Source organism: Nostoc sp. (assembly GCF_036916985.1).
In the GTDB taxonomy this organism is placed as follows: domain Bacteria; phylum Cyanobacteriota; class Cyanobacteriia; order Cyanobacteriales; family Nostocaceae; genus Nostoc.
The window spans coordinates 1-41,191 of the sequence record NZ_JBALFD010000010.1; the positions used below are offsets into that span (position 1 = coordinate 1).

General features: G+C 43.3%; 36 protein-coding genes. 18 read left to right on the forward strand and 18 right to left on the reverse strand.

Features of this window, described 5'->3' with window-relative positions; translation table 11 throughout:
• Positions 1 to 482: 482 nt before the first annotated feature.
• The 3 genes from V7L07_RS01955 to V7L07_RS01965 all read right to left on the reverse strand — a co-directional run bounded on the left by V7L07_RS01955 (position 483) and on the right by V7L07_RS01965 (position 3,468).
• Positions 483 to 908, reverse strand: coding sequence for an ATP-binding protein (locus tag V7L07_RS01955; RefSeq protein WP_335054562.1), 426 nt, complete (start codon positions 906 to 908; stop codon positions 483 to 485).
• A 3-nt stretch (positions 909 to 911) separates the two neighbouring features.
• The gene (locus tag V7L07_RS01960; RefSeq protein WP_335054564.1) at positions 912 to 2,585 is read right to left on the reverse strand and encodes a SpoIIE family protein phosphatase; all 1,674 of its coding nucleotides are present in this window, start codon (positions 2,583 to 2,585) and stop codon (positions 912 to 914) included.
• A 163-nt stretch (positions 2,586 to 2,748) separates the two neighbouring features.
• Positions 2,749 to 3,468: a response regulator transcription factor gene (locus tag V7L07_RS01965; protein WP_334734067.1), complete on the reverse strand. Its 720-nt coding sequence runs from the start codon at positions 3,466 to 3,468 to the stop codon at positions 2,749 to 2,751.
• 528 nt (positions 3,469 to 3,996) lie between these two features.
• Between V7L07_RS01965 and V7L07_RS01970 the strand changes: the two genes are divergently transcribed.
• Together V7L07_RS01970 and ftsE are read left to right on the forward strand one after the other, a co-directional pair.
• Positions 3,997 to 4,752, forward strand: coding sequence for a WecB/TagA/CpsF family glycosyltransferase (locus V7L07_RS01970; RefSeq protein ID WP_335054566.1), 756 nt, complete (start codon positions 3,997 to 3,999; stop codon positions 4,750 to 4,752).
• Positions 4,753 to 5,003: 251 nt separating this feature from the next.
• Positions 5,004 to 5,750 carry a cell division ATP-binding protein FtsE gene (gene ftsE / locus V7L07_RS01975; protein ID WP_335054568.1) on the forward strand — a complete coding sequence of 249 codons (747 nt, stop codon included), beginning with the start codon at positions 5,004 to 5,006 and terminating at the stop codon, positions 5,748 to 5,750.
• A gap of 142 nt (positions 5,751 to 5,892) precedes the next feature.
• On the opposite strand, the gene V7L07_RS01980 is transcribed toward ftsE, so the two are convergent.
• A complete protein-coding gene (locus V7L07_RS01980; protein WP_335054570.1) occupies positions 5,893 to 6,738 on the reverse strand; it encodes an armadillo-type fold-containing protein in 846 nt (281 codons plus the stop codon).
• 186 nt (positions 6,739 to 6,924) lie between these two features.
• Positions 6,925 to 7,509 carry a hypothetical protein gene (locus tag V7L07_RS01985; protein WP_335054572.1) on the reverse strand — a complete coding sequence of 195 codons (585 nt, stop codon included), beginning with the start codon at positions 7,507 to 7,509 and terminating at the stop codon, positions 6,925 to 6,927.
• 532 nt (positions 7,510 to 8,041) lie between these two features.
• Here V7L07_RS01985 and V7L07_RS01990 point away from each other — a divergent pair.
• The gene (locus V7L07_RS01990) at positions 8,042 to 8,938 is read left to right on the forward strand and encodes an alpha/beta fold hydrolase (RefSeq protein WP_335054574.1); all 897 of its coding nucleotides are present in this window, start codon (positions 8,042 to 8,044) and stop codon (positions 8,936 to 8,938) included.
• A 269-nt stretch (positions 8,939 to 9,207) separates the two neighbouring features.
• Here the strand turns inward: V7L07_RS01990 and V7L07_RS01995 are convergent, their stop codons facing one another.
• Positions 9,208 to 9,741, reverse strand: coding sequence for a DUF4330 domain-containing protein (locus tag V7L07_RS01995; RefSeq protein WP_179065968.1), 534 nt, complete (start codon positions 9,739 to 9,741; stop codon positions 9,208 to 9,210).
• A gap of 393 nt (positions 9,742 to 10,134) precedes the next feature.
• Here V7L07_RS01995 and V7L07_RS02000 point away from each other — a divergent pair, with 393 nt between their 5' ends.
• Positions 10,135 to 10,998 carry a M48 family metallopeptidase gene (locus tag V7L07_RS02000; protein ID WP_335054576.1) on the forward strand — a complete coding sequence of 288 codons (864 nt, stop codon included), beginning with the start codon at positions 10,135 to 10,137 and terminating at the stop codon, positions 10,996 to 10,998.
• An 80-nt stretch (positions 10,999 to 11,078) separates the two neighbouring features.
• On the opposite strand, the gene V7L07_RS02005 is transcribed toward V7L07_RS02000, so the two are convergent.
• The gene (locus tag V7L07_RS02005) at positions 11,079 to 11,834 is read right to left on the reverse strand and encodes a metallophosphoesterase family protein (RefSeq protein ID WP_335054578.1); all 756 of its coding nucleotides are present in this window, start codon (positions 11,832 to 11,834) and stop codon (positions 11,079 to 11,081) included.
• A gap of 269 nt (positions 11,835 to 12,103) precedes the next feature.
• Between V7L07_RS02005 and V7L07_RS02010 the strand changes: the two genes are divergently transcribed.
• Positions 12,104 to 12,388: a DUF2470 domain-containing protein gene (locus tag V7L07_RS02010; RefSeq protein ID WP_335054580.1), complete on the forward strand. Its 285-nt coding sequence runs from the start codon at positions 12,104 to 12,106 to the stop codon at positions 12,386 to 12,388.
• A gap of 306 nt (positions 12,389 to 12,694) precedes the next feature.
• On the opposite strand, the gene V7L07_RS02015 is transcribed toward V7L07_RS02010, so the two are convergent.
• Together V7L07_RS02015 and hslO are read right to left on the reverse strand one after the other, a co-directional pair.
• Entirely contained in the window at positions 12,695 to 14,764 is a 2,070-nt protein-coding gene (locus V7L07_RS02015; protein WP_335054582.1) for a chromosome segregation ATPase, read from the reverse strand.
• Positions 14,765 to 14,918: 154 nt separating this feature from the next.
• The gene (hslO, locus tag V7L07_RS02020; protein ID WP_335054609.1) at positions 14,919 to 15,824 is read right to left on the reverse strand and encodes an Hsp33 family molecular chaperone HslO; all 906 of its coding nucleotides are present in this window, start codon (positions 15,822 to 15,824) and stop codon (positions 14,919 to 14,921) included.
• Between the two features lie 193 nt (positions 15,825 to 16,017).
• Between hslO and V7L07_RS02025 the strand changes: the two genes are divergently transcribed.
• Positions 16,018 to 16,404: a hypothetical protein gene (locus V7L07_RS02025; protein WP_334779631.1), complete on the forward strand. Its 387-nt coding sequence runs from the start codon at positions 16,018 to 16,020 to the stop codon at positions 16,402 to 16,404.
• A gap of 197 nt (positions 16,405 to 16,601) precedes the next feature.
• Here the strand turns inward: V7L07_RS02025 and V7L07_RS02030 are convergent, their stop codons facing one another.
• Genes V7L07_RS02030 through V7L07_RS02040 form a run of 3 tightly spaced genes read right to left on the reverse strand, consistent with a single transcriptional unit; the run spans position 16,602 to position 17,652 of the window.
• Positions 16,602 to 16,862 carry a Uma2 family endonuclease gene (locus V7L07_RS02030; protein WP_442935992.1) on the reverse strand — a complete coding sequence of 87 codons (261 nt, stop codon included), beginning with the start codon at positions 16,860 to 16,862 and terminating at the stop codon, positions 16,602 to 16,604.
• Entirely contained in the window at positions 16,862 to 17,257 is a 396-nt protein-coding gene (locus tag V7L07_RS02035; RefSeq protein WP_335054586.1) for a Uma2 family endonuclease, read from the reverse strand. The genes V7L07_RS02030 and V7L07_RS02035 overlap by 1 nt, the downstream gene beginning before the upstream one ends.
• A complete protein-coding gene (locus V7L07_RS02040; RefSeq protein WP_335054588.1) occupies positions 17,227 to 17,652 on the reverse strand; it encodes a universal stress protein in 426 nt (141 codons plus the stop codon). Before V7L07_RS02040 ends, V7L07_RS02035 begins: the two co-directional genes overlap by 31 nt.
• A gap of 98 nt (positions 17,653 to 17,750) precedes the next feature.
• Here V7L07_RS02040 and V7L07_RS02045 point away from each other — a divergent pair, with 98 nt between their 5' ends.
• Entirely contained in the window at positions 17,751 to 17,909 is a 159-nt protein-coding gene (locus tag V7L07_RS02045; RefSeq protein WP_335054590.1) for a hypothetical protein, read from the forward strand.
• 107 nt (positions 17,910 to 18,016) lie between these two features.
• Here the strand turns inward: V7L07_RS02045 and hisD are convergent, their stop codons facing one another.
• Complete coding sequence (hisD, locus tag V7L07_RS02050; RefSeq protein ID WP_335054592.1) at positions 18,017 to 19,318, reverse strand: histidinol dehydrogenase; 1,302 nt, start codon at positions 19,316 to 19,318, stop codon at positions 18,017 to 18,019.
• A gap of 874 nt (positions 19,319 to 20,192) precedes the next feature.
• On the opposite strand from hisD, the gene rpsT reads away from it, so the two are divergent.
• The 5 genes from rpsT to V7L07_RS02075 all read left to right on the forward strand — a co-directional run bounded on the left by rpsT (position 20,193) and on the right by V7L07_RS02075 (position 31,653).
• Positions 20,193 to 20,489, forward strand: a complete 297-nt coding sequence (gene rpsT, locus V7L07_RS02055) for a 30S ribosomal protein S20 (protein WP_334695566.1) — start codon at positions 20,193 to 20,195, stop codon at positions 20,487 to 20,489.
• 58 nt (positions 20,490 to 20,547) lie between these two features.
• Positions 20,548 to 21,333, forward strand: a complete 786-nt coding sequence (locus V7L07_RS02060) for a TatD family hydrolase (RefSeq protein WP_335054594.1) — start codon at positions 20,548 to 20,550, stop codon at positions 21,331 to 21,333.
• 791 nt (positions 21,334 to 22,124) lie between these two features.
• Positions 22,125 to 25,424: a DNA-directed RNA polymerase subunit beta gene (rpoB, locus tag V7L07_RS02065; protein ID WP_335054596.1), complete on the forward strand. Its 3,300-nt coding sequence runs from the start codon at positions 22,125 to 22,127 to the stop codon at positions 25,422 to 25,424.
• Between the two features lie 230 nt (positions 25,425 to 25,654).
• Entirely contained in the window at positions 25,655 to 27,532 is a 1,878-nt protein-coding gene (locus V7L07_RS02070; RefSeq protein WP_335054598.1) for a DNA-directed RNA polymerase subunit gamma, read from the forward strand.
• 74 nt (positions 27,533 to 27,606) lie between these two features.
• Positions 27,607 to 31,653, forward strand: coding sequence for a DNA-directed RNA polymerase subunit beta'' (locus V7L07_RS02075; RefSeq protein WP_335054600.1), 4,047 nt, complete (start codon positions 27,607 to 27,609; stop codon positions 31,651 to 31,653).
• A 147-nt stretch (positions 31,654 to 31,800) separates the two neighbouring features.
• Here the strand turns inward: V7L07_RS02075 and V7L07_RS02080 are convergent, their stop codons facing one another.
• On the reverse strand, positions 31,801 to 32,373 hold the full coding sequence (locus V7L07_RS02080) for a Uma2 family endonuclease (RefSeq protein ID WP_335054602.1): 573 nt from the start codon (positions 32,371 to 32,373) through the stop codon (positions 31,801 to 31,803).
• Positions 32,374 to 32,512: 139 nt separating this feature from the next.
• On the opposite strand from V7L07_RS02080, the gene V7L07_RS02085 reads away from it, so the two are divergent.
• Entirely contained in the window at positions 32,513 to 33,847 is a 1,335-nt protein-coding gene (locus tag V7L07_RS02085) for a hypothetical protein (RefSeq protein WP_335054604.1), read from the forward strand.
• 354 nt (positions 33,848 to 34,201) lie between these two features.
• On the opposite strand, the gene V7L07_RS02090 is transcribed toward V7L07_RS02085, so the two are convergent.
• Both V7L07_RS02090 and V7L07_RS02095 read right to left on the reverse strand, forming a co-directional pair.
• Entirely contained in the window at positions 34,202 to 35,572 is a 1,371-nt protein-coding gene (locus V7L07_RS02090) for a DUF3370 domain-containing protein (RefSeq protein ID WP_335054611.1), read from the reverse strand.
• 31 nt (positions 35,573 to 35,603) lie between these two features.
• Positions 35,604 to 36,125, reverse strand: coding sequence for a pyroglutamyl-peptidase I family protein (locus tag V7L07_RS02095; protein WP_334779555.1), 522 nt, complete (start codon positions 36,123 to 36,125; stop codon positions 35,604 to 35,606).
• A gap of 58 nt (positions 36,126 to 36,183) precedes the next feature.
• Here V7L07_RS02095 and hisH point away from each other — a divergent pair, with 58 nt between their 5' ends.
• Positions 36,184 to 36,819: an imidazole glycerol phosphate synthase subunit HisH gene (hisH, locus tag V7L07_RS02100; protein ID WP_292841106.1), complete on the forward strand. Its 636-nt coding sequence runs from the start codon at positions 36,184 to 36,186 to the stop codon at positions 36,817 to 36,819.
• Positions 36,820 to 36,889: 70 nt separating this feature from the next.
• Complete coding sequence (rsmD, locus tag V7L07_RS02105; RefSeq protein WP_335054606.1) at positions 36,890 to 37,471, forward strand: 16S rRNA (guanine(966)-N(2))-methyltransferase RsmD; 582 nt, start codon at positions 36,890 to 36,892, stop codon at positions 37,469 to 37,471.
• Positions 37,472 to 37,507: 36 nt separating this feature from the next.
• Here the strand turns inward: rsmD and petG are convergent, their stop codons facing one another.
• Complete coding sequence (petG, locus tag V7L07_RS02110) at positions 37,508 to 37,621, reverse strand: cytochrome b6-f complex subunit V (protein WP_179067834.1); 114 nt, start codon at positions 37,619 to 37,621, stop codon at positions 37,508 to 37,510.
• Between the two features lie 218 nt (positions 37,622 to 37,839).
• Between petG and V7L07_RS02115 the strand changes: the two genes are divergently transcribed.
• From V7L07_RS02115 to V7L07_RS33395, 3 genes are all read left to right on the forward strand, one after another.
• Positions 37,840 to 38,214, forward strand: a complete 375-nt coding sequence (locus V7L07_RS02115; RefSeq protein WP_292841098.1) for a c-type cytochrome — start codon at positions 37,840 to 37,842, stop codon at positions 38,212 to 38,214.
• Positions 38,215 to 38,672: 458 nt separating this feature from the next.
• Entirely contained in the window at positions 38,673 to 39,470 is a 798-nt protein-coding gene (locus tag V7L07_RS02120; protein ID WP_335054607.1) for a peptidylprolyl isomerase, read from the forward strand.
• 695 nt (positions 39,471 to 40,165) lie between these two features.
• Complete coding sequence (locus V7L07_RS33395; protein WP_442935993.1) at positions 40,166 to 40,798, forward strand: GNAT family N-acetyltransferase; 633 nt, start codon at positions 40,166 to 40,168, stop codon at positions 40,796 to 40,798.
• A 142-nt stretch (positions 40,799 to 40,940) separates the two neighbouring features.
• Here V7L07_RS33395 and V7L07_RS02125 read toward each other — a convergent pair whose 3' ends face one another.
• Complete coding sequence (locus V7L07_RS02125; protein ID WP_335054613.1) at positions 40,941 to 41,096, reverse strand: hypothetical protein; 156 nt, start codon at positions 41,094 to 41,096, stop codon at positions 40,941 to 40,943.
• Positions 41,097 to 41,191: the final 95 nt, after the last annotated feature.

Genomic DNA, 41,191 nt, shown 5'->3' on the forward strand with positions numbered 1-41,191 from the left:
GCGTAATCTTTATGCCCGTACCAGGCACCACCGAATCTAGCGCAGCGTTCCCCAGTTGCGTCAATGTTCACAGTCGCGGTTTTTTCTTAACGCTCACACTTGACATTCAAGACAGTCGCTACGTCTAATACACTATTTTAAGCTTGCCACATAGCATATTGTTATCCTTTATGCTTAAGGATGAAAAGTCGCTACGTCTAATACACTATTTTAAGCTTGCCACACCAGTAGGAGGCAAGAGGAATACCCATTAAAAAGTTTAGGCTGCCACCGCGATCGCCAGATGAACGAGTTTCAATAAGGAAGAATATTATTTATTCTGCCTATAAAGGGCAAAGTTTTAAACAAATATTCAGATACTAGCGGACTCGCTTTGCGTGTCGCTATCACCCAGTCAAACAAAACTCATAGCTTTATTCTGACTCCTGAATTCTGAATTCTGAATTCTGAAATAACATGACTTGAAAAATAGTAACTTTCGTTTATTGGACTAATTCAGGTAAAGTAGCTTCTAACTTGAGACAGTTAGCACCATTAATCTGCAACTTGTAATCGACTTTATCCATAAGACGATTCATAATCAGCCAACCATAACCACCTTCTTGTTTTTCCATAGGATTTGGAGCGTAGTAGTTAGACATATCAAAACCTTCGCCGTAGTCCCAAATTTCTAGGGCAAGATCCCGATCTTTCACTTCCAAACGTAGTAAAATCGGTAAATTTGGTTGATCCCTGTGAGCATGACGGACTGCATTTGAATAAGCTTCCACTAAAGCCAGTCTCAAACGACTTGATTGCCGCGACCAATCTACAGATTCTCCTAGTTGAATTTTCAAGCATCCCAGCAACCAGTTTTCGACAATATTCAGAAAATTCAAGTCACTTGGTACATGAAGCTCACTTTTCATGACTTACAAAATCTCCAGCGAAAGTATAGTTTGATCATCTTCTTGAACGTGATTATCTGCCTGGATGCGAGCTAGTAAATGGTTAAGAGAAAGTGGTTGTTGCTCTTCTTGTAGGAGTTGCCAAAGACCATCTTGATTCAGCATCGAACGGTTCTCTGGTTCAACTCCAAGCACAGTTTTTACTGATGAATCAGGACTACTTGATACCATTGCTTCTGTAATTCCATCGCTGGCTAGTAACAATGTGTCTCCAGTAGCGAGAACCAAGCGACCAGATTGCGCCTGCCATTTGGGTAAGATCCCCAAAGGAACGCTACGGACTTTAAGATAATTGGGATTGTCGGCTAAAGCCGAACCGCGTGACCATAATAGTGGATAGATATGACCGGCATTAGTATAGACGAGTTCCTTAGTGCTAGGGGTATAACAAGCTAACACAAGAGTGATAAAATAATTGTTGCTAATTAAATCTTCACTGAGAGCGTGGTTGAGGTTCTGCATGACCACATTCGGCTCTGCTGGTGTTTCTTGAGATAATTCTCGGCGCAAAACTGAAATAATACTAGCCATAAATAAAGCCGCTGGGACGCCCTTGCCAGAAACGTCACCCACCGCCAACCACAAATCGCCTTTGGGATGGACAAACACTTCAAAAAAATCGCCCCCTACTTCCCGCGCCGGATAGCAGCAGGCTTGCACCTTCACCCCTTTGATGTCAGGTAAAGTTTGGCGTAGCAAATTGTATTGAATTTGGCGAGCTACTTCTAACTCAGTGTGAATCTGCTGTTGTTTTTCTTGGAGGCGCTGGTAGAGTTTTGCTTGAGAAAGCGCTAAGGCTGCTTGTTCGGCAACACCTGCAATTAGTTGGATGTCTTCATCTTCCCAAGGGCGATCACGTCCCCATTGGTGCAGGGCCAGCACAGCTAATAGATGCTGCTGATAGCTAAGTGGTACAACCAGATGGTGACAAGGATTACCATCATATACATCTTGAGCAAGTTGATAATGACGGGTTTCCAGGACTTTTTCAATTAAAACACTGGGGTCAAAAAAACAATCAGATACAGAAGATTTAGGATCGTGGTAAAAGAACTTGTCTTGTATCAGGCGATCGCCCTCTACTGGTCTGAGTAAGCAACTGGTAGCTTCAAATGTTTCTCCAATAGTTGCGACAATTTTTTGTAGCATACTGTCGTAGTCTAAAGACTCCCGAATTGCCGTTGTCACCGCATTAACCAAAGATTCTCGTCGTAGGGCCCGACGTAACTCTTTAGTGCGCTTCTTAACTAGGCGATATGTATCAGTAGCTTGCTCAACTAAGCCTCGAAGCCGTTCAGGATTCCAGGGTTTAGTAATGTACTTGAATACCTGACCAGAGTTAATCGCATCGACTAAATCTTCGACATCAGTAAAACCAGTTAACAAAATCCGAATCGTGTCTGGAAAGCGTTCTACGGTGCGACTAAAAAATTCAGTCCCATTCATTTCTGGCATTCTTTGGTCAGAAATAATCACCGCCATTTCGCCAAATTGATCTAAGATTTCCATAGCACCAAAGGCATGATTGGCTTTATATACTTGAAAATCTCGCCTAAAAGTGCGGTAGAGTAAATCTAAGTTATCTGGCTCATCATCTACCACCATGAGCTTAAGTTTTTCCGCCCCATTCTCAGCCATATTTGACTTTTTTTTCACATATTTGAATGGCGAGATAGTATGATGTTTATCCCACCTGATAAATAACAGAAAATCAGAGAAGCCATTCACTTTGAAAATATAACTTTCTCAAAGTTTTGAGTTTCTCTTGATCGTCCTCAATTGTTCCACACCAAAATTAAATTTATCCAACTAACCCAGAACGCAAGGCGCGGACTGCTGCTTGGGTACGGTCATCGGCACATAGCTTATTCAAAATATTGCGAACGTGAGTTTTAACAGTGCCAACTGTGATGTAAAGTCTTTCCGCAATTACTGCATTACTACAACCTTCGACAATCAACTGTAACACTTCCAATTCCCTTTCTGTCAGGGTGTAAGGTTGAATTCCTTCCAGATTCTCAAGAGAATCAGGGTTAGGGGCAATAGTTTTAGTACCGACAAAAGCCGATTCCAACTTTTGGGGATTTTGTTGCGCTTGTTGTAATACAATCCGAGCGATCGCCGGATCGATCCAGGCGTTGCCATTGTAAGTTACTCGCACTGCTTCCAGCAAATTATCAAATTTGATATCTTTCATACAGTAAGAGTCTGCACCAGCGGCAAAAGCAGCCAACACCGCCTCTTTATTATCCCGTAGCGTCAAAATTAACACTTTTGTAAGTAGCTGCTGCCCATTAGTAGTAGATTTTACCTCCCGTGTTAACTCAATGCCATCCTTATCTGGTAAACCAATATCTACAATGGCAATATCTGGTCGTACCATTTTTAACATCTTTAGCCCCTCAACAGCATTGGCAGCTTCACCTACAACTTCAATTTCATCCTTTTGCTGTAGTGCTGTCCGAATACCTACACGAGTTAGGTCATGATCTTCAATTAAAGCGATACGAATTTTACTCATAGCCAACTTCAGCCCGTTACACTACCTTAACCATAAAGTCGAGTTTCGTGACATACTCCCACACTAACCGCAAGTAGTATAGTGGGGGCTTCTATTCCCGGAACCAGAGTTGTCAAAAGAGGCAGGGGAGCAGGGGGCAAGGGGGAAAACTGAGACGGAGCTTGTACTCCGCCCCAGTAAGAGCGCCCTTTATGGCGGGGCTTCTCTACGAGACGCTCCGCGAACATACCCATATTCCGCTCCGCTCCACGGCTCCGGGACTCTTCTTTTGCTCCCCCTGCTCCCAGCAAAGTGCCCCTCCGCTTCTTCGATGAGTTGAGCGTTTTATACTGAGTGAATATTAAACTTTAACAATAAAAGCTGGACTGGTTCAGCCCAAGTACAAGCGCCCAATACTAATTAGTTTAATTATGCTTTCTATTCTTGCAGGACAATGGGGTGTCTTTCTTGTGAAAGTTCTAATATAAAAAATTTGATAAACTTAACATTCATGCAAAACCTGGTGTGAGGATTACTCAAGAATAGGCTATGTCTAACGGCAATCAAGCATTTTCAGTGTTGGGGATACCAGTTCATGTGATGGCTAACTATCCAGGCTGGTTGTTAGAATGCCTGCATGCAGGCAAAGGAACTCATGTAGTAACGCTCAATGCAGAAATGACTATGCAGGCAGAGCGAAATCAATTATTAGCTCAGGTCATTAAAAATGCTGAACTCGTGATTCCAGATGGAGCCGGGGTTGTTCTGTATTTACGCTGGCTGTTATGGCAAAAAGTGCAGCGTTTTCCAGGGATTGAATTAGCAGAAAAGCTTTTGCAAGAACTTGGGAAACAGAAGACAGGAGCAAAGATATTTTTTTATGGAGGAGCGCCTGGAGTCGCCGCAAAAACGGCGGATTTTTGGCAGCAGCAAATTCCAGATTTAAGTATAGTAGGCACTCACTCAGGCTACCATTCTCCAGAAGAAGAAGCGCAATTACGACAAACTCTTGCTCAATTGCAGCCACAAGTGATTTTTGTCGGTTTGGGAGTGCCACGTCAAGAGTTATGGATTGCTGAAAACCGCCATTTGTGTCCTCAAGCAATTTGGATTGGCGTTGGTGGCAGTTTTGATATTTGGTCGGGAACTAAAACTCGCGCTCCCGCCTGGTTAGGAAATAATAATTTGGAATGGTTATATCGCCTTTATCAAGAACCTTGGCGTTGGCGGCGGATGTTGGCTTTGCCAGCTTTTGCAGTGAAAGCGTTTGTTTATCGTTTCACAGCAAGGGGTGCAATTAGTTAAGAGTGCTGAGTTTTGAGTGCTGAGTGCTGAGTTCTGAGTTCTGAATTCTGAGTTTTGAGTGCTGAATTCTGAATTCTGAGTTCTGAATTCTGAGTGTTCTTACTTAGTTAGTATTAAAGTCTTCAAAAAGTTTTAAATTTTCTTTCTTGAATTTAAATTCCCAGGCGAAACCTGGGAATCCTTATTTTTGAGGGGAACGTCACATCTGAGCCACCAAGCTGTTTAGTTGTGGGTATGAGGAAAATTTAACAATGCCAGTATTAACAACTCAAGTTAAGACAGATAAATCCGTTCATAGAGAGGATAGTGAAACTCAACAGCGCGTTAGTAATAGTACTGCAAAGGTGCTATTGCAATCTGTAACCAAGACTTATGCTAACGGCACTCACGCCTTGTTGAATGCGAACCTTGAAGTGAAAAAGGGAGAATTTCTGTTTATCACAGGGCCGAGTGGTTCTGGTAAATCAACGCTCTTAAAATTGCTCTATGCCCAGGAGTTGCCTACACAGGGAGAAGTAATTGTTGATGAATGTAATGTAGCGGATTTGCGGGGCGATCGCTTGTCATTATTGCGGCGACGGATTGGTATTGTGTTTCAAGACTATAAACTCATTACCCAACGAACAGTAGCAGAAAATGTCACTTTTGTGCTGCAAGCTCAAGGGTATACCCGTAAAGAAATTCAACGACGTTTAGAACCAACCTTAAAGCTGGTCGGTTTACTGAGTAAAGCTGACTGCTTTCCAGATCAGTTGTCTGGGGGAGAGCAACAACGGGTGAGTATTGCCCGTGCGATCGTTGGTACACCACCCTTGCTGTTAGCGGATGAGCCTACGGGAAATCTCGATCCAGATAATTCCTGGCAAGTGATCCAGATTCTCCAAAAGTTAAATTCCTTTGGGGCTACAGTAATTGTCACCACCCACGATGAACAATTAGTACGGCGGTGCAATCATCCGGTAGTGCAAGTCCGCAATGGAAGGCTGTCTCGAAAATAAGGATTGGGGATTGGGGACTGGGGATTGGGTATTAATTAGGACTCATCGTTTAACTAATGACCAATGACTAATGACCAATGACTAATAAACTTTGACCGAAAACGAAAAGGATACAATCCCCTAAATTTATTTTTGGGGATCATTAATTTTTAATTTTTAATTTTGAATTCGGAGCGTTCGCCCTTGGCGTCTCGTAGAGAAGCGACGTGACTTTTGCTGATATGGGTGTAAAAGTTGTTGCTGTTTTGGGGGATAAAACTTGTAGGCGATGGTCTCCGACTGACCGGAGGTCATCGCAAGCTTGTAAACTTTTAAAAGCTGCATCTCGAATCGCAACTTCTTCTTCTCGACGAAGTAGGAGTTGCAAGCATTCGACAATATCTTGCTGCACTGAAGAATCAACCCGCTTACGGCTGATGAATTTAGTTAGTTGACGTAGGGCAATCAACCGCTTCAATGGATCTTTTTCTGTTAAATTGACCAATAACTGATCTAGGTGGTCTTCTTCGCGATTTTCATAGAAGTTGACAATTTGCCATACCAATAAAACTAAAGTTAACAGGGTTCCTACACCTTGCGCGATCGCACCAGCAGCAATCCAGTGACTATGAGATTCAACCCATATTGCTGCTGCCATGTAAGTGCTGACAGTAGCAATACCACCACTGACAACTGCTAAGGCCAAGCGACGATTTGAACTGTTTAAGAAATTACGTATTTTAGACCAGCGTAACTGCCAATCCCACTCCTGCATTGAGTAAACCAATACCATTACCCCAATGCCGATTAAGAGAGCCAATAGCAGTTTCCAGTTCCACATCAACATGGCGATGACGATTGTCAAGAACCCAAGAAAGCCCCCAGGCCCAGAAAAGCGCCTAAATGTTTGCTGCTTTATGGCTCCCTTTGTCTTGAATTTTGTCAGCGACCAGTTCCAGTCGGGGATCTGGTTGATCAATTGCTGCCAAGAAGACGAAGCCTGTGCCACAGTGTTTACCTACTTGATTACGAAATTACTTATTGTATAAGTTTTACTATGGATGAAGAAAGAATGAAGGTTCAAACCACAAAATGTCTGGTTTGATAGACAGATAGTAGACTAGTACAGCACAGCGCAAATTAAGATACCATTTTCAACGGCTCAGAGCAAGGGCATCTTGTACGTAAGTCTTAATTAAAGACAAAAACGAAAATTATCAAGGGTGAATTGTCCATCAAAAGTACAGAAGGTAACGCTGTAGATGTTATTCACATTGATAGATAATAAGGTATTAGGGGAAATTGCCGAGTCTGAGTTGGCAAGATTAGAGGCTGGTAGTACAGTTTGACCAAGCAGTTGCCGATCGCGATCGTAGGCGGAAAGCACTAGCCGTTGCGAACTAGTGACAAAGGCGCTAACCGAACTAACCGGACGCAAAAAAGTAGCTTCTAAAAATCCGCTTTTGGGCGCTCCCATTAAAACTGTTAGTCCTGAATAGCTTGGAAACGCTGGATTTGATGGCTGTATTGCTAAAGAATTATGAAAAATGACTCCCCAACGTTCATATTGCCGCTCTACTGCTTCAAAACACTTTAAGTCTTCTAAGTCTAAAGAAATACAAGTAGGTACAGTAATTCTGGCAGCATCAATAGCTGACTCAACCTGACCCCGCCAAGCTGAAGCTTTAATTTCGTTTTGTATACTAAAGTTGTCAAGTGCAAATTTAGCGTCTTCAATCGTTAGTAGTTTATTTGATTGAAGAGTAGCCTGCTTTACCATGACATCCCGCCTTACCATTACTTAGATAATAATCAGATTAGTTATACATTAAATACTATTTTTCCACATCATATAGAAGTAGGATTAATAGCTTACTAAAACAAGCGTTTTCACTATTGTTGACGCTCAAAATGATTTATCGATTTTTTGATAGATTACCATAAAAACTTATGCTGAATTCAAGCTGGAGTGATACTCGCTACCATGAAAAACCCTTATAAAACAGTATTTTCAACGTTAAGTTACTTTTTATCATGAAAAAAAATCACCAAATCTTTACAAGTAATCCAGTAATTTTATATCTACTTAATCTGACTGTGGCAAGAAGTCTTAGCTGATTGGTTCGTGGATAATAACAATGACCACGAAGTTTGAACTCAACACGTAAACATCCAAAGTGACTAAAGAAGAGGCGGGGGAGGAAAGATGCGTGAACGTGGAGAAATAATCAAATACTTTCTTTGTATCCCTGCATCCCAAGTTTCTTTTTTCACTTATGCCAACTAATCACTACAGTTAACAAAGAATACTTATGTTTCAACCACTAGGATTTGAACAACGCTCCATAAATACCTCACTAGGTAGGATGATATATTATACTGCTGCTGGAGCGCCTTGGGAGGGCGATGTGACTGCCAAAGATGATCGAGAAACTTTGGTATTTCTGCACGGCTTTGGTGGTGGATCTTCTGCTTATGAGTGGTCGAAAGTTTATCCAGCTTTTGCTGCTGAATATCGGGTCATTGCGCCGGATTTGCTCGGTTGGGGTAGGTCTGAGCATCCGCCACGGAGTTATAAAATTGAAGATTATTTGACGACGATTCGGGAGTTTTTTGAGCAGACTTGTACTGGGCCAGTAACAGCGATCGCTTCTTCTTTGACCGCAGCATTTACAATTCGAGTAGCAGCAGATCATCCTGATTTATTCAAGTCTTTAATTCTTACCACCCCCGCCGGACTTTCCGACTTTGGCGAAGACTACTCCCGGAGCTTTTTTGCCCAGTTAGTTAGCGTTCCTGTTGTTGATCGTTTACTTTACAGCACTGGAATTGCCACTAGTGGTGGTATTCGCGGCTTCTTAGAGCAACGGCAATTTGCTAAATCTAATCGAGTCTACCAGGAAATTGTAGATGCTTATCTACAATCTGCCCAACAGCCGAATGCTGAGTATGCAGCACTATCCTTTGTACGTGGCGATTTATGCTTTGACTTATCCCTTTACATTCAACAGTTGACGACTCCCACTGCCATTATTTGGGGAAAACAGTCAGAATTTACAGGGCCCTCAATTGGTCGCCGCCTTGCCGAAATCAATCCCCAAGCAATCCGATTTTTTCAACAGGTGGAAGATGTGGGATTAACACCACAGTTGGAATTGCCGGCAGTGACAATTGGTTTAATTCGCAAGTTTTTGCCTCTGCTTAATTAACAGTATCAAAACTGCCTCCGTGGTTTCAGGGGTATTACAGCACTTCCGGCAGCTATGAGGTACATCCTCAAGTCTGAAAGCTTTGATAGGAGAGGGCAAGGAGAAAAACTGTATTGCATAATAGCCGGAAGCGCTGTAAATAGCAATTCTGAATAATTTGTGATAAATAAGATCCCCGACTTCTTTAAGAAGTCGGGGATCTGCCGATTGTAATTCTCACAAATCAAATAGGATTACTAGAGAAAATAGTATCAACAAAAGTGAGAAAACTATTTGTCTTTTAATCTAATATCAATGACAGTTGCATTGAAGTTGTAATTAAAGCCTTCTAACTCAAATGGCATCCCAATTTTTACTTTACTGTTACCCAGAACTGGCCCACTTTCAGTAACTTGGGCTTTGCCGTCTAAAGTCAAAAGAAAATCTGTACTATAATTGTTGGTCTTGGGATCTGGAAGTTCTTTGACAGTACCATCAGGTTGGAAAACATTGACTGTTCTAGGTAGCTGTTGAATAGATTTGATCTCAATCTGTCCGTAGGGTTGGTTGCGGATAATTACATTAGTTTTTCCGCCTTTTTTTAAACCATTATCGATTAATTTTTCCGGGTCACGTACATTCAAACCACGAACTACTAAGTCTACTTCAATAGGTACTGTTTTCGCACCAACTTGGGCAACAGAACCAGAAGTGCCAGGAAAGACAAAGATGCCAAATATCACTAGCAGAATTACCAGCGCAGCACCTAAATCTAGGAGGTTTATTTTGCCAAACAAGCGGCCTTTGGAATCTAAAATAGCCATAAAAACTTTTCCGAGGTAATAGCGAAGTAATTGATTGTAGCAAGAAGGTTTTCGATGGAAACGATCATTTTCCCTATTTGGTAATAACTCAAAGCATCCGAGGGTTGCGGTTATGCGACAGTTGATCACGAGTTCGTAAGTTCCAAGGAGCGGCAGCTAACCCTCAAACTTTTACTTGTTAACAATGACGCAGCTAGAAAGTAAAATCTAGTGTTGAAGCCTATCTTTAGAGAGAATCCCTAGTCCCCCGCAATTCGGTAGATTTGCCTAAGAATTATCTGTATAACAACTCCTTTGGGCTGAAGTTAATAATGCAACTTAGAATACTTTAAATCCGTCTCATAATTTGTCCCATTATTTTATGTTCTCCCGAAATAATCTTCAGAGCGTATTATGTTCAACTGGAAAGGTTTTGTTACAAATTACCGTATGTGGCGGCGTGGTTGGTTTTATCCCCTAATTTCGGTGGTAGTTGCCCTGAGTCTGTGCCTAAGTACACCCTTGCCTGGAAGAACTTTAGATTTCTTGCCTCTTCTACTCCAAGGATTTCAGGCATTTCAGCTTTCTAATATATCTCCTAATCAAGAAGTTGATCTTGGTAAGCAGATTAATCAGGAATTAGTCAGCAGTCAAGTCCGGCTTTACCGCAATCCCGAAGTTAATCGTTATGTAGAACAAGTTGGTCGGCGTTTAGCAGTAAATAGCGATCGCCCCAATCTCCCCTATACTTTCCAGATAGTTCAGGATGACTCTATTAACGCCTTTGCGACCTTGGGCGGCTATGTATATGTCCACACAGGTTTGCTGAAAACCGCAGACAATGAAGCGGAACTAGCAAGCGTACTCGCCCATGAAATTGGTCACATTGGCGGAAAACACGTAGTCAAGCAGATGCAGCAAAAAGCCCTTGAAAGTGGTCTATTAACAGCTGCCGGCTTAGATCGGAATTCAGCAGTGCAAATTGGTGTACAGTTAGCGCGAGACTTACCACGCAGTCGTAACAATGAATTTGAGGCCGATCAAAGAGGACTACGAACTTTGACACGTACTGGTTATGCCCAATCTGCAATGGTCTCTTTTATGCAAAAGCTGCTGAAAAAGGGTGGTTCTGCGCCGACATTTTTAAGTACACACCCCGGAACTAGCGATCGCATTGATGGTCTCAGACGTGCAATTAACTCTCAACCTAGTAATGAAAAATATGGCTTGGATAATGCTAGTTATAAAGCTAATATTCGGCCATTAGTGGGGTCTTGACAAGATTGGGCATTGGGCATGGGGTATTCCCCTTACCTCCTCTGCCCCTCTGCCTCTTCTGCTTCCCCTGCTTCCCACTCTCAATTCTGATGGCGGCGAGCAACTTTGATTTTAGCTGGATCAACGGTAATTACAACCTCTTCTAAAGGCAGGGTACGGATATAGTTTTTAAAGATATTAACTTGATAAACCAACTGATTTGTGACATCCAATCCAGTCAACCAACCACTCCGGGGGTGATAAGCGCCAGTATCTATGTCTAGCCAACCCCTTCCTTGTGCTAGTTTCCCAGGAGAAACACCAGGCAGGGTAAAGGTAATAGTGTGACCGATAATAATTTGCTTATCTGGGAAGTAGGGTTTTTCAATGCTGTGAAATTCCTCTCGTATCCAGCACAGTTCATCGGCTGTTTGTTCTGTCACCGACTTGGAAGGGTCAACACCAGCATGGGTTAACCAAATATCCCCCAAGTCAAGGTATGTAGGCAAAGCTTTTAACCAATCCAGATGGTCGTCAGGAATTGGAGCTTCTTGGTAACTGGCTACAGTCGCTTGTCCTCCACCATACAGCCATGCTTGCATCGTCGAAGAAGAAGTCCTTTCATTGGTCAGAATGTTTAACAACATCTGCTCGTGATTTCCCAGTAAACATGGGTAGTTATTTCGTTTAACAAAATTAACTACTTGTGCGCTATGAGGCCCGCGATCAATTAAGTCTCCCAGAAAATAGACTTGATCCTCTGACGTGGGGGCGATCGCCTCCAACAATGTCATTAAGCCTTCATAGTGTCCATGCACATCCCCAATTACAATTCGTCTGGGGCTAGTTTCGCTCATTGTCTCTTAGCTACAATAGTTTGGCTAATACTTCTGCTACAGTTTACGCTGTCTGCTTTCCGCAATAGAAGGTAAAAATACTGGATAATGTTTATTTTATTTTAATTCTTGTACGAGTAATAAACTTAACTTATCAAATATATACAAGGGTAGTTGTTTTTCAGATATCACTTATAATAACGATGGCTTAAGACTAGCTTTTTCTGCTAATTTGAACTACTTAGCCGAAAATTTAGGCTCTTGCCATATTCATCACTTTCAACTTCACAATGTCTAAGGATTTCTCTACTGAAATTAGTTCGCGCATCTGCAAGCACATGAATGACGATCATGCTGATGCTGTACTGATTTATGCTAAAGCTTTTGGCGATGTTACAGATGCAAGTGCAGCCGAAATGCTGTCAATTGATGCACAGGGTATGGATTTAACAGTGCAAGTGAATGGGGAAGCTGTACAAGTTCGCATCCAGTTTGATCGTGTTTTAACAGATGCGGAAGATGCCCATCAAACTCTGATTGCGATGGTGAAGCAGGCGCGGGTGAAAGCTAAGTAGAAATCGCTTTAGCTTAGATCCAATCCAATACTTGTCGGTTAAGGGCAAAAGGGTAAGGGGAAAAGGGAAAGAAAAAACCTTTAACCTTTTCCCAAAACCCAATTCCGAGTTAAAAATGCAAAACCCGAGCAGTATTGAGATCCAATCTTGTTTTGCTTATTGATTTTCTCAAACTTGCGGTACTAGTCTGTCAAATTATTTTGAGGGTTAGAGAGACGCGATAAATCGCCGTCTCTAGAAGTAATTTATCCATCAATTATTTATTGACAGACTACTACGGTTCAATCAAATGAAAAATGCTGTATATTACTGCCCATTAGTAGTTGTTGATTGAGGAAATGGTAGAGATTCAGGCTGAGGCTGAGGTTTCGGCTGAGGATTGAGAAAATCCTGCCAAGCCTTAATTTGCTCTTGTGCTGCGCTGTAAGCAGCACTACCGCGTGGAATCGATTTAGCAATGTCAATGCCTCTAGCAATATCAGACTGACCTTGAGAGCGTGCTATTTCTAACAATTGCTGACTCCATTGATCAATAGCCTGATTCGCATCCATACGTAAGATGCTATTGTTGGAAACGCTATCTGCTAGTCGTATTGCCTCAACCAAGGATTCTGGAGTGCCAGCTGCTCCCACTTCCTGGGCTTTTTTCCAGTTTTCTCTAGTACGGATTTGCCCTTCCCAGTCATTGATTGCAGCTTGCGCGTCCCCAGAAAGCGCCCTTCCTGATGAAGCAATTTGTTGAGCTGCGTTGATGGCGGCGGTGAGATTTCCACTCTGAGCCAGTTCTTGTGCTTGATCTAAGTAGGGTTGGTCTTGAATTCGTTGAATCTTTCCAACCCAAGTACGAATTTTTTTCCGTGCTTCTGGATATAATGCACGACCTCTACGAATTTCGCTGGCTTGGGCGATCGCAGCTTGCAAGGAGTTAATATCGTCGAATATTGCTATCTGTTCGGCGCGGTCTAAGTAAGGTTGGTCTTCAATTGTTTCTATTTGGGCACTCCAGCGATCCATCTCTTGCCTAGCTTCTGTGGCCCTGGGATTACTAGCAGGAATCAGCTGTATTTGGGCGATCGCTGCTGTTAAATTAGGCACTGTTCCCTGGCTAGCCAATATTCTCGCTTTTTCCAGATTGGCAACATCTTCAATTTCCAGCTGCCAACGAGCAATTAGTTGCTGCGCCTCGTTATACACTGGTCTGGAAGGAGAAATCTGTTGTGCTTGAGCGATCGCTGCCTGTAAACCAGAAACGTTACCGATCCAAGCACTCCTTTTCGCATCAGCTATGGCAATAAAGTCATCGGTTTCACCTTGTAGTTTCGTACTTTCCGGTATTTGCCTAGCAATATTCAGCGCTTCATCCGCATCTTTCTTATCTAATTTTGCCTTTGCTAATTCCAGCATTTGGCGTCCAAATGCGGGAATCGCTTGTTGAGCTTTTTGGTAAAGGTAACTTTCTTGCCCAATTGACTCGGCTAACTTGATTGCTTCTAATAAATTATCGACTACTTTGCTATTTGCTAAACTTTCGGCTTTGCCTAACTTATCCCCATCTTCCCGCGCTGTAGCAATTAGACGATTCAATTGGTCGTATTTCGTACCCGCCCAATATTGATTATCTACGCGCAGCATTTTAGCAGATAACATAAAGGCCGATTGCCAGCGCCGTTCCTTGACTTCAGCGATCGCACTGTTGTATGTAGTTTCTGCCTTTGACCAAATTAACTCCCATTTACCAATTTGTTCATCGACTAACTTATAAGCTGCCACATCTTCGGGTATTTTCTTAGCAGTAGCGATCGCTTCTTCTAAATTCCCTGTTTGGAAACTTTCATCAGCTAGCTTCAAAATATCCCGCGACCATTCTTCGATGAAACGATCAATTTCTCCATGTAGCGGGTGATTTTGTGGTAGTTGCTTTACCAGAGCGATCGCTTGCAATAGGTCGTTAACTGTTTGCTTAGAAGCCGCTAACTGAGCGCAGTGTAACCGCACAGAAGCACTAGCTAGAGGCCAGAAAATCGAGGGGCAATTAGGAGCAGCTGGCAACTTGAACAGCATTGCCATTGCCAAGAATCCTACACTGCCGGGAATCAACATTAATAGTACTAGCCACAATGTCCAGCTTTTCATCCAGCGTGGCCATTTATCAGAATTATTACTGATTTGGGCTGTTTTTTTTGAATTACTATCTATAGGTAATCCTTTCTTATGGTTTTTTTTTCGCCGCTTCACTGACTTGGAGTTAGAACCAGTAGCAGGGGCATCAAATGGCTGAGTTTCACCGAATTGCTCTGTTCGGGATAATCTTTTGTTTTGATCTGGCTCTCTTCCACTGGCTGAAGACCAACTGTCTGGAATATCCCGCTCTGTCATTTCTCACACCAAAATAATTGAATAGCGCTCTGTTTTAGGTCGATAATTCCATTGTTGACATAGTAACTTTCTCATGATTAAAAAGCTACTTTTTTGATTATCTCTCTCCACAGAGTACCATTATCAATCTCAAAAATCAGTGCTATTTTATACTTTATCCTGAAATAGTAGATTCAGCTTGCAAATCGGCAATTAGTTGAGCTAACTGATCGTTGCTTGCCTGATAGACATTACCGCAAAAGTCGCAAGTTGCTTCAGCACCATTATCTTTAATAATCATATCTTGCAGTTCAGCTTCTCCCAAAATCTTCAATGCCCCCAAAACGCGATCGAAAGAACAACCGCAGTGGAAGCGCAGCATTTGCCGTTCGGAAAAGATTTCCAGCCCCATATCTCCCAACAAGTCGCCAAAGATTTCCGGTAAAGTCTTCCCAGCTTGCAACAATGGCGTAAATCCTGCTAGACCGGCAACCCGTGATTCCAAAATTTCTACTAGAGCTTCGTCTCTGGCGGCTTTGGGTAATATTTGTATCAGTAATCCTCCAGCCGCAGTTACTCCCGTTGCTCCCACAAACACACCTAAAACTAAAGCTGAAGGTGTTTGTTCGGAATTCACCAGATAATGAGCTACATCATCACCAATTTCGCCAGAAACTAGTTCTACAGTACTAGAGTAAGGATAACCATAACCGATATCCCGCACAACGTAGAGGTAGCCGCCACCCACTGCACCACCAACATCTAACTTACCTTTGGCATTAGGAGGCAATTCTACAGATGGATTAGCGACATATCCGCGTACAGTACCATCTAAGCCGGCATCTACCAATATCCCACCCAAAGGCCCATCGCCCTTTACCCGAACATTAACCCTCGATCCAGTTCGCTTCATACTAGAAGCCATTAACAAGCCTGCCGCCATAGTCCGGCCCAGTGCTGCCGTCGCCACATAAGAAAGCTTGTGGCGCTGCCGTACTTCTTCTGTTAAACGTGTGGTGATCACACCTACGGCACGAATTCCACCTTCGGCTGCTGTTGCACGAATTAACTGATCCGCCATGAATAACCTTACATTTCTTAACAAGTTCACTTTTTCTATTCTAAGTTCTCTGCTGCGAGAAAAGTAACTTAGTAGGGCGCTACGCAAATAAACGGCTGTCATTGGTCATTAGTCATTGGTGATTTACAAAGGACAAAGGACTAATGACTAAATTAGAAATAGCGATGTCTCATCTTTAGGTAATCTGATAAAAATGCTGGGTAATTTTCAACAAAGCCAACTGCGGATCGAAATCGAAGCATCAACAGATGCAATTCGTGACAGTCTGCTGCATCCCGTACAACTAGAAAAATGGCTTTTAGGACAACGCTTTGCGCCAGGAATGCCAGAAGAACTGCTTCCCGGATTCCAGTTTACAACCTGGACTGGGCCAGTTGCGATTCATCATCAAGTAAACGTTGTCAAATCCAACTGTCTCCGCTTGATACTCAGTGGAGGTATTGATGGGTTCCACGAATGGTATTGGGGAGAAGGTTGGGTACAGTCCCGCTTGGAAGGAGTTTCAATTTTGCCCTTAAATTTGGGTCAAACCCTGAGTTTGTTAAGCTTGCGTCAGTTTTTGGCAACTCAAGAACGTTAAATCGACTGAACGTAGAAGGGGGATTTTCCTTGTCTCTAAGACTAGCCCTTTCAAGACAACTCGAAAAATCTCTGTTTTTCTATCTGCACCACGGACACTTTGCTTAAGTCGGGAAACCCTCCTATGCAGGTGTCCTATTTTGTGCATCTGCGGTTTAAAAGTAATTTATCTAACCACAGAAAAGCAGAGAACAATTTTTAAGAATCGGCTGTCAAAACTTGTTCAACTGTTAATTCTAACTGGGGTAAAGTTTGAGATTGAATGCGTTGTTTCCCGCCGCAGGCATCACTACCAAAAAACTCTACTGGTTCGTATAATTCCTCAATCAAGGTCAAAACAGTCACTTTGTTCGTTAATGGATCGACAATCCAATACTCTGGAATATTTAAAACGTTATACTCAACTCGCTTGGCAGGGTAATCTACAATTTTTGTTGACTCACTAACGACTTCCACCACTAATAAGGGGGCTGGTTCGTTGAGTTCAATACTGCCTCTCGGTTTCTCAACTCTCGCCACTGAGGTAACGGAATCACAACTACATCTGGAATCCTCGATGTATCCCATCTGCCAGCACGGGTGGAACGAACACCGATAACCGTTTGTTTAGAAGTCCAATCCCACTTTAGTCGGAGAATTTCTCCTCGGAAACAAACATTGAGAAATTCTGTTACCGCGGCATGTTGCCCACTTCCCAGACTTATGGGAATTAGTTCTCCATTGACCAATTCATAGCGCGTATCAGTGCCATCATCATATTTCAGGTATTCCTCAAAGGTTAGTTTTGGGGTGGTTATAGTTATTGCTTCCCCTGATAATTTTTTTACCTTGGTTTTACGACTAACACTGAACAATTAGCCTCTTCTACAACTTGACTGCTAACAGAACCCTGAACAATTCGCTTCATCCCCATCAACCCTCGACTGCCAATTATGATCAACTCAGTTTTATAAATATTGGCAAGACGAATAATCTCTTCAGCAGGATCGCCAGTTACTAGTTCTAACTCACTTGTTATTGATAATTTTTCCTGATAGGATTGCAGTTGTTTTTCAATCTGAAAATAAGAAAATGTTGGCGACTCTGGCTGAGGACGATCAGCTGGTAGTTCCATCTCTGACTCTGGTGTGGGAAACACATGACAAAGAATAAGCTTGGCATCTTTTGACAAAGCCAAATTATCTAAAGTCTGAATTACTCGTTCTGAAATTTCCGAACCGTCCAGAGCTACCAAAATACTATTTAGCACCGCTCTCGCCTCCTAAAGAGTAGACCTCTTACATAAGTATCTAGCAAAATCCGTCGGCGGCGACACTAAACCAATTTTTATTTGTTAATTATATATATTTGAGAATAGTTGAGGCTTTACTATTAGGTCAGTTTCACGCCACTTTTATAGTATTGCCTTGTACTGACTGGGCTGGAGAAGCTTTTCACGAGTTTCTGGGAAAGGAAAATTCTCTCCCAGAAACTACCGTCGGTAATGCCCGACTTGTGGACGCTTAAAGAAAGGGCAGCTGAAGGTAGGATAGCAAATGGCGTGCATTAGCGTAGCTTACCGTAGGTATCGCTATCCAAACTTTTAGTTATAAGAAAAAATTAAGCATTCCAAATTACTCTTCTTGCTGAATTCGGCGTCGTACTGAATCAGCATGAGAAGGTAAACCTTCTGCTGTTGCTAGCACATCAATAGCACCAGCCACTTTTTGCAGTGCGGTTTGGGAGTATTGAATAATACTGGAGTGCTTGAGGAAAGTTTCAACCCCCAATGCCGAAGCATAGCGGGCAGCGCCAGAAGTTGGCAAGGTATGGTTAGGGCCTGCCAAATAGTCTCCTACGGCTTCTGGTGTTGAGTAACCTAAAAAGATTGCCCCAGCGTGGCGAATCTGTGGTAGAAGTGCCCAAGGGTCTTTGACTTCTAATTCTAGGTGTTCGGGGGCAAATTCATTTGAGAGTTCTGCTGCTGCTTCGAGCGATTCTACAACGACAATCAAGCCGTAGTGAGCGATCGCTTTTTCTGTGTCTATTCGCCGTGGATGATCTACTAGCTGTCTTTCCAAGGCTAATTGCACGTTTTTCGCCAAAGCAGCATCCGTCGTCAACAAAATTGCTGCCGCCATTGGATCGTGTTCGGCTTGGGCTAGCAAGTCAGCAGCTACATGCATCGGATTTGCAGTTTCATCGGCAATCACCAGCACTTCGCTAGGGCCTGCCAAAGAATCAATACCGACGGTGCCGTAGACAAGTTTTTTCGCTAGGGTGACATAAATGTTACCAGGGCCAGTAATCACATTCACTTTCGGAATCGTTTCTGTACCATAGGCTAAAGCGGCGATCGCTTGTGCGCCCCCAATGCGATAAATTTCTTGCACCCCTGCTTCTTGGGCAGCTACCAAGACTGCGGGATTAATTGCACCCCCTGGCCCTGGTGGTGTCACCATTACCACATGGGGTACAGCAGCAACATGAGCCGGAATTGCATTCATTAGCACTGTACTGGGATAGGCGGCACGGCCACCAGGCACATACAACCCGGCTCGATCTACGGGGGTGTAGCGTTTGCCCAACACTACTTCATCGTCGCCAAAATGTACCCAGCTTTTCGGTACACGCTGACGATGAAACGCTTCAATTTGGCGGCAAGATAGCCGAATTGCATCAAGCAATTCCTTCGACACCTGTTGATAGGCTGCATCCAGTTCCGAGCCTGTAACTCGGAGTTCTTCTGCTTTCAGGGTTTGTTTGTCAAATTCGGCTGTGTAATGCAATACAGCTTTGTCGCCTTGGCGCTTCACTGCTTGCAAAACTTCCCGCACCGTTGCTTCTTTGTGAAGCACCTGTTCGTCATGGGTGCGATCGCAGATCCGTTGTAGTTCTGCTCTAACGTCTGCCTGCTGAGTAATGATTCGCAGCATGGAGTAAGGACAATGCCAAAATTATAATATTGCCACCTGAGATTTAGTATTGCTCTTGACCCACTGGGGTGTGCAAGCTGACTCTAATTCTCTTCTCTAGCTTAACCTGAATTTTTTTGATACTCTCAAGACTACCAGCATATAGTTTGCTTGAGAAGGCAATTTAATTGCTCAGTTCCACAAGCCTCGGTAGGCTAGTAGCAAAAAGCAGGGATGCCATTCCCGCTACCCTTATGCCCTTATTTTCACTACTTGCTGAGTGCAAGTGGTGTATTCACCTAATCTCCCGAATTACAGAGAGTGTGATCTGAGTATAATTTTTACTTATTTTCCTAACTTTCAGTAGTTGTTAATCTGTGTATAGAGACGATGTATCGGTTCTATACTTAAAAATCCCTGAAATTTAACTCTTTACAGTTCTTTGCCTCTGACAATACATCAGCTTTACAGGTATAAGATTGTATTTTTTGGCAATCACATTGCTTAATCAGGTTGTGATGAGTTAGGGTGGCAGTCCTTAGATGTATCTGAATATTTTAACGCATTTCCTAAATTGACGAAATACGGAATCGGGGAGTAAGGGACTTCCAACTAAAAAAATATCCCGTCGTTTCGGTGAGCAGGGCAAGCCGGGAAAGCAGGGGACGCAGAGGAGGAAGAATCTTAACGATCATCTTCTCTCCCAAAATTGAATAATTTAATTTCTGGAAGTCCCTAAGGAAGAGAGAGGAAAGGGTGGAACAATAACTGTTGATTATTCATCCATACTCATTCCCAGAATTTTTTTAGGAAATTATAACATTGGCAATTTGGATGCTATATTAGTAAGTCTAGTAGTGTGTGTACATAATTAATAGTATTTTTGGAATTGACTGTGGCGAATACAAAGTCTGCTCTCAAGCGTGCCGAAATCGCAGAACGTAACCGACTGCGTAACAAAGCTTACAAATCAGCAGTCAAGACGCTGATAAAGAAATACATTAATGCTGTAGCTGCCTATACAGCTAATCCTAGCCCAGAATTAAAACAAGAAGTACAAACCAGGTTATCTGAGGCTTACGGCAAAATCGATAAAGCGATTAAACGGGGTGTCCTTCACCCCAACAATGGGGCAAGGAAAAAATCAAGATTGGCTCACAGACTAAAACCCCTCACCCAAACAGCTGAGTAGTCATTGGTCATTTGTCCTTCGTCATTTTTGACTAAGGACAAACAACAAAGGACAAAAGATGCAACTGATAGACACGCACGTACATCTCAACTTTGATAGTTTCCAACCGGATTTAGCAACAGTGCGATCGCGATGGCAAAAAGCAGGTGTAGTGCGTTTAGTACATTCCTGTGTTCACCCAGAGGAGTTTGCCAGTATTCAATCCCTAGCCCAAGAGTTTCCCGAAATCAGCTTTGCTGTAGGGTTACACCCTTTAGATGCTGAAAAATGGAATAGCGACACAGCCGAGAAAATCAAAACTTTAGCAAGTTCTGACTCGAATGTGGTAGCAATTGGCGAAATGGGACTGGATTTTTACAAAGCTGATAACTACGAGCATCAGCTGATGGTGTTCGAGTCACAGTTAGTGATCGCCTCGGAACTCAACTTACCAGTGATTATCCACTGTCGGGATGCTACTGTGGCAACCAGAGAAGTGTTGCAAAAATGGCGGAAACTCCAAGGGGAAAGAGTACGGGGTGTCATGCATTGCTGGGGAGGAACGCCAGAAGAAACCCAATGGTTTCTCGATTTAGGCTTCTACATCAGCTTTAGCGGAACAGTAACGTTCAAAAACGCCAAAGCAATCCAATCTTCAGCAGCGATGGTGAGTAGCGATCGCCTACTGATTGAAACAGACTGTCCATTTCTGGCTCCAGTTCCCAAACGGGGCGAGAGGCGCAACGAGCCGGCTTACGTCCTTTATGTAGCCGAACAAGTAGCTAAATTGCGCCAGGAAACGGTAGAGGCGATCGCCCATCAAACCACCCAAAATGCCTGTGAATTATTTGGATTATCAGTATAGAATATGTCCTAGTATCTTTTGTTAAGTTGTGCTAAAAAAATAAACCTATAGGGGGACAAAAATATGCTAATATTATTCCCTCAAAAACATTTTGCTTGCGCCATAATGATAAAGGAAGGAGCCTAAAACTTCTCATCTGAATTTTCCGTGCTGTTATGGCTTCGCCATCCTCCCAATCTCTACAAGCGGATGCTCTCCACACATGACTAAGCGTGCCAACTCAAATTGAGCTAGACTTTTGCAAAACATCAGCTTAGTGTGTATCGAAATCTATTGAAAATCGTTAAACAAAATTGCCTTGTGAGTACAATCCAGCAAAATGAAGTGATTCTGATTCAAAATCGACGAGGTGCGGATCATTCCCTCAGTCTTAGGATATCTAGGATATCACTGAGAGTATAGCAGGGTGGATTTAAGACACACTGTGTGGAGCTGCGTCAGCAAATTAACGCGCTTTTTGGAGGGAAAGTGAGGAAACTTAGATCAAATTCCGGAATATTTCAACCGTATATTCTGAGGGGAATGAGCGTGGGGCATTGGATGCGGACCAGAAAAGCTTTCAGCAAATTCTCACCTGCTTGTATGCTACTACAGTTCTTATTAAGAGCGATTATCCCCTTGTCAAGATTGCTCATTCCAACCAGCTTTAATCGCTGTGTTTGCCCACACGTTTAAATAAGCAAGTGTATTAAGAAAAAGTTCCCCAACAGCTAAGGACACTGGCTAGCAGTGGGAAGCGTCAAACAGTAGTGTCCAAGGGAAAATTTAACCAGGTTGACAAAGGTAGAGGCATGACTAAAGAAACATATATGGAACCCGCCTTTCTGTTGCCCGACTTGATTGAAATTCAGCGGTCAAGCTTTCGCTGGTTTTTGGAAGAAGGGCTGATAGAAGAACTTAACTCCTTTAGTCCTATCACAGATTATACGGGTAAATTAGAACTGCACTTTTTGGGTCATAACTACAAACTCAAGGAGCCAAAGTACAGCGTCGAAGAAGCCAAGCGGCGGGATAGCACTTATGCCGTCCAAATGTATGTTCCCACACGGTTGATTAATAAAGAAACTGGGGAAATCAAAGAGCAAGAGGTATTCATTGGTGATTTGCCTTTGATGACTGATCGCGGCACGTTTATTATTAACGGTGCCGAGCGGGTAATTGTCAACCAAATAGTGCGATCGCCAGGAGTTTACTACAAATCAGAAATAGACAAAAACGGGCGACGTACTTATTCAGCTAGCTTAATTCCCAACCGGGGAGCATGGCTGAAATTTGAAACAGACCGTAATGATTTGGTGTGGGTACGCATCGACAAAACCCGCAAACTCTCAGCACAGGTACTATTAAAGGCTTTAGGGTTATCAGACAACGAAATCTTTGATGCTTTACGCCATCCAGAATATTTCCAAAAAACCATCGAGAAAGAAGGGCAATTCTCTGAAGAAGAAGCCCTGATGGAGTTATATCGCAAATTGCGTCCTGGTGAACCACCCACGGTATTAGGTGGACAACAACTCCTCGACTCTCGTTTCTTTGACCCGAAACGTTATGACCTTGGTCGCGTCGGACGCTATAAGCTAAACAAAAAATTGCGCCTTTCTGTCCCAGACACCATGCGGGTGCTGACTGCTGGCGATATTTTGGCAGCCGTCGATTACCTAATTAACCTAGAGTATGACATTGGTAGTATCGATGACATCGACCACTTAGGTAATCGTCGTGTGAGAAGCGTCGGTGAATTGCTGCAAAACCAAGTGCGGGTCGGCTTAAACCGCCTAGAGAGAATTATTCGGGAACGGATGACCGTATCCGATGCGGAAGTGCTAACTCCTGCTTCCTTAGTGAACCCCAAACCATTGGTAGCAGCAATTAAAGAATTCTTTGGTTCTAGCCAGTTAAGTCAGTTCATGGATCAAACCAATCCTCTCGCAGAACTGACCCACAAACGCCGTCTGAGTGCCCTTGGCCCTGGTGGTTTAACCCGCGAACGCGCTGGTTTTGCCGTGCGAGATATACATCCAAGTCACTATGGACGTATTTGCCCCATTGAGACACCAGAAGGCCCCAACGCCGGATTGATTGGCTCCTTAGCAACCCATGCGCGGGTTAACCTGTACGGCTTCCTCGAAACGCCATTTAGACCTGTGGAAAATGGGCGAGTCAGATTTGACCTGCCTCCAGCCTACATGACAGCCGATGAAGAAGACGACCTGCGGGTTGCTCCTGGTGATATCCCTGTAGATGAAACTGGACACATCATTGGGCCACTAGTGCCAGTCCGGTATCGCCAAGAATTTTCCACCACAACACCAGAACAGGTTGATTACGTAGCAGTATCTCCAGTACAGATTGTGTCGGTAGCAACCAGCATGATTCCCTTCTTGGAACATGATGATGCTAACCGAGCGCTGATGGGGTCGAACATGCAACGGCAAGCAGTACCCTTATTGAAGCCAGAGCGTCCTTTGGTAGGTACTGGTTTGGAAGCCCAAGGAGCAAGAGACTCCGGGATGGTGGTTGTATCGCGTACCGATGGCGATGTCACTTATGTAGATGCCACGGAAATTCGTGTCCGTCCTAAAGCTAACACCCCTGAAATTAGATACACCCTTTCCAAGTATCAACGTTCCAACCAAGACACCTGTTTAAATCAGAAACCTCTCGTCCGTATTGGTGAGCGGGTTGTTGCTGGTCAGGTATTGGCTGATGGCTCCTCCACTGAAGGCGGTGAATTGGCACTAGGACAAAATATCGTAGTTGCCTATATGCCTTGGGAAGGCTACAACTACGAAGATGCAATTTTAATCTCTGAAAGACTGGTGCAGGATGATGTTTACACCTCAATTCACATTGAAAAATATGAAATTGAAGCGAGACAGACGAAACTGGGGCCAGAAGAAATCACGAGAGAAATTCCTAACGTTGGGGAAGATGCCTTGCGCCAGCTAGATGAACAGGGAATCATTCGCATTGGAGCATGGGTAGAAGCTGGTGATATCTTAGTAGGAAAAGTTACACCCAAGGGTGAATCAGACCAACCACCAGAAGAAAAACTATTGCGGGCGATATTCGGTGAAAAAGCGCGGGATGTACGGGATAATTCCCTGCGAGTTCCCAACGGTGAAAAAGGTCGCGTAGTTGATGTGCGCTTGTTTACTCGTGAACAAGGTGATGAACTACCACCGGGAGCCAATATGGTAGTCCGGGTGTATGTCGCCCAAAAACGCAAAATCCAAGTTGGTGACAAAATGGCAGGACGCCACGGTAATAAAGGGATTATTTCTCGGATATTACCAGCGGAAGATATGCCTTATTTGCCCGATGGTTCACCAGTGGACATTGTACTTAATCCCTTGGGTGTACCCAGTCGGATGAACGTCGGACAAGTATTTGAATGCCTTTTGGGTTGGGCTGGTCAGACCTTGGGAGTACGATTTAAGATTACTCCCTTTGACGAAATGTACGGTGAAGAAACATCCCGCCGAATCGTACATGGCAAATTACAAGAAGCACGGGACGAAACAGGGAAAGACTGGGTATATAACCCAGATAACCCAGGCAAAATTATGGTGTATGACGGTCGTACAGGTGAACCCTTTGACCGAGCAATTACCATCGGTGTGGCTTATATGCTGAAGCTGGTGCATTTGGTGGATGATAAGATCCACGCTCGTTCCACAGGCCCATACTCACTGGTGACTCAACAACCCTTGGGTGGTAAAGCACAACAAGGTGGTCAGCGGTTTGGAGAAATGGAAGTGTGGGCATTGGAAGCCTTTGGTGCGGCTTACACCTTACAGGAATTGCTCACAGTTAAATCTGACGATATGCAAGGACGGAATGAAGCGTTAAATGCGATCGTTAAAGGTAAGGCAATTCCTCGGCCTGGAACCCCAGAATCCTTTAAGGTGCTAATGCGCGAGTTGCAATCATTAGGGTTAGACATTGCCGTACACAAGGTAGAAACCCAAGCAGATGGCAGTTCCCTAGATGTGGAAGTCGATTTGATGGCAGACCAATCAGCCCGTCGCACACCTCCCCGACCAACTTACGAATCTCTTTCCCGCGAATCGCTGGATGATGACGAATAAGGAGTGCTGAGTTAAGGAGTGCTGAGTGCTGAGTTAAGAAGTTAGAAATAAGAAGTTCTAAGTTAAGAATTCTTCATCTGTAACTCACAACTCAACACTTACTACTCATTACTCAACACTTACTACTCATTACTCACAACTCATTACTCACAACTCATTACTCACAACTCAACACTTACTACTCAACACTTACTACTCATTACTCAGCACTCGGAACTCAGCACTTAAATATGAGACCTGCCCAAACTAATCAGTTTGACTACGTAAAAATCGGCTTGGCTTCCCCCGAACGCATTCGGCAGTGGGGCGAGAGAACATTGCCCAACGGTCAAGTAGTCGGTGAAGTTACCAAGCCAGAAACGATTAACTACCGGACTCTCAAGCCAGAGATGGACGGCTTGTTTTGTGAGCGCATTTTTGGCCCCGCGAAAGATTGGGAATGCCATTGTGGTAAGTATAAAAGAGTCCGTCACAGAGGTATTGTTTGTGAGCGCTGTGGGGTAGAAGTTACCGAGTCACGGGTGCGTCGTCACCGTATGGGCTATATTAAACTCGCCGCACCAGTAGCTCACGTTTGGTATCTCAAAGGCATTCCTAGCTATATTTCCATTCTGTTGGATATGCCCTTGCGGGATGTCGAGCAGATTGTCTATTTCAACTCTTATGTTGTCCTGAGTCCAGGTAATGCCGAAACTTTAACTTACAAACAACTACTGAGTGAAGACCAGTGGTTGGAAATAGAAGACCAAATTTATAGCGAAGATTCTGTGCTGCAAGGCGTAGAGGTAGGTATTGGCGCTGAAGCGCTGTTGCGTTTGCTTGCCGATATTAATTTGGAACAAGAAGCCGAAAGCCTACGCGAAGAAATTGGCAACGCCAAGGGGCAAAAGAGAGCCAAGCTAATTAAGCGACTGCGGGTAATTGACAACTTCATCGCCACCGGTTCCAAACCAGAGTGGATGGTAATGGCAGTTATTCCCGTGATTCCCCCCGACTTGCGCCCAATGGTGCAACTAGATGGCGGACGCTTTGCCACCAGCGATTTGAATGATTTGTATCGGCGGGTTATTAACCGCAACAATCGTTTGGCACGCTTGCAAGAAATTTTAGCACCAGAGATTATCGTGCGGAACGAAAAGCGGATGCTGCAAGAAGCAGTGGATGCTTTGATTGACAATGGTCGTCGGGGACGCACTGTGGTCGGGGCAAATAACCGACCCCTAAAATCTTTGTCTGACATTATTGAGGGTAAGCAAGGACGTTTTAGACAAAACTTGTTAGGTAAACGGGTTGACTACTCTGGACGTTCGGTTATTGTAGTCGGACCAAAGCTGAAAATTCACCAGTGTGGTTTGCCTAGAGAAATGGCAATTGAGCTATTTCAACCATTTGTGATTAACCGCCTGATTCGTAGCGGTATGGTGAATAACATCAAAGCTGCGAAAAAGCTGATATCCCGCAATGATCCCAGTGTTTGGGATGTGCTGGAAGAGGTGATTGAAGGACACCCTGTAATGCTAAACCGGGCACCAACGTTGCACCGCTTGGGTATTCAGTCTTTTGAACCAATTTTAGTAGAAGGTAGAGCGATTCAACTCCATCCTCTGGTGTGTCCAGCATTTAACGCCGACTTTGATGGCGACCAAATGGCGGTACACGTCCCTCTCTCGTTAGAAAGTCAGGCGGAAGCGCGGTTGTTGATGTTGGCTTCTAACAATATTTTGTCACCAGCCACAGGTAAACCAATCATCACGCCTAGTCAAGACATGGTATTGGGAGCCTATTATTTAACAGCAGAAAATCCCGGTGCAACAAAAGGGGCAGGAAATTACTTTTCTTCGCTAGAGGATGTAATTATGGCTTTCCAGCAAGATCAAATTGACTTGCACGCCTATATTTACGTAAGGTTTGATGGCGAAATAGAATCAGACCAACTGGATACAGAACCAGTGAAAGTGACGGAAAACGAGGATGGTACTCGCACATTACTCTATAAGTTCCGTCGAGTCAGACAAGACGCTAAAGGCAATGTACTTTCCCAGTATATATACACAACCCCTGGCCGCGTTATTTACAACAATGCCATTCAGGAAGCACTAGCAAGCTAGTCATTTGTCATTTGTCCTTTGCTAATGACAAATGACTAATTGACTAATGACTAATGACCAAGGACTAATGACCAATGACTGAAAAAATGATTTTTCGCAATCGCGTGGTTGACAAAAGTCAACTGAGAAATTTAATTTCTTGGGCCTTTACGAATTATGGTACAGCGCGAACCGCAGTGATGGCGGACAAATTGAAAGATTTGGGATTTCGCTACGCTACCAAGGCAGGGGTTTCCATCAGTGTAGATGACTTGATGATACCACCAACTAAGCGATTGCTCTTAGAAGCAGCCGAGGAAGAAATTCGCGCTACTGAAACCCGTTATCAACGGGGAGAAATCACTGAAGTAGAACGCTTCCAAAAGGTAATCGATACTTGGAATGGTACCAGTGAAGCCTTGAAAGATGAAGTAGTCGTCCACTTCAAGAAGACTAATCCCCTGAACTCCGTATACATGATGGCATTCTCCGGGGCACGGGGGAACATCTCTCAAGTGCGTCAGTTGGTGGGGATGCGGGGACTGATGGCAGATCCTCAAGGGGAAATTATCGATTTGCCGATCAAAACCAATTTCCGTGAAGGACTAACTGTGACGGAATACATTATTTCGTCTTACGGTGCCAGAAAAGGATTGGTGGATACTGCCTTGCGGACGGCTGACTCTGGTTATCTCACCCGTCGATTGGTGGACGTATCCCAGGATGTAATTATTCGGGAATTTGATTGCGGTACCACTAGAGGTCTTGCCATTCGACCAATGACAGAAGGTGCTAAAACCTTGATTCCTCTGGCTACCCGTTTGATGGGACGGGTAATTGGCGAAGATGTGGTGCATCCGGTAACAAAAGAATTGATTGCCGCCCGCAATTCCCCAATTTCTGAGGATTTGGCGAAGAAAATTGAAAAATCTGGGGTGGGTGAAGTTGTGGTGCGATCGCCACTAACTTGTGAAGCCGCACGTTCTGTCTGTCAACACTGCTACGGCTGGAGTTTGGCACACGCCAAGATGGTGGATTTGGGCGAAGCTGTGGGGATTATTGCCGCCCAAAGTATCGGTGAACCTGGTACTCAGTTAACCATGCGGACATTCCACACAGGTGGGGTGTTTACTGGAGAAGTGGCGCAACAAGTTCGTTCTAAAATCGATGGAACTGTCAAGCTTCCCCGCAAATTGAAGACTAGAACGTATCGTACCCGCCATGGGGAAGATGCTCTCTATGTTGAAGCTAATGGCATCATGCTTCTGGAGCCGAAAAAAGAAGGTGATGTTACCCCAGAGAACCAAGAAGTTCATCTGACTCAAGGTTCAACATTATACGTATTTGATGGAAATAAAGTAAAACAAGGTCAGTTATTGGCAGAGGTTGCCCTCGGTGGACGGACAACTCGGACTAATACAGAAAAAGCAGTTAAAGATGTCGCCTCTGACTTGGCAGGGGAAGTACAATTTGCCGAAGTAGTTCCAGAACAAAAAACTGACCGTCAAGGTAACACCACAACCACAGCCGCACGGGGTGGTTTGATTTGGATTTTGTCTGGGGAAGTTTACAACTTGCCACCAGGTGCAGAATTGGTGGTGAAAAATGGTGATGCGATCGCTGCTAATGGAGTTTTAGCTGAAACCAAGTTAGCCAGTTTGCACGGCGGTGTGGTGCGCTTGCCCGAAGCCACCCCAGGTAAGAGTACCAGAGAAATTGAGATTATCACTGCTTCTGTGGTCTTAGACCAGGCAACGGTGACAGTCCAAAGTTCTCAAGGTCGCAATAACTACTTAGTCTCCACTGGCAACAACCAGGTATTTAATCTCCGGGCTACACCAGGCACTAAGGTGCAAAATGGTCAAGTGGTAGCTGAGTTAATTGATGACCGCTATCGCACAACCACTGGTGGATTCCTGAAATTCGCAGGTGTCGAAGTCCAGAAAAAAGGTAAAGCCAAGCTCGGTTATGAAGTCGTGCAGGGCGGTACTCTGTTGTGGATTCCTGAAGAAAGCCACGAAGTTAACAAAGATATCTCCTTGCTGTTAGTAGAAGACGGTCAGTTTGTCGAAGCTGGCACTGAAGTCGTCAAGGATATCTTCTGTCAAAACAGCGGTGTGATCGAAGTTACCCAGAAAAACGACATTCTGCGGGAAGTCGTGGTGAAGCCAGGGGAACTGCTGATGGTGGACGATCCAGAATCAGTTATCGGGCGAGATAACACCTTTATCCAACCAGGTGAAGAATTCCAAGGCAATGTCGCCACGGAATTGCGTTATATCCAGTATGTCGAGACACCAGAAGGCCCAGCCCTGTTGAGTCGTCCAGTAGTTGAGTTTGCCGTACCGGATAATCCAGATGTGCCATCAACGACATCGGTAAGTCAACAAACCGGGCGATCGATTCAGTTACGGGCTGTGCAGCGACTACCTTACAAAGATTCAGAACGCGTCAAATCTGTTGAAGGTGTAGAACTGCTGCGAACCCAGTTAGTGCTGGAAATTGAGCAAGAAGGGGAACAAGACCATAATGCTTCACCCCTGGCAGCAGATATTGAATTAGTAGAGGATACCGAAGACCCAGAAGTTCAACGTTTACAACTGGTAATTTTGGAATCCTTGGTAATTCGTCGAGACATTACCGCCGATGCCACCCAAGGTAGTACCCAGACTACACTTGAGGTACACGATGGATTAACCATCGCCCCTGGTTCTGTAGTCGCACGTACCCAAATCTTGTGTAAAGAAGGTGGGGAAGTGCGGGGTGTCAAAAAAGGAACTGAAAACGTTCGTCGTTGCTTGGTGTTACGCGACGTTGACAGGCTCATCACCAATACTAGTACTCTGCCCAAGGTGAAAGTGGGTGACTTGCTAGTAGAAGGTGCAGAAGTTGCTCCTGGAGTTTTTGCCCCAGAATCAGGGCAAGTAGTAGATATCAAAAATGCCGCTGCTGCATCTGGTGGGGACTCCGCTCTGAGTACTAAAAACTACGTTATTACTACCCGTATCGGTCGCCCTTATCGAGTCAGCCCTGGTGCTGTGTTGCAGATAGAAGACGGCGATTTGGTACAACGGGGTGATAACTTGGTGTTGCTGGTCTTTGAACGCGCCAAAACTGGAGATATCATTCAAGGTTTGCCCCGGATTGAGGAACTACTGGAAGCTCGTAAGCCGAAAGAAGCGTGTATTTTATGTCGGCGGGCGGGTGAAGTTAAGGTAGTTTACGCTGAGGGTGGTGATGAAGCGATCGCCATCAAGGTCGTAGAATCAAATGGCGTGGTGACAGATTATCCTCTGGGCCCAGGACAAAATTTGATTGTTCCAGATGGCTCAATGGTATTAGCGGGACAACCATTGACTGATGGCCCATCCAATCCTCATGAAATTTTGGAAATCTTCTTTAGCCTGGGTTCTGAAGATGGAATCTATGCTTGTGCTAGCCTTGCCTTGCAGAAAGTACAAACCTTCTTGGTGAATGAAGTGCAAATGGTGTATCAGTCTCAAGGGATTGATATTTCCGATAAGCACATTGAAGTAATTGTTCGCCAGATGACCAATAAAGTCAGGATTGATGATGGTGGTGACACCACAATGCTTCCCGGCGAATTGGTGGAACTGCGCCAAGTTGAGCAGGTGAACGAAGCGATGGCAATTACAGGCGGTGCTAGGGCACAGTATACCCCAGTATTGTTGGGGATCACCAAAGCATCCTTGAACACCGACAGCTTTATTTCCGCCGCATCCTTCCAAGAGACAACACGGGTACTTACCGAAGCAGCTATCGAAGGCAAATCTGACTGGCTGCGCGGATTAAAGGAAAACGTGATTATTGGGCGATTGATTCCGGCTGGTACTGGGTACAATACCTATGATGAACCTGGTGCGATCGAAGATTATGCTGCTGAGATTAGCAGTAGTGTCTTGGATGAAGTTGACGATCCTCTAGATATGGTTTTAGATGACCGCACAGCTCGCACCTATAATTTAGATTCTCCCACTCTTGGGGAATCTGGCTTTGGCAGCAGACGTGCAGAAAGGTCAGTTCTAGATGACGAAGATGAGTTAATCGCCGATGAAGTCGCAGACGACGACGATTACGAGGAAGAAGAGGAAGACGACGAAGATGATTTTGATGATGAATAGAGACGTAAAATTTCAAGTCTCTATTAAAAGATAAAAAGCAAAAAGGCAAAAGAAGATTTTCTTTTGCCTTTTTATTTTGCTCTCTAAAAACACATTTTTAAATCCTCAAGATTCTAGTTTCTGGCTTTTGAGCTAGTAGTTCGTCAATTAGGGCGATTCAAAAGTAATATCCTCATATAAATCTGCAACAGCACACCGAAAATCTACACTTGCCAAATGAATGATATCTTCTTGTCCATAAGGATAAAGTACCCATTGTCTCTCTGAGTTACGACGGAAACACTCAACATTTAATCGAGTTTGACTCACAAGTACATATTCCTGAAGTGATTCTATCTTTCGGTAGTCAGCAAATTTATCACCTCTGTCAAAGGCTTCTGTTGTTGGAGATAGCACTTCTACAACTAAGGAAGGGTAACGCAGAAAATTGTTAAAAGCTCTATCTCTTTGGTCACAACTTACCATAACATCGGGATAGTAATAGATATTAATCGACTCAATATGTGCTTTAGTGTCTGATATATAAGCCTGACAGCCACTCCCGCGCAAATGATTTCTCAGCATAGCAAACAGATTTCCGCTAATAATTACATGGGTATTGCTTGCCCCTGCCATTGCATAAACCTGTCCCTGTCTGTATTCATGCTTGATAGGACTGGTTTCTTCTTCTCTGAGATAGTCTTCTGGGGAAATATAGCTAGAATTTGGAATTGCGACCATCTGTAATGACCTTGTGTGATGCCTTATATCTAGTTTAAGAGAAGCTTTACGGCTAAATTCGCATAAATCTAGCTATTGTTAGATGCTGTAATTCTCTCAAAGGCTATAATCTACATCTATTACACCGAGAGATTAACTTGTGGATGTCATATTAGAACGATCGCACCAATTAAAACAAGCCTTAGTTGATTTTGTCTTTGATGCTGAAGGCGAACTGGCACAAGCACTGGAAACTTATGCAGCAGCACAGTCGCGCCGTGGAAGTGGGGATAGTACACAGCAGGACTTAATCATCGATAGCTTTCTGACAGATGGGAAAGTCGGTGATAAGTCTCCATTAGACTTGTTTATCGAAAGCCATCCAGATTTAGAAGAAAGCGATCGCAGCCTGATCGACAGTTGGCATCATAGTTTTATTGGCTTATTTGCCATAACGAATATTCTACCTGATGGCTTTGAATTGACCAACTGGTTGACAGATAAACACTACATCGTCAAGCCAAACAATACTCAAACATTACAGGCAATATCTCGGTTGAAAGTCGGAGAAATCTTGCTAACTCGCATTTCTCCTGTCACCGATAGCTACTGGACGTTTTCTGGCCCCTACACAATCATGGGCAAATTAGGTAAACCAAAACTTGCTGTAGCAATTGGCAATTTCAAAGAGAATTATAAAAGTAATCTTTACAGCGATGCTCCAGACTTGCTAGAAGAAGCTTGGCAGTCAGTAGCACAATATCATCAGCAGTTTGTGGACTTTTTTGGCACTGATGAAATCACACTATCTGGATACCATCTTAATAAAAAAATAGCGGAATTTCAAGAAGTAATTACTGAAAAAACTTTTGCTGCCGCCGGAATTGATACTTCTAAATCTCTGGCTGAAGTAGCAGAAGCAGCGGGCATTGGAGACGAGGAAATCAAAGCAGCAGCAGAAGAATTTGGTGCTGATTCTAACGTAGTTTCTCAGATGTTTAACAGCAAAAGCGGCAATAGCAAAATGGTGATGCCAAAGGTTGATTTACCTGCTGACCTCAAGAAAGCAGAACAGGTAACGGCTCTTTCTCATCCCCGTTGGGGACAAATGTTTTTACCAACATATAGTAAAATACAAGCAATTTTAGCGGCAGAGGATTGGCAAAGTGTTCAAGGGGCGGAAAAACTAGTTCGTTATTACCTGGAAGATAAAAGTATTAATGCCTTTATCTGGCATCGATTAGCGCAACAGTATCCAACTCAATTAGAAAATGTGTTACAAGCATTTTTGCAACGTCCAGAGTTTAGACTTGCAAGTGACTTGGATACACTTTTGCAAGAATTCGACAAACCTATTGAGCCAGAGTTACCAGATATTGCCAGTGTACCCATACATTTGCATAACTTATTTCAGGAAGCTTTAGGAGAAGTTAACAAATCTAAGCCAAAGGCTAAGGGACAACAAAAGCCAGCAAAGGGTTTTCAACGAGGTTAATAAATAGACATTTCCGAAAAAGAATTTAGAGACGTAGTATTGCTACGTCTCTAAAATGTATAATTAAGAACAATATTGCTTGTCATAATTAAATTCAGGTAATGTATTTGGAAATACACTCTTTATAATCCATATCAAAAAAAGAATCTATGCATGAAATTAAACCTTGGACTACTACCTTAGTAGTCATAGTATCTATTATTGCAACTTCAATAGACGTTTACAATTTGGAATGGTTCTTAAACAGTACTTGTGTTGTAAATACAATGCCTACTATCAGTAAGCATTGTAAGTCTCTGCCATAACTAGTAGAGCTTTATTTGCTGAGTTTTTACCTACCTAATTACCCATCATTCATTTCCGAGATTCAGCCTGAGTTGAAACTGTTAAGACTTGTGGTGGTGTGGCATCTGGTGGATAGAGAAAGTCTACTTCTACTAAAGAGCGATCGCCAGCTTTCATATTTAATAAAACTAATGGTTCCCCTGGTTGACCTCTCTTTTGCACTAAATGCACAAACTGAGTTTGCAGCTGATTTTGGCTATCTTTATAACGTACCCGCACCGTTCCCCGGAAGAATACTTGAGGGGCTGGTGTACTCAGAAAGCGTAACCCTGGTTTTCCCAACTGATCCTCCTTGAGTGGCGTTTGTATCGACACACTAACAGTTTGAGGACTTTGAGTATTGTTGTATAGCGGCAACTTCAGATTATATTGAATTCCATAGTTGCCATGAGCGCGATATGCGGTGTCAGGATAGCGCACCAGCATAGTAGCACTTTGGATTTGACCAGTTTCTAAGGTACCGCCATGCAGGGTACTCAGAGCGTAAGAAAACGCTTGACCAGGCTGGGGAATAGTTAGATACCTAGCTTTAGGATTATCTACTAATAAAGCTTTCCATCGCGAACCACTAGCCACTCCAGCTACACGACCATAAATTCTTGGCTTGTCAGTTCCCTCTAAGGGAGTGGGTGCTTTATCTCGTGGCCCAGCCAAATCACCATTATCTAGTAAATTTTGCCACTCTTCTAAGGTAGGCGATCGCTCACTGCCATCAGGATTCACCCGTGCAAACATCGCTAGGCTAGCTGCATAGACATTGCCATTACTTTGTAGTCGGATCAATGTAGACCGACCATTGAGGGGCGGTGTCAATCCCTGCACCGGAATTGGCAAATTGAGTAACATCCGACTTTGCTTTGCTGGAATCTCAATTTGAGCAGGGAAAATTTCTTGTCGCACTCCCCGAAGCACATCAGACATAACGCGATCGCCTGGCCCGGCAAAAACTTTACCTAAAAGATTTTGGCTAAAAGATGGTAACTGAATAAATGGTGCATCCGGTTGACTCAAATAACTCGCCGCCTGCCAAATATTCACCTTCACCGATTCTGAACCAGGGTTATGCAAAATTATCCCTAAATAAAGAGATCGCAAATTATCTGCTGGTTCAGCTTTCGTAATGTGGTGAGCAAAAATATCAAATCGTCCTCGAAAGGGAAAATTCAGATGCGCCGTTGGCACTTTTTTCCCATCTGGTGGAAAGGTGGAAAGTAAAATTCCTTCTTTTAAAACCAATTCTGGACTATTGCTGTTAAACGTTGGCACGGTATCCAATTGACCTGGTAAAGGTCGTACTTCTTGTGGTTGTACAACTTCTTCAGGTGGTGGCGTAGCAGGAGTTAATTGAGCGATGGGAAAAATTAGTAACAATGGCAACATATACTTAGATATTTCTTTCACCATACAGACATTAACAACTTGATGAAAGTGCCAGTTTGTTAATAATTAATACGAAATCAGCAAGAATACCCATCAAATTTTCTTGATTGAGAATCGGAACGTGGACAAAAATACAACGTGCCGTGAGTTTATTTTGGCTTAAGTAATCCAACACTGAATAGTAAAGACCTTCACAAACAAATTTACCGCAGTCGTGGCTAATCTCAATTGCCACGGCTCCCGCCACTAATTTTTCCAAATCAACTTCTGTCTGTAAAACAATTTCTCCATAGCTAGCAACGGCTTCCACACTTAATTGTGTACGGCTTGCAGCCATGCCACAACAGATGATGTAATCAGGTTGGATTGCATTGATTTTTTCCATTACCTGGACACTGGCAAGTTGCACATCTACGGGTAACTGTCGTAAAAAAGTTAAGTCATGCGGTATCAGATCGAGTTTGGTAACTTCAAGTAATAAATCATCAGAAGAATTTGACTGTTGATCTTTTAGCCAAATATCAAAAGAAGTTAATAGAATTCTTTTCTTCATAACAAATATTATTTAGAATAGAAAAACCCTCCATAATAAATTTACAAGGAGCAGGTAAATGCCAGTGATTGCGGTCGTAGATTACGAGATGGGAAATTTGCACTCAGTCTGTAAAGGCTTGGAAAAAGCTGGGGCAACTCCTAATGTTACTTATTCTCCAAAGGAATTAGAGCAGGCAGATGCTATAGTCTTACCAGGAGTAGGAGCATTTGATCCAGCAGTGCAACACCTGCGAGCGCGTGGTTTGGAACAACCAATTAAAGAAGCGATCGCATCTGGTAAACCTTTTTTGGGAATTTGTTTAGGATTGCAAATTCTCTTTGAATCAAGTGCAGAAGGTACTCAACCAGGACTAGGAATTATCAAAGGAAAAGTGCGGCGGTTTCGCTCAGAACCCGACATTACTATTCCTCACATGGGTTGGAATCAGCTGGAAGTGACTCAACCAAAAAGTATTTTATGGGAGCATTTACCGTCCGATCCTTGGGTGTATTTTGTCCATTCCTACTATGTTGACCCAATAGACCCCCTAATCCGTGCAGCAACCGTTACTCATGGTACTCAAACCGTCACAGCTGCGATCGCCCATGAAAACCTGATGGCAGTCCAATTTCACCCCGAAAAATCCTCTAATATCGGCTTGCAAATCCTGTCTAATTTCGTTGCTCAAGTCCGCGAAAAAATTCCTGCCTAATATTGTTTTTGTCATTTGTTCTTTGTCTTTTGTCTACAATTGATGACCAATGACTAATGACTAATAACCAATGAGTTTGAGAATTTACGGGAATCGCCAGCTAAAAACTTTACCAGGAAAAGAAACTAGACCCACTAGTGCGCGGGTAAGAGAGGCAGTATTTAATATTTGGCAGGGAGAAATCGCAGGTTGTCGCTGGCTAGATTTATGCGCTGGTACTGGCTCAATGGGCGCAGAGGCTTTGTGTAGAGGAGCCAGCCTAGTAATAGGAATAGAACAATCAAGCCGAGCCTGTGCCACCGTCCAAGAAAATTGGCAGCAGGTAGCTAATGCCGACCAAGAATTTCGGGTATTACGGGGAGATATTACGCAGCAGTTAAAGACTTTATCAGGCAAGCAATTCGATAGAATTTACTTTGATCCACCTTATGCCAGTGGATTGTACCAACCAGTATTAGAAGCGATCGCTCACCATCAACTTTTAGATCCTAGCGGCGAAATCGCAGTTGAACACGCCTCACAAGGTTGGATACCGCCAGAGATTCCCGCTTGGGAAATTTGCCGCCAGAAAGTTTACGGCAACACATCACTTACTTTCTACAGAATTCGGAGTGAGGGATTAGGGGCGGATAAAGAAGATGAGGAACAATAATAACTCCTAACCCCTAACTCCTAACTCAGCACTCCCTTATCCTCCCAACTGATTGGGGCGCTTGTATTGCCTATAGGCAGCGTAAAACAGTCCGGCAAGGGTGACGAAAACTAGACCCAGGACAATACCTGATAGCAGGGGTTCAACCACTGGAAATCTCCTCTTTGTAATGATTAAATATTCGTTGCTTGCTTTTGATTTTACCAAATTTCGGATGAATCCTGCGTTCTACAGCCTTTTTAACGCGCAACTGCCCAACTGCTCACAAGAAAATAGTCTTCTGTGCTTGCAGACACAATCAAGAACTTTTAAGCTATGTGTAGGAAATGAAAACTTTTTAGCACACTTAGACTTTCACAGCAAACCTTTTGGATAACCAGATTACCAAACCTGAAATATTGATTCAGCGGATCGTTTTATTGATGCTGGCCACACTGCTAGCAGTCCCTTTAGGCTTTTTTGGTGTTCAGTTAGTTCAAGCCTCCGATCCATACGTCAAGAGTGTTCTATCCTTAACAGGAAACCCAGTTCAAGGACACGCGATCTTTCAAATTAACTGCGCTGGTTGTCATGGCTTGGAAGCAGACGGGCGAGTAGGGCCCAGTTTGCAGGCTGTTTCAAAGCACAAGTCTCGGTATGGGCTGATTCATCAAGTGATCAGTGGTGAAACACCGCCAATGCCAAAATTCCAACCTAGTGCCCAAGAAATGGCGGATCTTCTGAACTATTTAGAGTCGTTGTAGATTTGAGAATTTTTGGTTGCTGGATACACAAATGGAAAAAGCAGCATAGGTTGTGCTGTCTTTTTCTATCTCTAACAACTTTTAATAGACCCAGGACTTAAGGCTTGTCATTACTCACATTCTGTTACAACTGGCGATCGCTTTCAAAGCAGATTACATAACCCTGATTATTGCGTGAATATTCTCAATAAAAATTTATAAATCAGAATCATACTTAAACAGTTTTCTAAGAGATGCGGGTAATCACAAGAGATTTAAGCAGCATATTTGCGTAGAATCTTTGATAAAAACTCACATAAACTGTATATTTTTAAGTATGTTAGCAAGTGACTATTTAATTATTGTGAAAGTGAGGTTAGCATAACTAACTCGTTAAGATTAAGGTAAAAGCTGTTAATAAATGGGCTATGGTATAGCTTCTTTAACAAACTAGATATTCTTAAGATGCCTGAAAGCTAATGACTGAAGCGATCCAAATCGGTAATCGTACAATCGCAGCTAGTGAATTGATTTCCTTGCTGGCAAGTTACCAAATGCTGCCACAGTTGCAGCGTGAATTGATCATCGATGAGGCAATAGAGCAAAACTCACACCTTGCGAAAGTAGCAATGGAGTGTACACCTGAGGAAATAGCCCAAGCTAAACAGCAGTTTTACGCTGAAAAACAGTTCAAAAATGAAGAAGACATCCAGGCTTGGATGGCACATCAAGGGCTGACTTCCGATCAACTAGAAGTCATTACCACTCGTAAGCTGAAAATTGAAAAATTCAAGCAAGCTACTTGGGGTAACAAACTAGAATCTTACTTTTTTCAGTCCAAGACAAAACTGGACAAAGTAATTTATTCCTTACTCCGAACCCAAGATGTGGGAATTGCCCAAGAACTCTACTTCAGGATTCAGGCAAAAGAAAACTCTTTTGCTGACTTGGCGCGGGAATACTCACTCGGGCCAGAAGCCCAAACTGGCGGTTTAGTTGGCCCGATTGAACTGAATGCACTACATCCTGTAATGGTACAAATGCTCTCTAGCAGTCAACCAGGTCAGATATTGCCCCCTACACGCATCGCTGAATGGTTTGTGATTTTGCGGCTGGAAAAATTTATTCCCGCACAACTGGATGAATTTATGAAAGTGCGTCTTCTGAATGAACTTTTTGAAACCTGGGTACAAGAACAGCAAAAGCAAATCATGTCTGCACCACAACAGGAGGTAGACAGGGGACGACAGGGAGAGGGCGATCAACCTTTAATTTAAGTATGGAAGTCACCTTCTATGCTATTTGCCTTCAAAATCAAAAGTAGCGATCGCTCTGTTAGTTTTTTAGGCTGGACGTGCGATCGCTTTTGATGTTGATATAGTAGGTTGAGTCTAGGCTGTTGACTTTGATTAAATTTGGAGGTTTTTGGCTCATGCTATTTTTGTGTCAGCACAAAATCTCTATTGTGTCATTGCGAGCGGAGCGAAGCAATCCCAGAGACTTTGCGATTGCTTCGCTCCGCTCGCAATGACGGAACATATTTTGCATGAATTTTGACGCCCTAAAAATGCACAGAGTCAACACCCTAGGTCGAGTCCCACCTGATTAATTATCAAAAGCTGGAATCTCGCCTTTGTCAATATAAAAATAGGGCTAGTTAGACTAAAGATTAGAGAACTTGCAGCACAAAGAAGTTGGACAATCAAAGAGGTGGCTGAACGTGCCAATGTAAACTACAACACAGGGAAAAGTTATGCTCGACACCTTGGGATGAATATGGTTGAGCTCACTGCTGTTCAAAAAATAAATAGTCCGTGTTTTTGGTGTATCAATTAAAGATTTGATTTAAGTAGTGGAAGAGTAGGCCATTTCATTTATTTATATTATTGAGTAATTTTATATACCGATATTCATGATGAGTAACTTCACTCCCTTAGTCAATTAAACTAGATCAGTGCGGTAGTTATATTAAATGAGATCCTCTTTTTCATTTCCATCCGGCTATATTATTCGTTATGCTAGAAACTTTGCAGACAGATGGGAATCTTACTTGTTATTCGTTTTGCAAAGACCATTGGAGTTGCTTAGTTATAATAGGCTTAGGGTAATTAAATTAGTTAGCATAACCATTTTTATTGCCGTACTCTCTGCATGGCTACTGTCCACTAATGCATGGTTTATAGGAGTTGTACTATTAAGTGGTATACTTTCCTACGCGGTTAGCAGTGTAGTCGTCTGGTTTCTTATTTTTATTTTAGATCCTATTCAAATTCTCCAATCTAGTTCGGATAAAACGCTTATATTAGCTCTTTGCCAAGGAAAAATTATTGGTGCTGTACTTATCGATTCTGGAGGAACTTCCTCATTTCTGTTGAGATTATACATAGTGTCTAGTCACCGTTGCCGAGGAATTGGTTCATCCTTAGTGCGACATCTGCTACTAAGAACAACGACACCAGTCTATGTTCTCGCTCTTCCCGGATTACAGAGATTCTACGGACGTCTCGGCTTTACAGAAATTAATCCACGAAACCTACCATATGGACTTCAAGGATATAATATGGTTTTTGATCCTTCCAGAATACCTGCCCCTATAGATTCCTGAGCCAATGACCCATTCATTCTGGGGTATCAGCTTTGACTGATATTAGTTCATTAATACCCGTCTTTCAAAAACTTCTGAAACTCTCTGACACTGCAACGTTTGAAACAATTAACTCATCCCCTGGAGCAAGCTATATTGTGTCTTACGTGATACTAATATAACTCTTTTGAATCATTAACTCCAACTCATCAACAATTACTAAAGCATCATCATAACGTCCATCAAGAATAGACCTTCTTAAATCCCAAAGTTCTTGAGTCATAAGCGATAGCAATTTATCCAATTCTAAATTCAGCATAAACAAAAAGCCCCAGGCTGTGTGGCATGGGGCTTTTTGTATGAGTTATAAAACCTGGCATCGAGCTATTTTTGCGTAGGGCTACCCCTAAACTA

Coding starts and splice junctions, on each gene's coding strand:
- V7L07_RS02010 (WP_335054580.1), top strand. CDS start 12,104: ATGTCTAAGGATTTCTCTACTGAAATTAGTTCGCGCATCTGCAAGCAC.
- rpoB (WP_335054596.1), top strand. CDS start 22,125: ATGACTAAAGAAACATATATGGAACCCGCCTTTCTGTTGCCCGACTTG.
- V7L07_RS01995 (WP_179065968.1), bottom strand. CDS start 9,741: ATGGCTATTTTAGATTCCAAAGGCCGCTTGTTTGGCAAAATAAACCTC.
- hisD (WP_335054592.1), bottom strand. CDS start 19,318: ATGCTGCGAATCATTACTCAGCAGGCAGACGTTAGAGCAGAACTACAA.
- V7L07_RS01990 (WP_335054574.1), top strand. CDS start 8,042: ATGTTTCAACCACTAGGATTTGAACAACGCTCCATAAATACCTCACTA.
- V7L07_RS02005 (WP_335054578.1), bottom strand. CDS start 11,834: ATGAGCGAAACTAGCCCCAGACGAATTGTAATTGGGGATGTGCATGGA.
- V7L07_RS02015 (WP_335054582.1), bottom strand. CDS start 14,764: ATGACAGAGCGGGATATTCCAGACAGTTGGTCTTCAGCCAGTGGAAGA.
- V7L07_RS02095 (WP_334779555.1), bottom strand. CDS start 36,125: ATGAAGAAAAGAATTCTATTAACTTCTTTTGATATTTGGCTAAAAGAT.
- V7L07_RS01965 (WP_334734067.1), bottom strand. CDS start 3,468: ATGAGTAAAATTCGTATCGCTTTAATTGAAGATCATGACCTAACTCGT.
- V7L07_RS01955 (WP_335054562.1), bottom strand. CDS start 908: ATGAAAAGTGAGCTTCATGTACCAAGTGACTTGAATTTTCTGAATATT.
- V7L07_RS02080 (WP_335054602.1), bottom strand. CDS start 32,373: ATGGTCGCAATTCCAAATTCTAGCTATATTTCCCCAGAAGACTATCTC.
- V7L07_RS02060 (WP_335054594.1), top strand. CDS start 20,548: ATGCAACTGATAGACACGCACGTACATCTCAACTTTGATAGTTTCCAA.
- ftsE (WP_335054568.1), top strand. CDS start 5,004: ATGCCAGTATTAACAACTCAAGTTAAGACAGATAAATCCGTTCATAGA.
- V7L07_RS02075 (WP_335054600.1), top strand. CDS start 27,607: ATGACTGAAAAAATGATTTTTCGCAATCGCGTGGTTGACAAAAGTCAA.
- V7L07_RS02025 (WP_334779631.1), top strand. CDS start 16,018: ATGCTGGGTAATTTTCAACAAAGCCAACTGCGGATCGAAATCGAAGCA.
- rsmD (WP_335054606.1), top strand. CDS start 36,890: ATGAGTTTGAGAATTTACGGGAATCGCCAGCTAAAAACTTTACCAGGA.
- V7L07_RS01985 (WP_335054572.1), bottom strand. CDS start 7,509: ATGGTAAAGCAGGCTACTCTTCAATCAAATAAACTACTAACGATTGAA.
- V7L07_RS02120 (WP_335054607.1), top strand. CDS start 38,673: ATGACTGAAGCGATCCAAATCGGTAATCGTACAATCGCAGCTAGTGAA.
- V7L07_RS02070 (WP_335054598.1), top strand. CDS start 25,655: ATGAGACCTGCCCAAACTAATCAGTTTGACTACGTAAAAATCGGCTTG.
- hisH (WP_292841106.1), top strand. CDS start 36,184: ATGCCAGTGATTGCGGTCGTAGATTACGAGATGGGAAATTTGCACTCA.
- V7L07_RS02000 (WP_335054576.1), top strand. CDS start 10,135: ATGTTCAACTGGAAAGGTTTTGTTACAAATTACCGTATGTGGCGGCGT.
- hslO (WP_335054609.1), bottom strand. CDS start 15,824: ATGGCGGATCAGTTAATTCGTGCAACAGCAGCCGAAGGTGGAATTCGT.
- V7L07_RS33395 (WP_442935993.1), top strand. CDS start 40,166: ATGAGATCCTCTTTTTCATTTCCATCCGGCTATATTATTCGTTATGCT.
- V7L07_RS02090 (WP_335054611.1), bottom strand. CDS start 35,572: ATGTTGCCATTGTTACTAATTTTTCCCATCGCTCAATTAACTCCTGCT.
- V7L07_RS01970 (WP_335054566.1), top strand. CDS start 3,997: ATGTCTAACGGCAATCAAGCATTTTCAGTGTTGGGGATACCAGTTCAT.
- V7L07_RS02125 (WP_335054613.1), bottom strand. CDS start 41,096: ATGCTGAATTTAGAATTGGATAAATTGCTATCGCTTATGACTCAAGAA.
- V7L07_RS01960 (WP_335054564.1), bottom strand. CDS start 2,585: ATGGCTGAGAATGGGGCGGAAAAACTTAAGCTCATGGTGGTAGATGAT.